At 70.8% G+C, this 46,162-nt stretch carries 33 protein-coding genes, 1 tRNA gene and 1 riboswitch (1 of these 35 cut by a window edge); of the genes, 19 read left to right on the forward strand and 15 right to left on the reverse strand.

From position 1 onward, the window contains the following. From ACFU9P_RS24825 to ACFU9P_RS24835, 3 genes are all read right to left on the reverse strand, one after another. On the reverse strand, positions 1 to 508 hold the 5' portion of the coding sequence (locus tag ACFU9P_RS24825) for a ribose-phosphate diphosphokinase (RefSeq protein WP_376376006.1). It extends 470 nt beyond the left edge of the window; only the first 508 of its 978 coding nucleotides appear in the window; it begins with the start codon at positions 506 to 508; its stop codon lies off the left edge, out of view. Positions 509 to 641: 133 nt separating this feature from the next. Beyond that, positions 642 to 2,099 (reverse strand): bifunctional UDP-N-acetylglucosamine diphosphorylase/glucosamine-1-phosphate N-acetyltransferase GlmU, encoded by a 1,458-nt coding sequence (glmU, locus tag ACFU9P_RS24830; RefSeq protein ID WP_384084533.1) that lies wholly within the window; start codon positions 2,097 to 2,099, stop codon positions 642 to 644. Positions 2,100 to 2,217: 118 nt separating this feature from the next. After that, positions 2,218 to 2,289 (reverse strand) — tRNA-Gln (locus ACFU9P_RS24835). Positions 2,290 to 2,474: 185 nt separating this feature from the next. Between ACFU9P_RS24835 and ACFU9P_RS24840 the strand changes: the two genes are divergently transcribed. Next, positions 2,475 to 3,866 carry a sensor histidine kinase gene (locus ACFU9P_RS24840; RefSeq protein ID WP_384084536.1) on the forward strand — a complete coding sequence of 464 codons (1,392 nt, stop codon included), beginning with the start codon at positions 2,475 to 2,477 and terminating at the stop codon, positions 3,864 to 3,866. Positions 3,867 to 3,973: 107 nt separating this feature from the next. Here ACFU9P_RS24840 and ACFU9P_RS24845 read toward each other — a convergent pair whose 3' ends face one another. Together ACFU9P_RS24845 and ACFU9P_RS24850 are read right to left on the reverse strand one after the other, a co-directional pair. Then, the gene (locus tag ACFU9P_RS24845; RefSeq protein WP_384084539.1) at positions 3,974 to 4,465 is read right to left on the reverse strand and encodes an SUKH-3 domain-containing protein; all 492 of its coding nucleotides are present in this window, start codon (positions 4,463 to 4,465) and stop codon (positions 3,974 to 3,976) included. A gap of 2 nt (positions 4,466 to 4,467) precedes the next feature. Further along, positions 4,468 to 4,968 carry a YwqJ-related putative deaminase gene (locus ACFU9P_RS24850; protein ID WP_376375998.1) on the reverse strand — a complete coding sequence of 167 codons (501 nt, stop codon included), beginning with the start codon at positions 4,966 to 4,968 and terminating at the stop codon, positions 4,468 to 4,470. A 319-nt stretch (positions 4,969 to 5,287) separates the two neighbouring features. Between ACFU9P_RS24850 and ACFU9P_RS24855 the strand changes: the two genes are divergently transcribed. Then, positions 5,288 to 6,265 (forward strand): SMI1/KNR4 family protein, encoded by a 978-nt coding sequence (locus tag ACFU9P_RS24855; RefSeq protein ID WP_376375996.1) that lies wholly within the window; start codon positions 5,288 to 5,290, stop codon positions 6,263 to 6,265. A 5-nt stretch (positions 6,266 to 6,270) separates the two neighbouring features. Then, complete coding sequence (locus tag ACFU9P_RS24860; protein WP_384084796.1) at positions 6,271 to 8,859, forward strand: SUKH-4 family immunity protein; 2,589 nt, start codon at positions 6,271 to 6,273, stop codon at positions 8,857 to 8,859. A 99-nt stretch (positions 8,860 to 8,958) separates the two neighbouring features. Here the strand turns inward: ACFU9P_RS24860 and ACFU9P_RS24865 are convergent, their stop codons facing one another. Further along, positions 8,959 to 10,482, reverse strand: a complete 1,524-nt coding sequence (locus ACFU9P_RS24865) for a short-chain fatty acid transporter (RefSeq protein WP_384084542.1) — start codon at positions 10,480 to 10,482, stop codon at positions 8,959 to 8,961. A 185-nt stretch (positions 10,483 to 10,667) separates the two neighbouring features. Here ACFU9P_RS24865 and ACFU9P_RS24870 point away from each other — a divergent pair, with 185 nt between their 5' ends. Beyond that, positions 10,668 to 12,722, forward strand: a complete 2,055-nt coding sequence (locus tag ACFU9P_RS24870; RefSeq protein WP_384084546.1) for a helix-turn-helix domain-containing protein — start codon at positions 10,668 to 10,670, stop codon at positions 12,720 to 12,722. 27 nt (positions 12,723 to 12,749) lie between these two features. On the opposite strand, the gene ACFU9P_RS24875 is transcribed toward ACFU9P_RS24870, so the two are convergent. Further along, positions 12,750 to 14,270: an MFS transporter gene (locus ACFU9P_RS24875; protein ID WP_384084799.1), complete on the reverse strand. Its 1,521-nt coding sequence runs from the start codon at positions 14,268 to 14,270 to the stop codon at positions 12,750 to 12,752. A 681-nt stretch (positions 14,271 to 14,951) separates the two neighbouring features. Between ACFU9P_RS24875 and ACFU9P_RS24880 the strand changes: the two genes are divergently transcribed. After that, positions 14,952 to 15,740, forward strand: a complete 789-nt coding sequence (locus ACFU9P_RS24880; protein ID WP_376375990.1) for an ABC transporter ATP-binding protein — start codon at positions 14,952 to 14,954, stop codon at positions 15,738 to 15,740. Further along, a complete protein-coding gene (locus ACFU9P_RS24885) occupies positions 15,737 to 18,313 on the forward strand; it encodes an ABC transporter permease (RefSeq protein WP_384084550.1) in 2,577 nt (858 codons plus the stop codon). The genes ACFU9P_RS24880 and ACFU9P_RS24885 overlap by 4 nt, the downstream gene beginning before the upstream one ends. A gap of 675 nt (positions 18,314 to 18,988) precedes the next feature. Here the strand turns inward: ACFU9P_RS24885 and ACFU9P_RS24890 are convergent. Beyond that, positions 18,989 to 20,665, reverse strand: a complete 1,677-nt coding sequence (locus tag ACFU9P_RS24890; RefSeq protein WP_376375986.1) for a putative glycoside hydrolase — start codon at positions 20,663 to 20,665, stop codon at positions 18,989 to 18,991. A gap of 152 nt (positions 20,666 to 20,817) precedes the next feature. On the opposite strand from ACFU9P_RS24890, the gene ACFU9P_RS24895 reads away from it, so the two are divergent. Together ACFU9P_RS24895 and mfd are read left to right on the forward strand one after the other, a co-directional pair. After that, positions 20,818 to 21,810: a polysaccharide deacetylase family protein gene (locus ACFU9P_RS24895; RefSeq protein ID WP_384084554.1), complete on the forward strand. Its 993-nt coding sequence runs from the start codon at positions 20,818 to 20,820 to the stop codon at positions 21,808 to 21,810. 329 nt (positions 21,811 to 22,139) lie between these two features. Continuing rightward, entirely contained in the window at positions 22,140 to 25,700 is a 3,561-nt protein-coding gene (gene mfd / locus ACFU9P_RS24900; RefSeq protein ID WP_384084557.1) for a transcription-repair coupling factor, read from the forward strand. Positions 25,701 to 25,746: 46 nt separating this feature from the next. Here mfd and ACFU9P_RS24905 read toward each other — a convergent pair whose 3' ends face one another. Beyond that, complete coding sequence (locus ACFU9P_RS24905) at positions 25,747 to 25,998, reverse strand: type II toxin-antitoxin system RelE/ParE family toxin (protein WP_384084561.1); 252 nt, start codon at positions 25,996 to 25,998, stop codon at positions 25,747 to 25,749. Next, on the reverse strand, positions 25,995 to 26,270 hold the full coding sequence (locus ACFU9P_RS24910; RefSeq protein WP_376375978.1) for a type II toxin-antitoxin system Phd/YefM family antitoxin: 276 nt from the start codon (positions 26,268 to 26,270) through the stop codon (positions 25,995 to 25,997). The genes ACFU9P_RS24905 and ACFU9P_RS24910 overlap by 4 nt, the downstream gene beginning before the upstream one ends. 61 nt (positions 26,271 to 26,331) lie before the next feature. Here ACFU9P_RS24910 and ACFU9P_RS24915 point away from each other — a divergent pair, with 61 nt between their 5' ends. Next, a complete protein-coding gene (locus tag ACFU9P_RS24915) occupies positions 26,332 to 27,132 on the forward strand; it encodes an HNH endonuclease family protein (protein WP_384084566.1) in 801 nt (266 codons plus the stop codon). Between the two features lie 60 nt (positions 27,133 to 27,192). Here the strand turns inward: ACFU9P_RS24915 and ACFU9P_RS24920 are convergent, their stop codons facing one another. Both ACFU9P_RS24920 and ACFU9P_RS24925 read right to left on the reverse strand, forming a co-directional pair. Then, positions 27,193 to 28,023, reverse strand: coding sequence for a hypothetical protein (locus tag ACFU9P_RS24920; RefSeq protein ID WP_384084569.1), 831 nt, complete (start codon positions 28,021 to 28,023; stop codon positions 27,193 to 27,195). Between the two features lie 91 nt (positions 28,024 to 28,114). After that, positions 28,115 to 28,933, reverse strand: a complete 819-nt coding sequence (locus tag ACFU9P_RS24925; protein WP_384084572.1) for a DUF4190 domain-containing protein — start codon at positions 28,931 to 28,933, stop codon at positions 28,115 to 28,117. 269 nt (positions 28,934 to 29,202) lie between these two features. On the opposite strand from ACFU9P_RS24925, the gene ACFU9P_RS24930 reads away from it, so the two are divergent. The 3 genes from ACFU9P_RS24930 to ACFU9P_RS24940 all read left to right on the forward strand — a co-directional run bounded on the left by ACFU9P_RS24930 (position 29,203) and on the right by ACFU9P_RS24940 (position 33,624). Next, the gene (locus tag ACFU9P_RS24930; RefSeq protein ID WP_384084575.1) at positions 29,203 to 31,323 is read left to right on the forward strand and encodes an N-6 DNA methylase; all 2,121 of its coding nucleotides are present in this window, start codon (positions 29,203 to 29,205) and stop codon (positions 31,321 to 31,323) included. Positions 31,324 to 31,528: 205 nt separating this feature from the next. After that, on the forward strand, positions 31,529 to 32,095 hold the full coding sequence (locus ACFU9P_RS24935) for a hypothetical protein (protein ID WP_384084578.1): 567 nt from the start codon (positions 31,529 to 31,531) through the stop codon (positions 32,093 to 32,095). Continuing rightward, a complete protein-coding gene (locus tag ACFU9P_RS24940; protein ID WP_376375965.1) occupies positions 32,092 to 33,624 on the forward strand; it encodes a serine/threonine-protein kinase in 1,533 nt (510 codons plus the stop codon). The genes ACFU9P_RS24935 and ACFU9P_RS24940 overlap by 4 nt, the downstream gene beginning before the upstream one ends. Before the next feature lie 156 nt (positions 33,625 to 33,780). Here ACFU9P_RS24940 and ACFU9P_RS24945 read toward each other — a convergent pair whose 3' ends face one another. Both ACFU9P_RS24945 and ACFU9P_RS24950 read right to left on the reverse strand, forming a co-directional pair. Beyond that, positions 33,781 to 34,848, reverse strand: a complete 1,068-nt coding sequence (locus ACFU9P_RS24945; protein ID WP_384084802.1) for a chitinase — start codon at positions 34,846 to 34,848, stop codon at positions 33,781 to 33,783. Between the two features lie 195 nt (positions 34,849 to 35,043). After that, entirely contained in the window at positions 35,044 to 35,982 is a 939-nt protein-coding gene (locus tag ACFU9P_RS24950) for a class I SAM-dependent methyltransferase (RefSeq protein WP_384084581.1), read from the reverse strand. Between the two features lie 140 nt (positions 35,983 to 36,122). Here ACFU9P_RS24950 and ACFU9P_RS24955 point away from each other — a divergent pair, with 140 nt between their 5' ends. After that, positions 36,123 to 36,593, forward strand: a complete 471-nt coding sequence (locus ACFU9P_RS24955) for a GtrA family protein (protein WP_384084584.1) — start codon at positions 36,123 to 36,125, stop codon at positions 36,591 to 36,593. 83 nt (positions 36,594 to 36,676) lie between these two features. Here ACFU9P_RS24955 and ACFU9P_RS24960 read toward each other — a convergent pair whose 3' ends face one another. Beyond that, positions 36,677 to 37,846, reverse strand: a complete 1,170-nt coding sequence (locus ACFU9P_RS24960; protein ID WP_376375960.1) for an acyltransferase family protein — start codon at positions 37,844 to 37,846, stop codon at positions 36,677 to 36,679. A gap of 548 nt (positions 37,847 to 38,394) precedes the next feature. Between ACFU9P_RS24960 and ACFU9P_RS24965 the strand changes: the two genes are divergently transcribed. The 6 genes from ACFU9P_RS24965 to ACFU9P_RS24990 all read left to right on the forward strand — a co-directional run bounded on the left by ACFU9P_RS24965 (position 38,395) and on the right by ACFU9P_RS24990 (position 45,906). Beyond that, positions 38,395 to 39,051 carry a SurA N-terminal domain-containing protein gene (locus ACFU9P_RS24965; RefSeq protein WP_384084587.1) on the forward strand — a complete coding sequence of 219 codons (657 nt, stop codon included), beginning with the start codon at positions 38,395 to 38,397 and terminating at the stop codon, positions 39,049 to 39,051. 111 nt (positions 39,052 to 39,162) lie between these two features. Further along, positions 39,163 to 40,188: a nucleoside triphosphate pyrophosphohydrolase gene (locus ACFU9P_RS24970; protein ID WP_384084590.1), complete on the forward strand. Its 1,026-nt coding sequence runs from the start codon at positions 39,163 to 39,165 to the stop codon at positions 40,186 to 40,188. A gap of 37 nt (positions 40,189 to 40,225) precedes the next feature. Next, entirely contained in the window at positions 40,226 to 42,040 is a 1,815-nt protein-coding gene (locus ACFU9P_RS24975) for a sel1 repeat family protein (RefSeq protein ID WP_384084593.1), read from the forward strand. A 57-nt stretch (positions 42,041 to 42,097) separates the two neighbouring features. After that, on the forward strand, positions 42,098 to 43,372 hold the full coding sequence (locus tag ACFU9P_RS24980; protein WP_384084597.1) for a cytochrome P450: 1,275 nt from the start codon (positions 42,098 to 42,100) through the stop codon (positions 43,370 to 43,372). Positions 43,373 to 43,565: 193 nt separating this feature from the next. Beyond that, positions 43,566 to 44,459 carry a transglycosylase family protein gene (locus ACFU9P_RS24985; protein ID WP_384084600.1) on the forward strand — a complete coding sequence of 298 codons (894 nt, stop codon included), beginning with the start codon at positions 43,566 to 43,568 and terminating at the stop codon, positions 44,457 to 44,459. A gap of 432 nt (positions 44,460 to 44,891) precedes the next feature. Next, positions 44,892 to 45,091: riboswitch (cyclic di-AMP (ydaO/yuaA leader) on the forward strand. A gap of 2 nt (positions 45,092 to 45,093) precedes the next feature. Next, positions 45,094 to 45,906 carry a transglycosylase family protein gene (locus tag ACFU9P_RS24990; protein ID WP_384084602.1) on the forward strand — a complete coding sequence of 271 codons (813 nt, stop codon included), beginning with the start codon at positions 45,094 to 45,096 and terminating at the stop codon, positions 45,904 to 45,906. Positions 45,907 to 46,162 lie beyond the last annotated feature (256 nt).

Consider the following 46,162-nt stretch of genomic DNA (forward strand, 5'->3'; position numbering starts at 1 on the left):
ACCGGTCCACCTTCCCCGCCACATAGTCCGCCAGCACCGGCAGCGCGAAGAGATGATCCACCGGACCGTCGAAGAAACCCTGGATCTGGTCCGTGTGCAGATCCACCGTCAGAATCCGGTCGGCACCCGCCGTCTTCATCAGATCCGCCACCAGCCTGGCCGAGATCGGCTCCCGGCCCCGGTGCTTCTTGTCCTGGCGGGCATACCCGTAGAACGGAACGATCACCGTGATGCTCCGCGCAGAAGCCCGCTTCAGCGCGTCGATCATGATGAGCTGCTCCATGATCCACTTGTTGATCGGAGCCGTGTGGCTCTGGATCAGAAAGCAGTCCGCGCCACGAGCCGACTCCTGATAGCGGACATAGATCTCACCGTTGGCGAAATCGAATGCCTTGGTGGGGACGATCCCCACCCCCAGTTGATGGGCTACCTCCTCGGCCAGCTCGGGGTGGGCGCGGCCGGAAAAGAGCATCAGCTTCTTCTCGCCGGTCGTCTTGATCCCGGTCACAGCACTGTCTCCTCAGACGTGTTGATGGCCGCTGCACCCGCGCGAAACCATGCGAGCCAGCCGAATCGTGCAGATATCACGGTACGCCGAGAACGGCGCCCCTGTTTCCGGTCAGCTTTCGCTCTCGGCGTCATCAGCCTTCGCTCTCGGCGCCGCCCGACGCCGAACGAGCCGCCTCGGCCGCCTGAGCCGCCGCGCTCCCGGGCCGCTTCCGGGCCACCCAGCCCTCGATATTCCGCTGCTGGCCCCGGGCGACGGCCAGCGAACCGGCCGGCACATCCTTGGTGATCACCGACCCCGCAGCGGTGTACGCACCGTCCCCGACCGTGACAGGCGCCACAAACATATTGTCCGAACCCGTCCGGCAGTGAGACCCGATCGTCGTGTGGTGCTTCCGCACCCCGTCGTAGTTCACAAAGACACTCGCGGCGCCGATGTTCGTGAAATCGCCGATCGTCGCGTCCCCCACATACGACAGATGCGGCACCTTCGTACCCTCACCGATCGTCGCGTTCTTCATCTCCACATACGTGCCGGCCTTTGACCGCACCCCCAGCTTCGTGCCCGGCCGCAGATACGCGTACGGACCCACCAGCGCGTCCTCGCCCACCACCGCGCCGTCCGCGACCGTGTTGTCCATCCGGGCACCCGCGCCCACCTGCGTGTCCCGCAGCCGCGAATTCGGCCCGACCTCCGAGCCCTCGCCGAGATGCGTGGACCCCAGAAGCTGCGTACCCGGATGCACCACCGCGTCCTGCTCGTACGTCACCGTCACATCCACGAACACCGACGCCGGGTCGACCACTGTCACCCCCGCCAGCATCGCCCGCTCCAGCAGCCGCGCGTTCAGCAGCCGGCGCGCCTCCGCGAGCTGCACACGGTTGTTGATCCCCACGATCTCCCGGTGATCGGCCGCCACCGACGCCCCCACCCGGTGCCCGGCCTCGCGCAGGATCCCCAGCACATCGGTCAGATACTCCTCACCCTGGCTGTTGTCCGTACGGACCTTCCCCAGCGCGTCCGCCAGCAGCTTCCCGTCGAACGCGAACACCCCCGAATTGATCTCCCGGATCGCGCGCTGCGTCTCGGTGGCGTCCTTGTGCTCCACGATCTCCGTGACCGCGCCGCTCACGCCGTCCCGGACGATCCGCCCGTACCCGGCCGCGTCCGGCACCTCGGCGGTCAGCACCGTCACGGCATTGCCGTCGGCGGCATGGGTCGCGGCGAGCGCGTTGAGGGTCGCGCCGGTGAGCAGCGGGGTGTCGCCGCAGACCACGACCACGGTCCCGTCGAGCACCCCCCCGATCTCCTGAAGCCCGATCCGCACGGCGTGCCCGGTGCCGTTCTGCTCGGCCTGATAGGCGGTACGCACACCCTCGTACGCGGCGGAGAGATGCCCCTCCACCTGCTCCCGGGCATGCCCGACAACAACAACAAGCTGCTCGGGCCCCAGCTCACGGGCCGCACAGACGACATGTCCGACGAGCGACCGCCCGCAGACCTCATGCAGAACCTTGGGAGTCCTCGACTTCATGCGGGTCCCTTCACCCGCTGCGAGAACGACGACGGCTGCCGGGCGGTTGGCGCTCACGGGAATGCCCTTCGGCTTCGAGTGGTGGACAACCGCAGGATACCGGGGGGTTTCGGGGCGGAAACGAGGACGGGTCCCGACCGGTGGGGTCAGGACCCGGAACTTCCAAAAGGGGTAGCTCCCCCGTCAGGACTCGAACCCGAACAGATGGCACCAAAAGCCACAGTGCTGCCAATTACACCACGGGGGACCAAATTGGACATTTGGCTCCGGTGTCCAATCGGCACCCAACACTATGCCGTACCAGGCGCCCTCCACGCGATGCAGTGATTCACCAGTTCGGGGGGCCGGGGCAGGTTTGCGGGGTGTTGCGGGGCGTTCTGTGCATTGGAGGTCGCCGGAAAATGGGGTGCGGGCGACCGTAGGGTGGGAGGCATGACCACATCGGGGGCGCAGCAGGAGGCCGCGGGAGTGACTTCCCGCGGCTTGTGGTGGTGGGGGCGGTGGCGGAGTGTCGTGCTGGACGCGGGGCTCGCTGTCGTGTCGGCGCTGGAGTGTGCGCTGGAGGGGGTCGGGTTCGCGGATACGGCCGTGCTGCCGGTGCCCGTGGGGGTGGTTTTCGGGCTGCTCGCCGGGTCGGTGCTGCTGGTGCGGCGGCGGTGGCCGTTCGCCGTGGTGCTTGTCTCGATCGCGATCACGCCCGCGGAGATGGGCTATCTGATGGGGCTGGTCGGGCTGTACACGCTCGCCGCCTCGGAGGCGCCGCGCCGGATCATCGGCGCGCTGGCCGGGATGTCGCTGGTGGGGACGCTGATCGTCACCTTCGTGCGGACCCGGCAGAACGTCGTCGACACGGGCTTCGACTCGGCGCGCTGGTATGTGCCCGTGGTCGCGGTGCTGATGTCGGTGGGGCTGACGGCGCCGCCGGTGCTGTTCGGGCTGTACGTCGGCGCGAGACGGCGGCTGATGGAGAGCCTGCGGGAGCGGGCGGACAGTCTGGAGCAGGAGCTGTCCCTGCTGGCCGACCGTGCGGAGCAGCGCGCGGAGTGGGCGCGTACGGAGGAGCGGACGCGGATCGCCCGCGAGATGCATGACGTGGTGGCGCACCGGGTGAGTCTGATGGTGGTGCACGCGGCGGCGTTGCAGGCGGTGGCGCTGAAGGATCCGCAGAAGGCGGTGAAGAACGCCGCGCTGGTGGGTGACATGGGGCGGCAGGCGCTCACGGAGCTGCGGGAGATGCTCGGGGTGCTGCGTGCGGGTGAGCAGGCGGCGGCGCGCAAGGCGGCGGACGGTGTGGCCGGTGTGGTCGGCGCGGATGCTCGGGCCGAGTCGTTCTCGCCGGCGGTTCCGCTGGCGGCGGTGGGGCGCGCGGCTGCCGCGGCGGCTGCGGCTGCGGCCGAGGACGGTCCCGGTATGGGGGACATAGAGGCGCTGGTGGGGCAGTCCCGGGAGACCGGGATGGTGGTGGAGCTGTCGGTGCAGGGGGAATCGCGCCCGTACGCGCCGGAGGTGGAGCAGACGGCGTACCGCGTGGTGCAGGAGGCGCTGACCAATGTGCTGAAGCACGCGGCGGGCGCGAAGGTGATGGTCCGGCTGGCGCACCGGGAGTCGGAGGTCGCGATGCAGGTGGAGAACGGGCCTTCGGACGGTGGCGCGCAGGACGCGGGGCTGCCGAGCGGGGGCAATGGTCTGGTGGGGATGCGGGAGCGGGTGACCGCGCTGGGCGGGGTGTTCGTGTCGGGGGAGACGGACGCGGGGGGTTTCCGGGTGTCGGCGGTGCTGCCGGACCGGGCCGCGGCGGCGGAGGCGGGCCGCGCGTCGGCGTAGGGCTCGTAGGGCCGAGGCCGTGGGCGTAGGGCTGGGGTTGTCGGCGTACGGCCGTGTCGTCCCGTGCCGCCCCCTCCCCGTACCGCCGGCCTGAGGCCGCTCGTACGTTACGGGCCCGACGTCAGCCGCGCCGGTTCCATCCCCGTGAGCAGCGTCCCCAGCGCCTGGTCGACGTCCGGGCCCAGGTACCAGTCGCCCGTGTGGTCGATGCTGAAGACACGCCCGGTGATGTCGATGGCGAGGACCGCCTGTCCGTCGTTCTCCTCCCCCAGCGGCGCGATCTCCGTGTCCAGGGACCGGCCGAGGTCGGCGAGCGTACGGGCGAGATGGATGCCGGCCATGGGGTCGATCAGCACCGACGCGGGCGCGATCTGCCGGCCGGGCCCCAGCCCGGTGAGGCGCAGTCCGCCGAACTCCGCCCAGGCCTCGACGGCCGAGGGGAAGACATTGAGCCGGTGTCCCGCGGGCGTGATGTGGGCGCGCAGGGCGTCGGCCCACTCCTCGGCGCGCGCGATGTCCCTGCGCCCCGGCTGCCAGCCCGCCTCGCGCAGCGCGGCGTCGACGGGCACGGGAAAGCGGGTGGTGTTGAGGTCGGGCATGCTCAGCCGTTCTGGGTGGGGTCGACGGGGCGTACGCCGAAGTGGGCGAGCAGCGCCGTACAGGAGCGGCAGGGCGGGGCGTAACTGCCGTGCAGCGGGTCGCCGTCCTCGCGGATGCGACGGGCCGTCAGTTTGGAGTGCTTGAGGGTACGGCGTGCCTCGCTGTGGGTGAGGGGCTTGCGCCGGGCGCGTTTGGAGCGGGCTTCCTCGGCGGCGGTGAGATGGCGGGAGAGCAGGATCGCCTCGGGGCAGCGCCCGGTGAAACGTTCCCTTTGGCCACTGGTGAGGGTGTCGAGGAAGTCCTGTACGAGCGGGTGCAGCGCGGGCGGCTGGTCGGCCTTGCCCCCGGTGCAGGTGAGGGTTTCGCCGCGGACGGAGAGCGCGGCGGCGACGGCGGGCAGGATGCCGTCGCGGCGGCGCTGGAGGGCGGGCGGACGGTGCGGTTCCGCGCTGCTCCAGGTGAGGCGTGGGTCGCCGGATGCGTCTGCTGGTGCGGTGTGCACGTGCTGTCCCCTTCCCCCCTGCGCGGCTGGTGGCCGCTGGTCTCACGCCCCCGATTGTGTGGACAGCCTGCCAAATGCCCACTGCGATCGGGAAGCTGGGGCGTGAATCAAGGCGTGGCGTCGGCGCTGGGTCACGTGCGTGTGACCGTTGGTCACCGGTTCCGGTGTGGTATGGGGCAGGGATTGGAGGCGTGATGAACGGGGGGAGGATTATCGGATTGGCCCTGTGGAGGAGCGTCGGTGCCCCTCCGGTCCCACCGCATAGGCTGTGCGGCATCAGGGCTGTGGAACCAGCCGGAAGCAGCAGGGGGCAACCGCCATGACGACAGGTCGGCTCGGGCACCAAGCCGCGCCACCGAACGCGGCCTACGCCGGTCAGGTCGTGCATTTCCCGGACCCGGTCCGGGCCTCCCGGCACCCCAGAGGGGTGCGGGTGGATGACGCAGGCCATCCGGATTTCGCGCCGTACGCACGGGCGGCGGTGGAGATAGCCGAGCCTCCCGAGGGGTTCGGTGTGGACGAGCTGCGGCTCACGGACTATGTGTCGGCCAATGCCGCGCTGCACGCCGCGGGGCACGAGCTGTGGGACACGGTCCCCGCGGTGGCGACTCCGCACGGCTGGACCTGGCACCATCTGCCTGGCTCGCGGCGGCTGGTGCTGGTGCCGGTCGAGGTGAAGGCGCTGCTGCGGCACCATGGCGGGCTCGCCACGACGGCGGTGGACCACGGCAAGCGGGGCACGCGTCCGCTCCAGGAGACCCGGCCGGTGCACTTCGGGCTGCCGAAGGGCGCGGTGTCGGTGGGCGAGCAGCAGCTCCAGGGCGTGGAGGAGGATCTCGGCTATCGGCTGCCGGGCGCCTACCGCGCGTTCCTGAAGGCGGCGGGCGGCTGTGCGCCGGTGGGCGTGGCGCTCGATCCGGAGCTGGGACTGCTGGTGGACCAGCCGTTCTTCACGGTGCGTGAGGAGGCCGCGGTCAATGACCTGGTCTATGTCAACAAGTGCCTGCGGGACCATCTGACCAAGGATTTCCTGGGTGTTGCCTTTGTGCAGGGCGGCATTCTGGCGGTGCAGGTACGGGGCGCCCGGACGGGTTCGGTCTGGTTCTGCGCGTACGACGACGCCAGGGACCGGGACGGCTGGAGCGTGCAGGAGCGGGTGGAGCGGCTGCTGCTGCCCTGCGGTGAGGACTTCGACGCGTTTCTGCTGCGGCTGGCGGGCAGTCCGCCGGAGCTGGAGACCGTGGCGAACCTGATGGTGGACGGCGGCTTCGCGCGCGCCGTCCCGGTGGAGGGATGAGCGCGATGGTGACCTTCGCGCAGGCGCAGGAGCGCGCGGAAGAGTGGGTCAATGGCGATCTGCCCGCATATCAGCACCGGGAGGTGCGGGTAAGGGAGTTCGAGCTGGGCTTTGTGGTGTGGGCGGAGGACCGCGAGTCCGGGCCCATATCGGACGGCGGCCGGCAGCGGCTGGTCATCGCGAGGGACAGCGGCGAGGCGACGCTCTGGCCCGGGCTGCCGGTGGGCGAGGTGATCCGGCGGTACGAGGAGGAGTACGGCGTGCCGGACGCGCTGCCGACCGCGCCGGAGCCGCCGCAGCGGATCGATCTGAACCAGACGTCGTTCCTGCTGAGCCCGCCGGAGTGGCTCCAGGACGCGGCGGACAAGCTGGGGATCCCGGACGGACGGGCGTCGTCGGGTCACGGGTCCGCGGCAGGGCCGGGTCCGGCGCCGTCGGGTCCTGCGGTGTCGGGTGCGGGCCCGGTGGGTGCGGGTGCCGGTGTGCCTGCGGGGGCTTCGCAGGGCGGCGGTTACGGGGGCGGTGGCCAGGTGCCGGAGCCCCGTGCTCCGGAAGGTGCGGCCGTCGCCGCTCCGGGGCCTGGGACGCCCGGCGGGGCGACTCCCTGGGCCGGGACGGACACCAATGGCGCCGGTTCGGGGGAGGACGGTTCCGTACCGCTGCCCGCGACGGTCTTCGCGCCGCCGCTCTCCGGGGCGGACGACGATGACACCCCGCCGCCGATGGTGGCCGCCGACGCGCCGACCGCGCTGATGTCGGGCGGCAGCCAGCTTCCGCGTACGGCGGTGTCTCCGATGCCGGGCAGGGACGGCACGGGTACGGACTCGGGTGCCGGTGCGGGTCAGGGGGGTGGCCCAAGTGCCGCTTCCGGTGCGGGTGTTGCGGGTACGGCGGGGAGCGGGGCGGCCGTACCGCCTCATGGCGCTCCCGGTGCTCACGGCGGGGTTCCGCCGCAGTCGGGGCCGGGTGCGCCCGGTGCTCCGGCGGGCGGTTATCTGCCGACGCAGCTGGTGTCGAACTCCGGCCCCGAGGCGCCGCAGCCGCCCGGCCCTCCTGGGCCGCCCGGACCTCCGGGCGCTCCGGGTACGCCTCCGCCTCCCGGCGGCGCGGACCACGCGGCGACCATGCTCGCGAACCCGGGCCCGTCGGGCCCCGCCGGCCCGCGCCCGCCCGGTCCCCCCGGGCCTCCCGGCCCGCCGGGTCCTCCTGGCGCGCCCGGTACGCCTCCGGGCGGGGTGCATCACGCGGCGACGATGCTCGCGGATTCCGGCCAGGGCGGTCCCGGGGCCCCGCAGCCGCCCCGGCCGCCGGGTGCTCCCGTACAGCCCCCCGGTCCGCCCGGACCCCCTGGACCTCCCGGTCCGCCCGGGGCGCCTCCGGGTGCGGTGCACCATGCCGCGACGATGCTCGCGGGATCCGGCCAGGGCGGATCCGTACCTCCGGGGACCCCGCAGCCGCCCGGCCCTCCTGGTCCGCCCGGCCCGCCCGGAATGCCGCACGGGGCTCCTGGCGTGCCGCCGGGTGCCGTGCCGCCGTCGGGGTTGCCGCCCGGCGTGCCCGGTGCCGTGCCGCCTTCGGGGCCGCCGCCCGCGTACGGCTATCCGCAGCAGCCGGCCGGTCTGCCGACCGTCGGCCCCGGCTATCAGGCCGTGCTGCGCTATCGCGCGCCCGACGGTTCCGAGGCCCAGCTCATCCGGCGGTCCGCGCCCGGCACCCCGCACCCCGAGTGGCAGATCCTGCATGAGCTGCGCGCGCTGAACGTACCGCCGCAGCAAGTGCTCGAACTGCACACGGAGCTGGAGTCGTGCGAGCTGCCCGGCGGGTACTGCGCGCGGATGATCCGGGAGACCTGGCCGCAGGTCCGGATCACCAGTGTCGCGCCGTACGGGCAGGATCACGCGAGCCGGCAGCAGGGGATGCACCATCTCCTCACCCACCAGGGCGAGTTGCACCAGGTCGCGGACGGGCCCGCGCGGCCCGCGCCGGTCCGGGCGCCGCTGCCCCAGATGGCGCCCGCGCCCCCCATACCGCCGGAGGGGATCGCGCAGGAGCTGATGGGGGCGTTCGGGCCGCAGGGCATCTGCCGGTTCGACCAGCGGGCGGTGTCCCGGCAGGGCGTGCCGGAGATCGTGGCGCGCACGCTGGTGTGGGCGGGGCTGCCGGCCGACTTCGGGCCGTTCTTCTGGGCGCAGCCTCCGCAGCCGGTGGTGCCGACGCTCGCCGAACTGGCCGCGCAGCGGCAGGTGCAGGCGGCGCCGGACGCCGGTTCGTATCTGGTGGTGGGCAGCGACTTCGGGCGGGCGCTGTGCGTGCAGTACGGCACGGCGCACATCATGGCGGTGCCGGTGGAGGCGGGCCCGGGCGGGCAGTCGGTGCCGCCGCAGTTCGTCAACACCGGACTGCCCGAATTCACCCGCTCGTTGGCGCTGCTGGGCCGGATGTGGCGGCTGCGTTTCGGTCTCAACCCGGAGCAGGCGGGCCGCTGGACCGTCGACTTCCAGGCGCAGCTCCTGGCGCTGGACGCGGCGGCGCTCTCGTCGCCGGAGAACTGGTGGTCGGTCCTGCTGGAGCAGATGTGGGACGGACTGCTGTGACGGCCGGCCGGACGGCGACGAGCTGAGCGAGCCGAAGGGATACGGGGGCCGGAGCCCTGTGAAGGACTCCGGCCCCCGTATCCCCCGCGGGCAGAACCCCTACGGAAAGGAGAGCGTCCGGGCGAACAGGGTGACCAGGATCAGCACCACCGGGAAGCACACCAGGAACATCGCGAACGTGTAGCCCATGATGTCCCGCGCCTTCAGGCCCAGGATCGTCAGCGTCGGCAGCATCCAGAACGGCTGGAGCAGATTGGCGCTGGCCTCCCCCAGGTCGTACACCACGACCACCCAGCCCTGGTGCACCTGGAGCTGGTTGGCCGCCTCCAGTACGTACGGCGCCTCGATGACCCACTTGCTGCCGCCGCTGGGCACGAACACCCCGAGGACGGCGCTGTAGATGGCGATGAAGGCCGGGTAGAAGAACTCGTTCGAGACCGACACCAGCCAGCCCGCGATGGTCTTGCTCAGCCCGGTGAAGGCGATCATCCCGAAGATCCCGCCGTACAGCGGGAATTGGAGCAGCACGCCCGAGGCCGCGGGTGTCCCGTCCTTGACGGCCTGGGCGAGGCGCACCGGCCGCCAGTGCAGGATGAGCGCCAGCAGGATGAGAATGAGGTTGACGGTGTTCAGGTCGAGGGCGTTGAGTGCGCTGCCCTCCGCGCGGGCGAAGTGCCGCGCCAGATACCAGACACCGAGTGCGAAGAGCAGGATCGCGAAGACCGGGCTGTACTCGATCCATTCGCCGGGGCGGCTGCGGCGGGTCTCCGCGCGCTTCTCGGCCACGCTCGGGCCCAGTTCGATCCCGAGCTGCTCGGCGGTCTTGGCGCGCTCCGGCGAGGGCGACAGGAACCAGGCCGTACCGACCGCGATCACAAAGACGATCGCGGTGGCCGCGATGCCCTGCCAGAGGAAGATCGTCTCCGTGAGGGGGATGAGCCCGCTGCCGCGCCCCTCCTCGATGACCTTCTGCACGGCGGGCGGGCTCGACGCCGCGCTGGCCACCTGGAGCGCGGCGGACCCGGACAGCCCCTGCGCCCATACGGTGCCGAGCCCGAGGAAGGCCATCGCGCCCAGCGCCCGGTAGTCCACCCCGCTCACCCTGCGGGCGATCTCCTTGGCGAGGATCGCCGTGAAGATCAGGCTGAAGGCCCAGTTCAGATACGAGGTCGCCATGGCGACGGCCGCGGTGAACGCGATCGCGCCGCGCGGGGTACGGGGCACTCGCGCGATCCGGGCGATCAGCCGGCCGACCGGCGGTGAGACCGCGACCGCGTATCCGGCGATAATGATCATCGCCATTTGCAGGGTGAAGGTGATGAGGGACCAGAAGCCCTGGCCCCACGCGTCGACCAGCCCGTATCCGGTCGTCGCGGTCGGGTCGGCGGGGGCGCCGAGCAGGGGTTCGCCGGTCGCGAGGCCGAGTGCGAAGACCCCGAAGGTGCCGACGAGGACAAAGCCGAGCGCGTCGGGCAGCCACTTCTCGGAGAAGGCGGTGAACCGCAGCGCCATCCGCGCCGGCCAGGGTTCCTTGCCGCCGGCCGTGCCCGTCGAGCCCGCTCTTCCCGCGGTCACACCCGGTTCTGGTTCCGGCTCCGGCTTCTGCGGGGGCGCCGTGGTCATCGCGTGTCCTCACTGTCGGCTGCTGTCGGGCTGCTGTCGGGGCTTGAGCGCTGTCGGGTGTGCGGTGCCGAGGATCCTCGGCCGCCCACCCCCGGAGTGCAATGGAGACGGCCCACATAGACCGTGGTCCTCCTATGTGGACCATCCACTTCCGGTGGTTCGGCCGAATGGATACGGTCTGGTCCGTGACCTCGACGAACAGCGGCCGGATGTTTCTGGAGCTCCTGGCGCGGGACGCGCCGGCGGCCGAGTTCGAGGAGCCGGTCATCGCCGCGCGGGCGGGCGGCGGGGGCGGAGGCAGCGGCGGGAGCGCCGGAAGTGCCGGGACCGTCGCCGAACTTGCCGAGCTGGAGCGCTCGAAGCTGCTGGCGCTGCGGGTACGGGCGGCGCTCGACAAGAGCCGGCGCCGGGAGGCCGAACTGTCCGCCCTGTACGAGACGGTGGCCGATCTGGTCGCCCTGCGCGATGTGGACTCCGTACTCCAGGCGATCGTCGCGCGAGCCCGCAAACTGCTGGGCACGGACACCGCGTACCTCGCGCTGTACGACCCGGCGCGCGGCTGCGCGTACATGCGGGAGACGAACGGCTCGGTCTCGGCGAAGTTCCAGCAGCTCCTCATGCCCCTGGGCGCGGGCCTCGGCGGTCTGGTGGTGCAGACCGCGTCGCCGTACTTCAGCAGCAGCTATCTGGGCGACGCCCAGTTCCGGCACACGCGGGACATCGACGAGGCGGTGACGGAGGAGGGCCTGGTCGCGATCCTCGGTGTCCCGCTGCGGCTCGGCGGCGACGTCATCGGCGTGCTGTACGCGGCGGACCGCAGCGAGCGCAGCTTCGCCCGCGACGAGGTCACCCTGCTGGGTTCACTGGCCGCCCACGCGGCCGTCGCGCTCGACAACGCGCGGCTGCTCCAGGAGACCAACACCGCGCTGGCCGACCTGAACGCGGCGAACCGTCTCGTACAGACCCGCAGCGCTTCGGTGGAGCGGGCGGCCGCGGCGTACGAGCGGTTCACCGGGCTTGTCGTACGCGGCGGGGGAGTCGACGACATCGCGCACGCGGTCGGCGAGGCGCTGAACGGTTCGGTGGTGGTGGTCGGGCCTGACGGCCGCCCGCTGAGCCGGATCGCCGAACCCCGCCGCTCCGGCGGCGACTTCGACCCCGACGGCGCTGAAAGCCGTGCCGGCACAGGGGGCCGCACCGATGGCCGTTTCGGCACCGAAGGCCGCTCCGGCGGCGATTCCGGTTCCGAGGACTGGCCCGGCGCGGAGGCGCTGGCCGATGCCATGGCCCGTTCCCGGGCCCAGGGCCGGGCCGTGAGCTGCGGGAACTGTACGGTCGCGGCTGTCGTGGCCGATCAGGAACCACTCGGTGCCCTGGTGATCTCCGGGGTCGGCGGGTTCGACGACACCGACCGGGTGATCCTCGAACGCGGGGTGACGGTGACCGCCCTGCTGCTGCTCTTCCGTACCTCGCTCGCCCAGGCCGAGGAGCGGGTACGGGGCGAACTGCTCACCGATCTGCTCAGCCAGCGGCACGGCGGCGCTCGTCACGGCGGCGGTTCGCTCGCCGTACGGGAGAGGGCCCGCCGCCTCGGCACCGACCTCGACAAGCCGCATGTCGTCGCGGTCGTCGCCGCCGACGACGTACCGACGCAGCGCGTGTCGGCCGCCGCAGGTGCCTGGGCGGGCGCGCGGCGGGGTCTCGCCGGCCGCCATGAGGGCCGTACGGTCCTGCTCGTCCCCGGCGACGACCCCTCTGCGGTCGCGCGCGCCGTGGAGGCGGGGCTGCGGACCGCGCTGGCGCGGCCGGTGACGGTCGGCGCGGCCGGTCCGCCGGACGGGACGGCGGTGGCGGACGCCTATGCCGAGGCGCTCCAGTGCCTCGGCGCGCTCCAGGCGCTGGGGCGCACCGGTTCGGCCGCGGCCATGGACGATCTGGGCTTTCTGGGCCTGGTCCTCGGCCGGCACGCCGATACGGACGGATTCGTACGGCGTACCCTCGGCCCGCTGATCGAGTACGACGAACGCCGGGGTACGAGCCTGCTGGACACGGTCGAGTCGTACTTCCTGCACGGGCAGAGCCTGGCCCGTACCGGCGCGGCACTGCACGTACACGTCAACACGGTCAGCCAGCGGCTGGAGCGGGTCGGACAGATAGTCGGCGAGGACTGGAACACACCGCAGTACGCCTTGGAGGCTCAACTGGCGCTGCGGCTCAGGCGGGTGCTCACCACGGCCTGACCTGTCCGGGCGCCGCGGCGCGGCGGCTCAGGAGTCGTCCTTCTCGGTGAGGACCGGGAAGCGCCTCGGGGCGAGCAGGAGCAGTACGAGGAGCGACAGCGCCGCCGCGAACGCCGCGCCCAGATAGACGTGTTCCACCGCCGCGTCCACCGCGCGGCGCAGAAAGTCCGTGGCCTCGGCGGAGAGGGAGGACGGCTTCTCCAGGGCGCGTGCGACCGAGTCGAGGTCCTGGGGAAGGCCGGGGGAGGGCGGGTCGGCGAGCCGGGAGGCCAGCACCGTATTGGCCACCGCGCCGAACACCGCGGCGCCCACGCTCTGGCCGACCTGACGGCAGAAGAGGATGGACGCGGTCGCCGTACCCCGCTCCGACCAGCCCACGGTCGCCTGCACCCCGATGATCAGGGGGAGTTGGAACAGTCCGAGTGCCGCGCCGAGCAGCAGCATGATCAGCGCGGGCTGCCAGGCCTGCCCGGGGAAGGGGAGCAGGGGGAAGGCCAGCAGGACCAGCAGGGCCAGGGAGATCCCGATGACGGCGGTCTGGCGGAAGCCGATGCGGTTGTAGACGCGGTTGGAGAAGGCGGCGCTGACCGGCCAGCTCAGGGTCATCGCGGAGAAGACGAAGCCGGCGGCGATCGGCCCGAGGCCGAGCACGGACTGCGCGTACGTCGGGAGGAAGACGGTCGGGGCGACCATCAGCAGCCCGAGCGCGCCGAGCGCGAGATTGACGGCCGCGATGGTGCGGCGGCGCCAGACCCAGCCGGGGATGATCGGTTCCGCGGCCCTGCGTTCGATGACGACCGTGACCGCGGCGAGGACGGCGGCGCCGCCGAGGAAGGCGAGGGAGGGCGCGGAGAGCCAGGGCCAGGCGACGCCGCCCTGAACGAGGGCGGTGATGAGGAGGGCACCGGTCGCGAAGACACCGAGGGCACCGGCCCAGTCGACGCGGTGGCGTTCGACGGATGCCGTGCGGGCCGAGCGGCTCGTACCCGTACCCGTACCCGTACTGTTTGCGCCGGTACGGTGCGTACGGCCCGGTTCGCGGAGGTACTTGCCCACCAGCCAGAGCGCCACCACGCCGACCGGCAGGTTGATCAGGAAGATCCAGCGCCAGTCCGCGTACCCCGCGAGCAGCCCGCCCAGCGCCGGTCCCGCCACCGAGGAGGTGGCCCAGACCGAGGACAGCTTGGCCTGGATCCTGGGGCGTTCCTTGAGCGGGTAGAGGTCGGCGGCGATGGTCTGCACCGTGCCCTGGAGCGCGCCGCCGCCGAGGCCCTGGACGACGCGGAAGGCGATCAGCGAGGCCATGCTCCAGGCGGTCGCGCAGAGCAGTGAGCCGACGAGGAAGAGAGCGATGCCCGTGATCAGGACGGGCTTGCGGCCGAAGGTGTCGGAGAGCTTTCCGTACACCGGCAGGGTGACCGTCACGGCGAGCAGATAGCCGGAGAACAGCCAGGAGAAGACGGCGAATCCGCCGAGGTCGCCGACGATCTGCGGGACAGCCGTGGAGACGATGGTGCCGTCGAGGGCGGCGAGCGCCATGCCCATCATCAGGGCGGCGACCACCGGGCCTCTGCCGCGCTCACGCGGTGCGGGCTGCGGTGGGGCGGGTGAGGGTGCTCCGGGCGACGGTGGGGCGGGTGCCTTCGGGGCGGAGGGCTCTGGGGCGGGTGCCTTCGGGGCGTAGGGCTTTGGGACGGACGACGGCCCCGCCGGAAGCCACTCCGCCGGGGCGGGACTCGTCGGCGGGGCGTCGGGTATCGCTTCGGTACGTCCGGTGTCCTCGGTGCTTCCGCCGGCGCCGCTCACGGCATTCCTTTCCCTATGCATGTATCTCCTTGGGGGACACCCTCTCACTGCACCCTCCCGCCGCGGGAGGGTGCGGCCCGTGCCATGGACCCCGGAGTGCGGTGCGCCAAAGGGTCCACCCAGAGGCTCCCCCTGGGGGCGGAGACCCCTAGGGGGTTCTCCTTATTTCCGCCCGGGGGCGGTTCGTCCCGGTGGAGGAGGAGAAGGCGGGGCCCTGTTCTTTACCGTGGTCTTACGGCTGGGGAGGGCGTACGAGGGGGGCTCTCCGCAGCAGAGGGGTGGGGAAAACCCCAGGCGAAGTCTGCGCTGCGCACCAGCGCGGAGCGCCCGCGAAGCGAGCAGACTCAGAGCACGAAATCACCGGTGAACCGACCTACCTCACCGGCGCCTTGCCCAACGATGAAGCGACTTAGGAGACATACCGTGACAACGGCTGTAACGATCCCCAAGCAGGGGGGCACGGGAGGGCGTACGGCCGTCGCGGCGCGAGCGCGGCAGGTCGTCAAGGCGTACGGCTCCGGGGAGACCCGGGTCGTCGCGCTCGACCATGTCGATGTGGAAATCGCCCGCGGCCAGTTCACCGCGATCATGGGCCCGTCCGGCTCGGGCAAGTCGACGCTGATGCACTGCCTCGCCGGGCTCGACACCGTCACCTCGGGCGAGATCCATCTCGACGAGACCGAGATCACCAAGCTCAAGGACAAGCACCTCACGCGGCTCCGCCGCGACCGGATCGGCTTCATCTTCCAGGCGTTCAACCTGCTGCCGACGCTCAACGCCCTGGAGAACATCACGCTGCCCATGGACATCGCGGGCCGCAGGCCGGACGGTCCCTGGCTCCAGCGGGTCGTGGAGACGGTGGGCCTCGCCGACCGGCTCAAGCACCGGCCGACGCAGCTCTCCGGCGGCCAGCAGCAGCGGGTCGCGGTGGCCAGGGCGCTCGCCGCCCGGCCCGAGATCATCTTCGGCGACGAGCCGACCGGCAATCTGGACTCGCGTGCGGGCGCCGAGGTGCTGGGCTTCCTGCGCAGGTCCGTGGACGAGCTGGGCCAGACGATCGTGATGGTCACCCATGACCCGGTCGCCGCGTCGTACGCGGACCGGGTGCTGTATCTGGCGGACGGCAGGATCGTGGACGAGATGTTCCGGCCGACGGCCGACGCCGTACTCGACCGTATGAAGGACTTCGACGCGCGGGGGCGTACGTCGTGACCGTGTTCAGAACCTCGATGCGCAACTTCCTCGCGCACAAGGGACGGATGGCGCTCTCCGCCGTCGCGGTCCTGCTGTCGGTGGCCTTTGTCTCGGGCACCCTGGTGTTCACGGACACGATGAACACGACCTTCGACAAGCTCTTCGCCGCGACCTCGTCGGATGTCACGGTCAGCCCCAAGTCGGCCCAGGCCGCCGACGAGATCTCCCAGACCGGCAGGCCCGAGTCGCTGCCCGCCTCACTCGTCGAGACCGTGAAGAAGGCGGACGGGGTCGAGTCGGCCGAGGGCGCGGTCAGCAGCACGAGCGTGACCGTCGTCGACGCCGACAACGAGAATGTGGGCGCGACCAGCGGCGCTCCGACGATCGCGGGCAACTGGACGCGTAACGACCTCCGTTCGATGGAGATCACCTCGGGCCATGCCCCGCGCGGCCCCACCGAGGTGATGGTCGACGCCGACACCGCCGAGAAGCACCACCTCGCGATCGGTGACGAACTGCGCACGATAGCGGTCACGGGCGACTTCACGGCGAAGATCTCCGGGATCGCCACCTTCACCGTCACCAACCCGGGCGCGGCCGTCATCTACTTCGACACGGCGACCGCCCAGCGCCAACTGCTCGGAGACACCGGCCGGTTCACGCATGTCAATGTCACCGCCGCGCCGGGTGTCAGCGACAGCACGCTCAAGCAGGATGTCGCGGCCGCGATCGGCGGCGGACCGTACAAGCTCCAGACCCAGCAGGAGGCCGCGGACGCCAACCGCGCCGATGTCGGCTCGTTCCTCGATGTGCTGAAGTACGCGATGCTCGGCTTCGCCGGGATCGCCTTCCTGGTCGGGATCTTCCTGATCGTCAACACCTTCTCGATGCTGGTCGCGCAGCGGACCCGGGAAATCGGTCTGATGCGGGCGCTGGGGTCGAGCCGTAAGCAGGTCAACCGCTCGGTGCTGCTGGAGGCCGTGCTGCTCGGCGTGGTCGGCTCGGCGGCCGGGGTCGCCGCCGGGGTGGGGCTCGCGGTCGGTCTGATGAAGCTGATGGGCGCCGTGGGGATGGAGCTGTCCACCGACGACCTGACCGTGAAGTGGACGACCCCGGTGGTCGGGCTGGTGCTCGGTGTTGTGGTCACGGTCGTCTCGGCGTACATGCCCGCCCGGCGCGCCGGGAAGATCTCGCCGATGGCCGCGCTGCGCGACGCGGGTACGCCCGCCGACGCACGGGCCGGCTGGGTCAGGGCGATCATCGGACTGGTGCTCACGGGTGCCGGCGGGGCCGCTCTTCTGACGGCGACACGCGCCGAGGAGGCGGGCGAGGGCTCGCTGTTCCTCGGGCTGGGCGTGGTCTGCACGCTGGTCGGCTTCGTCGTGATCGGTCCGCTGCTCGCGGGCGGGCTGGTGCGGGTGCTGAGCGTGGTCGTGCTGCGGATGTTCGGCCCGGTCGGGCGGCTGGCCGAGCGCAACGCGCTGCGCAATCCGCGGCGTACGGGAGCGACGGGCGCGGCTCTGATGATCGGGCTCGCGCTGGTGGCCTGTCTGTCGGTGGTCGGTTCCTCGATGGTCGCCTCGGCGACGGACGAACTCGACAAGTCGGTCGGCGCGGACTTCATCATCCAGTCGGGCAACGGCCAGCCGATCATGCCGCAGGCCCAGGCGGCGCTGGAGAAGGCGCCGGACATCGAGCATGTCACCGAGTACAAGTGGGTGGACGTCAAGCTGACTGCCCCGGACGGGAAGACGGACTCGGACGGCATCGTCGCCGCGGACCCGACGTACGCCCAGGACCTGCGCCGCGAGACCGTCGAGGGTGAGCTGTCCGGGGCGTACGGCAAGGGCTCGATGTCGGTCGGCGACGCCTACGCCACCGAGCACGGCGTACATGTCGGGGACGCGATCTCGGTCGTCTTCCCCGGCGGAAAGACCGCGGATCTGAAGGTCGCGGCGATCACCTCGGACGACACGAACGTCGACAAGGGCGCGATGTACACCAACATCACGACCGTCGAGCAGTATGTGCCGGCCGAGAAGATGCCCAAGAACATGATCATGTTCGCGGCGGCGGTCGACGGCAAGGAGAAGGAGGCGTACGCGGCGCTCAAGGACTCGCTGGCCGCCTATCCCCAGTACAAGGTGCAGGACCAGACCGACTTCAAGCAGGACCTGAAGGACCAGATCGGCCAGCTCCTGAACATTGTGTACGGCCTGCTGGCCCTGGCGATCATCGTCGCGGTGCTGGGCGTGGTGAACACCCTGGCCCTGTCGGTGGTGGAGCGCACCCGCGAGATAGGCCTGCTCCGCGCGATCGGCCTCTCCCGCCGCCAGTTGCGCCGCATGATCCGCCTGGAGTCGGTGGTCATCGCCCTCTTCGGCGCCCTGCTCGGCCTGGGCCTCGGCATGGGCTGGGGCACGGCGGCCCAGAAACTCCTGGCCCTGGAGGGCCTGGGCGTACTGGAAATCCCCTGGCCGACGATCCTCACGGTCTTTGTGGCCTCGGCCTTCGTGGGCCTGTTCGCCGCTCTGATACCGGCCTTCCGGGCGGGCCGTATGAACGTACTGAACGCGATCGCGACGGAGTAGGGCGATAAGGTCTAGGGTCTGCCTTCTGGGTCTGGCTGGATCAGGGAGCGGGGTCTGGTGCCGTGGATCGCAAGGCGGAGGAAGGAGCCCACGCGGAGGGGGTCCCTCCCACGCCCTTGAGGCTGTGGGGGAGTAGGCGACCACGACAACGCCGCGAGGCGCGGTGCCAGGGCACGCGAGCCCAGCAAGATCCTGAAGGCAGACCCTAGATGTCCCGGCCTCGGTGGGCGACCTCCAACACCCACCGGGGCCGGGGCTGTTGCGCCGTACGATCCCGAGCGCGGCCCTGACGGCCGACCGGGGCAGGCCCTGACGGTCCGCGGCGCCGGGATCGACCACCCAGCGCATGGCCACAGCCGGTTCCCACGAGCGTGCAACGCGTTCACGGGTTGCCGGCGCACGACTCCTTTCGCCTCGGCGGAGAGCTTGGCTCACTGGAAGCCGGCCCGGGCGCTCGCACTGCGAGGACGCCCGGCACCCGGAACCGGCGTGCCGCAGTCCCTGCGCGTTTCGCAGCCTCTGCGAAGGAGACCGCCGGGTTGGCCGGCGAGCGGAAAGAGGCGCGCGCTTCGGCGGCGACAGCCAGGCCTCGTTCGGACCTGGCGGCGGCCTCGGAGTTGCGATTCCGAGGCCGCCGTTCCATCTGTGCCATGAGTGCGGGTCCCGCCGTACGCGTCAGTGGGCGACGATCTGCTGGAGCGCCGCACCCTGGTAGCGGGCGCCCGCGTTCCAGAGGATGAACGAACTCATCTTGTTGGCCGCCGCGGCCTTGATCTGCTCGGCCACCTGCTTCGGCCCGTACGTGCTGCCCATCGAGAAGTCCTGGAGCCACGGGACGACCTCGGTCTGGGTGCCCTTCGTCAGCCGGGCGAAGTCCGCGAGCGAGCGCTGCACGATCGCGTACGGGGCGGTGTCCGGGTTGGCGACGCCGTACTCCCCGGGACCCCAGTGGGACGGGTAGACCATCGGCGCGATGTAGTCGCTGACCTTGGCCAGCGCCGCGATGTCCTGGGCTATCTCGGTGGGCCGGGTGGCGGCGATACCGAAGACCGAGACGCCGAGGTACCTGGCGTGCGGGCGCATCGCGGTCCGCGTGTCGGAGACGAACGAGGTGATGGACTGCTCGGGCGTCGCGGACCCGATGCCCGGGAAGCGCATCTTCGACAGCGGGCCGTCGGGACGGCGGACATAGTCGTAGAGGACGTCGTCGAAGCCGAGCTGAGCCGCCTCGACGGCGAGGTCCTGGTTGTACTTGCGGACGGTCGGGTCGGCGAAGTTGGTGAAGGCCAGCTTTCCGTAGTGGCCGCCGCCGGCGTACGCCTGTCCGTCGGGCGTCTGCACGACCTGGTTCTTCTTGCCGGACTTCCAGGCCGCCGTGGCGAGCTTGGGGTCGCGGAAGGCGACGATACGGCCGATGACCTGGGCGCCGGCCTTGTGGATCTCGGCGATCGCCTTACGGGCGTCGTAGTAGCCCTTCGCCGCGCCGATCTGACGGGCCAGCGGCACCTGGGAGGCGTAACCGACCTCGCCGTCCTCGTCCTTGACGTCCAGTTGTACGGCGTTGAGCTTGCCGCTCCGGACGAGGGCCATGACGTGGGTGCGGAGGGCGTCGTTGCCCCAGCCGATGGCGGTGATGTGCGCGGCACGGATCATGGGACGGCGACCCCGGGCGTTCACGTCCTTGGTAGTGGTGTTTCCGGCGCGGTCCGCGGCGGTGACGTTCACAACAGGTGTGCCCTTGGGCACCGTGATCTTGAACGCCCCGGACTTGTCGACGGAAATCTCCTTGCCGTCGGCGGTCACCTTCGCGTCGGTGCTGGTCTTGCCGGTGATGGTCACGGATTTGGCGGTGCTCTTGATCTCCGGGTCGGCCACCTTCAGCTCGGGCGCGGTGGAGTCCACGGTGAAGTCCACCACCTCCTTGTACGAGACGAGAGGGAGGCTGCTGGCGCCCTTCACCACCAGGGTGTGCTTGCCCTCGGGCAGCAGGCGCGGGAGGCCGATCTTCAGACGGGCGCCCTGGGCGATGACGGGGATCGCCGCGCCGTCGAGGGTGGCGCGCACCTTGGCCCGGCTGCCGGCCGCGTCGGCGTCGAGGTAGGCGCTGAGCTGTGCGACCTTGCCCCCGTTGAGCACAGAGCCGTCGGCGATGCCCTGCACGTTCGGTCCCAGTGCGAGGAAAGTCGTCCAGCCCACTCCGGCCAGTGTGATTGCCCCGGCCGTCGCTATCAGGGCGCGCCGGCGGGTCGGACGGCGCTGACCGTAGGAGAAGGCGGAGTTCGATATGTGTCTCGTGCCCATCATGACGTCCTTCGTGCGGTGGTCGGGGGTGGTCCCTCCATTGATTGCCAAGCGGTGTGCTTTTCCTCATCTTCTGACCGTATTTCACACGAAAGGCCGTGTCCGGCCCCGGCGTGGTGACTGCGCCATCCAGGGGACTGTGCGGTACGGGGACTCCCGTCGCCGGTAGGGATGGCGCGACACATTCGCCTTGGAGGTCCGTCATGCGCCACCCGCTCGTCCCGCTCTGCGCCCTGGCAGGCGCCGCACTGCTCGTCTCGGGCTGTTCCTCGGGATCGTCGACCGGTGAGGCGGCCGCCCCGGCGGCGGCCAGCCCCGTCGCCGTGGACCCGGCGAAGGTCGGCGCCGACGAACTCGGCCAAGTGCCGGTGCTGATGTACCACCAGCTCACCGCGAAACCGGCCAGCGTCTACGACCGCACCCCGGCCGATTTCCGGGCCGAGCTGGAACGCCTCGCCCGCGAGAAGTACGTACCGGTCACCGCCCGGGACTTCCAGACGGGCCGCATCGACATCCCGGCCGGAATGCACCCGGTGGTCCTCACGTTCGACGACTCGACCAACAGCCAGGTGCGCCTCGGCCAGGACGGCAATCCGGCGCCCGACACGGCCATCGCGATCCTGGCGGAGACGGCGAAGAAGTACCCCGCGTTCAAGCCGGTGGCGACCTTCTTCGTCAACGCGGACGCCTTCTCGGCCACCGGTTCCGCCACGGCGCTGACCTGGCTGAACAAGCACGGGCACGAGGTCGGCAACCACACCGACCGCCACCAGAACCTGCGCTCCCTGGACCAGGCGGGCGCCACGAAGGCCATCGCCGGCGGACAGCAGGCGATCGTGAAGGCCGCGCCCGGCACCCGGGTCACGTCCCTCGCCCTGCCCTTCGGCGCCATGCCCCAGCAGGCCGGTGTCGCCGCGCGCGGAACGGGCTACCGCTACGACGGGGTGTACCTCGTCGGCGCCAACCCCTCCGTCTCGCCGTTCGCCAAGAACTTCACCCCCCAGGCGATCCCGCGGATCCGCTCGGCGGGCCCCAAGGACGCGGACGCCGAGTTCGGTTCGTCACGCTGGCTGGACAAGCTGGCCGCCGCGAAGAACTGGTACGTCTCGGACGGCGACCCGAACACCATCGCCTTCCCCCGCACCTCCCAGGACCAGGTGGCCCCGGCCTTCGCCTCCCGCGCCCGGCCGTACTAGGCGGGTGTGCGGAGAAGGCGGCGGGGCGCTGGGCCCGGCCGCCGTCAGTGCTGCGGACGGGCAGTGGTCGACGCGCGGTCCCGGTCGAGCGGGTCACCATCCGGCCGGCCGGTGATCCCGGGCAGGTCGCGAACGTACGCGGAAACTCCACGGAGAACGGGGCCGGCACCATCCACCGGCCCCGGCCGGCCCCGTCTCGTACCTCCGGACCGGTGGACCACCCCCGAGGCGCCCCCGGTGTCCGAGGCGCGTCGTAGGCTGGAGGACTCCCGGCCCGTCTGACGTGTCGGGTGCTCCGCGTTGCCCACCGCCTGGATGGAACCCCCTTCATGAGCCTGCACGGTCTGCTGGACGCCGTAGTACGTGATCCGGCGCTCGCCGAAGCGGTGAAGGCCGCCACCGCCGGTCACCGTACGCATGTCGACCTGGTCGGACCGCCCGCCGCGCGGCCCTTCGCGGTGGCCGCGCTGGCGCGCGAGGCGGGGCGGCCCGTGCTGGCCGTGACCGCCACCGGGCGGGAGGCCGAGGACCTGGCGGCGGCCCTGCGTTCGCTGCTGGACCCGGACACCGTCGTCGAGTACCCCTCCTGGGAGACGCTGCCGCACGAGCGGCTCTCGCCCCGCTCCGACACCGTGGGCCGCCGTCTCGCCGTGCTGCGCCGCCTCGCGCACCCTTCGGCGGACGATCCGACGGCCGGCCCGGTCAGCGTGGTCGTCTCGCCCGTACGGTCGGTGCTCCAGCCGCAGGTCAAGGGGCTCGGCGATCTGGAGCCGGTGGCCCTGCGCTCCGGGCAGAGCGCCGATCTGAACGAGGTGACGGAAGCGCTGGCGGCAGCCGCGTACGCCCGCGTCGAGCTGGTCGAGAGGCGCGGCGAGTTCGCGGTGCGCGGCGGCATCCTGGACGTCTTCCCGCCCACCGAGGAACACCCCCTGCGGGTGGAGTTCTGGGGCGACGACGTCGAGGAGATCCGGTATTTCAAGGTCGCCGACCAACGTTCCCTTGAGGTCGCCGAGCACGGACTGTGGGCGCCCCCCTGCCGTGAACTGCTGCTCACACCGGAGGTACGGGAGCGGGCCGCCGCGCTCGCCGAGGCCCACCCCGAGCTGGGCGAACTGCTCGGCAAGATCGCCGAGGGGATCGCGGTCGAGGGCATGGAGTCCCTCGCCCCCGTCCTCGTCGACGACATGGAGCTGCTGCTCGACGTCCTGCCGGCCGGTTCGATGGCCCTGGTGTGCGACCCGGAGCGGGTGCGGACGCGGGCGGCGGACCTGGTGGCGACCAGCCAGGAGTTCCTCCAGGCGTCCTGGGCCGCCAGCGCGGGCGGCGGCGAGGCCCCGATCGATGTCGGCGCGGCCTCGCTCCGGGGTATCGCGGACGTCCGGGACCGGGCGCGTGAGCTGGGCATGATGTGGTGGTCGGTGTCCCCGTTCGCGGTGGACGAGGACCTCAGCGAGGAGTCCATCACGCTCGGGATGCGCGCCCCCGAGTCGTACCGCGGGGACACGGCCCGCGCCCTCGCCGACACCAAGGGGTGGCTGGCCGAGGGCTGGCGGACGGTGTTCGTCACGGAGGGGCACGGCACGGCGTCCCGTACGGTCGAGGTGCTCGGCGGCGAGGGCATCCCCGCCCGGCTGGACACCCCCGGCGCGAAGGGTGCGAGCGGCGCGCACGGGCTGGCCGGGATCACGCCGTCCGTGGTGCATGTCGCGTGCGGCTCGATCGACTACGGATTCGTCGACCCGGACCTCAAGCTGGCCGTGCTCACCGAGACCGATCTCTCCGGCCAGAAGGCGGCCGGCAAGGACGGCGCCCGGATGCCGGCCAAGCGCCGCAAGACCATCGACCCGCTCACCCTGGAGACGGGCGACTACATCGTGCACGAGCAGCACGGCGTGGGCCGCTATGTGGAGATGGTGCAGCGTACGGTGCAGGGCGCGACGAGGGAGTATCTGCTCGTCGAGTACGCCCCGGCCAAGCGCGGCCAGCCCGGTGACCGGCTCTACATCCCGACCGACCAGTTGGAGCAGGTCACGAAGTACGTCGGCGGCGAGGCCCCGACGCTGCACCGGCTGGGCGGCGCGGACTGGACGAAGACGAAGGCGCGCGCCAAGAAGGCCGTCAAGGAGATCGCCGCCGATCTGATCAAGCTGTACTCGGCGCGGATGGCGGCCCCCGGCCATGCCTTCGGCCCCGACACGCCCTGGCAGCGGGAGCTGGAGGACGCCTTCCCGTACGTGGAGACGCCCGACCAGCTCTCGACGATCGCCGAGGTCAAGGAGGACATGGAGAAGACGGTCCCGATGGACCGCCTGATCTGCGGCGACGTCGGGTACGGCAAGACGGAGATCGCGGTACGGGCGGCCTTCAAGGCGGTCCAGGACGGCAAGCAGGTCGCCGTCCTCGTACCGACGACACTGCTGGTGCAGCAGCACTTCGGGACGTTCTCCGAGCGGTACGCGCAGTTCCCGGTCTCCGTGAAGGCGCTGTCCCGCTTCCAGACGGATACGGAGGCGAAGGCGACGCTCCAGGGGCTGCGGGAGGGGGCCGTCGATGTGGTGATCGGTACGCACCGGCTGTTCTCGTCCGAGACGAAGTTCAAGGACCTGGGCCTGGTCATCGTGGACGAGGAGCAGCGCTTCGGCGTCGAGCACAAGGAGCAGCTCAAGAAGCTGCGGGCCAATGTGGATGTCCTCACCATGTCCGCGACGCCCATTCCGCGGACGCTGGAGATGGCGGTCACCGGTATCCGCGAGATGTCGACGATCACCACGCCGCCGGAGGAGCGGCATCCGGTGCTGACGTTCGTCGGGCCGTACGAGGAGAAGCAGATCGGCGCGGCCGTCCGGCGCGAGCTGCTGCGCGAGGGCCAGGTCTTCTACATCCACAACCGGGTGGAGTCGATCGACCGGGCCGCGGCGCGGCTGCGCGAGATCATCCCCGAGGCGCGGATCGCGACGGCGCACGGGCAGATGTCGGAGGGCGCGCTGGAGCAGGTGGTGGTGGACTTCTGGGAGAAGAAGTTCGATGTGCTGGTCTCCACGACGATCGTCGAGTCGGGTATCGACATCTCGAACGCCAATACGCTGATCGTGGAGCGCGGTGACAACTTCGGTCTGTCGCAGCTCCATCAGCTCCGTGGCCGGGTGGGGCGGGGGCGGGAGCGGGGGTATTCGTACTTCCTGTATCCGCCGGAGAAGCCGCTGACCGAGACCGCGCACGAGCGGCTCGCGACAATCGCCCAGCACACGGAGATGGGCGCGGGCATGTACGTGGCGATGAAGGACCTGGAGATCCGCGGCGCGGGCAATCTGCTCGGCGGCGAGCAGTCCGGGCATATCGCGGGCGTCGGCTTCGACCTGTACGTACGGATGGTGGGGGAGGCGGTCGCCGACTACCGGGCGTCGGTGGACGGCTCGGTGGAGGAGGAGCCGCCGCTGGAGGTCAAGATCGAGCTTCCGGTGGACGCGCATGTCCCGCACGACTACGCGCCGGGCGAGCGGCTGCGGCTCCAGGCGTACCGTGCGATCGCCTCGGCGAACACGGAGGCGGACATCACGGCGGTCCGCGAGGAACTGACCGACCGCTACGGCAAGCTCCCCGAGCCGGTCGAGAACCTCCTCCTGGTGGCAGGGCTCCGCATGCTCGCCCGCGCCTGCGGCGTAGCCGAAATCGTCCTCCAGGGCCCGAACATCCGCTTCGCCCCGGTGGACCTGCGCGAGTCCCAGCAACTCCGCCTGAAGCGCCTCCACCCCCGCACGGTCATCAAACCGGCAGCCCACCAGATCCTGGTCCCCCGCCCGACAACGGGCAAGATCGGCGGCAAACCGGTGGTGGGACGGGAACTGCTGGCGTGGACGGGGGAGTTCCTGGCGACGATTCTGGGGTCGTGATTCCGGGTTCGTAGGGGGCGGTGCGCTGTCGCGTCAGGCGACTGAGTCAGGCGACGCGGCCGACCTTGAGGATGTGCACGGTGACGGTGTCGCCGTCCGGGCGGTAGAGCACTCGCCAGTTTCCGACGGAGAGGCGCCAGTAGCCGGAGTTCCCCAGCGCGCGGGCCGCCGGCGGAGAGGGGTCGTCGGCGAGAGCCCGCACGGAGGCCGCGCACTCCTTGGCGCCGACCGGGTCGATCCCGCGGAGCCTGCGGAACTCCGCCATGGCTTGGTGCTGCCACACCACGGTGTGGCTCACGAGGCGGCTGCCCGCAGGTCTTCGGCTTCCAGCTCGGCCATGAAGTCGTCGTGGGCCATCGGCGGGCCGGTGGGGGCCGCTTCGCGGGCGGCGGCTTCGGCGATGTCGGCGGCGTCCCTCAGCCGTCGCAGCTCCTCCAGCTCCTCTATCGGGATCAGCGCGGCCGCAGGCCTGCCGTACTCGCTGATCACGATGTGCTCATGGCCGTGGCGGACCCGGCCGACAAGCTGCCCGAGCTGGTTACGGGCTTCCACGAGTGGATACGTCTCCATGCCGGAACTGTACACACCGGCAGGTGTGGCGGGTGCATACAGACCTGATCGGGTGAACCCCATGGAGCCGGGGCGTAGGCTGCGCCCCGTGGGTGGACTTGGTGGGTGGGCGGGGCGGGCGGCGGTTCGGGGGGCGGGGGTTGCTCTCTTGGGGCTTGTGCTGGCCGGCTGTACGGGGGAGTTGGGGGCGGGTCCTGCGGAGCCGTCTGTGTCCGCCGCCGCCGCCGGCGGTGGGGCCGGGCCGTTGGGGAATCCTCGGGGGACGGAGCCGGGGCTCGGGGTGATCGGTTCCGAGGCCGACAGGGCGGCCGCGCGGCAGCTCATCGGTGCGCTGCGGACCGCCGGGCGCGGGCCCAAGACCGGGTACGAACGGGACAAGTTCGGCTATGCCTGGATGGACACGGCGGACGGCGTCCCCCTCGCGCGCAACGGATGCGATACGAGGAACGATCTCCTGGCCAGGGACGGACAGGACGTCCGCCTGCGGTCCGGTTCCGACTGCGTCGTCGTGTCGATGACGCTGCACGATCCGTACACCGGCAAGGACATCGACTGGACGAAGCAGAAGGCGGCGGCCGTCCAGATAGACCATATGGTCCCGCTGTCGTACGCCTGGCAGATGGGCGCGGCTCGCTGGGACAAGGACAAGCGCGAGCAGCTCGCGAACGACCCCTTGAACCTCATCCCGGTCGACGGCCCGTCCAACAGCTCCAAGGGCGACTCGGGCCCCGCCTCCTGGCTCCCGCCGGACCGCGGCATCCGCTGCTCGTACGCGGTGCGCTTCGCCCAGGTGGCCACCAAGTACGAACTCCCGGTGACGGCCCCGGACAAGCGGACGATGCTGGCCCAGTGCGGCGGATGACCACCCGTCAGGCCCGGGGAGACCGCTCCCCCGTGAGGGTCTCCCCGGGCCCGGCGGTCGTCAGTCGGTGAGGTTGTCCAGGTCGACTATGTCCTTGTCGGCGGGGACTTTGGCGGGGACGGGCTTGTTGTAGTCCGTGAAGGCCATCGTTCCGGCGTCCTTGCCCTTGACGACTACCTTCAGCAGATACGGCTTGCCCTCGGTGGCGACATACATGGTGTAGTCGGACGTGCCGTCGGTCTCGTAGAGCGTGATCGCCTGCTGTCCGTCCACCGTGGTGAGCGGCCCCTTGCGGGCGACGCTGTCGCCGTTCTCGAACTCGGCCAGAAAATCATCGAGATCGCAGAACTCCATGAGGTCCTTGGCGTCCGGAGCCTTGCCGTCGGTCTTCACCCAGCGGTCGGCGAGCATCTTGACCACGGCGTCGGTCTCTTCCTTGGGCTGTCCCTTGCCCTGGGCCCGCAGCATCTCCTCATCGAACTTCATATAGACGGTCGCGCCGACTTTGGAGAGGGTCGCGGTGCCCTCGCCGTTCATCGACATCGTGCCCGCGCAGTTGCCCTTCTTGTCGAGAGCCATGTCGGTGAGGACGGTCCCCGTGCCCTCCTTCGTATCGGCCTTGAGCGTGAGGGAGGAGGCGGCACGGACCACGGCGAAGGACTTCTTGACGATCTCGGGGCCCGAGAGGTCCGCGAACGGCTCGGCCTTCTTGGCGGAGTTCTTGCCGGAGCCGGAGTCGGAGCCCGTGCTGGCGCCTGTCCCGGTGTCGGTGTTGGAGCCGCCCGAGCCCTTCGTGTCGGACGCCCCGCAGGCCGCGAGGGTCAGGACGGCGGCCGCGCAGACCGCGGCGAACGCGCCTCGGCGGAATCGGGGTGCGGTGGTGACAGTCATGAGGTTCTCCGGGAATTCAGGAGGGTGAGGAGCGTGGAAGCTGTGTGGCTGGAAGTGAAGTGCGTGGTTACGGGGCTGACTGCGGGGCGGCTCAGAGCTTCAGCTCCCACTGCGACGTGTCGTGCAGGATCCCCGGGCCGACCTCGACCGTGAGCGCCTTGGCGGCGGCCGGGGAGTCGAACGCGAACACGGCCGTGGCCTTCTTGCCCGGCAGGATCGTGCCGCTGAAGCCGGTTCCGGTGGTGTCGTCGTAGATCGACTCGGCCTCGACACCGTCCGCGCCGGCCCGCGCCGTGACGGTCGTCAGTCCGGCGTCGAACTTCTCCTTGCCGGCGTTCTCGATCACCACGGTCACCTTGTAGGCCTTGTTGCCCCGGGTGTGGCCGACCGCGTACTCGCCGGGGGTGTAGGCGACCGGCTCCGAGACCGTGACGGTCAGATCGTCGTCGTAGACGGCGGAGTCGCCGGCCGAGAGCGCCTTGCCCTTGGCGTCGCCAGAGCCTCCGCTCGTACCGTCGCCCGCTCCTGGGGCGGAGCTGACCGAGGGCGTCGCCTTGTCGAGTTCCTTCACCACCTCGCCCACGAAGACGAAGGTGAGGGCCGCGCCCACCACCGCCAGGACCAGGGCGAGCGAACCGAGCACAACACCCGACGTGGCCACCCCCTTGTTCGTCGCCTCGCCGCGTCTGGCTCTGCCCCGGCCGGCCAGCCCGAGGATCAGCCCGATCAGGCCGAGGACTCCGGCCAGCCAGAAGAGGAACGGGATCACGCCCGAGAGGGCGCCGATGATCCCGAGGACCAGCGAGGCGACGCCAAGGCCGTTGCGGGCCGCGGGAGTGCCGAGCCCTGGCGGCACCGAACCCTGCGGGTACGGCGACGGCTGCTGATACGGCTGAGAGGGCTGCGACATGGGTGTGCCTCCGGGACAGACGTGGCGAGGTGAGATGGGTACGGCGTGTGTACGCGAGCCGGAAGCCCGGCAGGCGTGACCGGGACTTCAAGGCTGCCCCGTCTGGCGATGAGTCAATGAGACCAGAAGCTGTGAACCGAGTCAACATTATTCACGCTTGCGGGGTAGGTCTACGCTGTGAACGGGAGGGTCCGTCCACGCCGCTATGCTCTACGCCACAGCAGAGCCCAAGACCCCACAGAGCCCTACGGTGAGAGGGAGGCAGCCAGGTGCCGGAGAACGCAGCAGAGGTCACGGCCGCGGGAATCGCCCGGCTCGCGGGGGTGGGACGGGCCGCCGTCAGCAACTGGCGGCGGCGGCACAGCGACTTCCCCCAGCCCGTCGGCGGCACCGAGACCAGCCCCTCCTTCGCCCTGACCGAGGTCGAGCGATGGCTGCGTGACCAGGGGAAACTCGCCGAAGTACCGCTCCGCGAGCGGGTCTGGCAGGAACTGTCGGGCGACAGCGCGGGCACCGCCACCGCCCTGGTCCGCGCGGGCTGCGTCCTGCTGCTCGTACGGGACAGGCCGACGCGATGGCGGTATCTGGCCGCGGCCCCGGACGACCGGTTCGCCGAGCTGCTGCCGACGGCCCTCAGCGAGGTGCTCGCTCCCCGCTTCGGCGACTGGACGGAGAGCGCTGTTCACAGCCCGATTGCCCGTGAGCTGCTCCCGTCGGTATCGCTGCTGCGCAATGTCGGCGAACTCGCGGCGGAGCTGGGCGCTCCCGAGACCTTCGAGTTCCTGCTCGGCCGCCATCTCGACGCCAATCCGCGCCAGTACACGCTCACCCCGCCCGAGGCCGCCGCGCTGATGGCCGCCCTGGCCGACCCGGTCGCGCCCGACGGCGCCCCGGCCAGGAAGGCGACCGTCCTCGACCCCGCCGCCGGCGCCGGCGCCCTCCTGCGCGCCGTACCGGACCCCGGTGTCCTGTACGCCCAGGACGCCGCCCCCGAACTCGCCGCGCTCACCGGGCTGCGTCTCGCCCTCCACACCGACGCCGAGATCCGGGCGCGCGCCGGGGACACGCTGCGCGCCGACGCCTTTCCACGCCTCGCCGTCGACGCTGTGCTCTGCCATCCGCCGTTCAACGAACGCAACTGGGGCCATGACGTGCTGGCCTACGATCCGCGCTGGGAGTACGGTTTCCCGGCCCGTACGGAGTCCGAACTCGCCTGGGTCCAGCACGCGTTGGCCCGGCTCAGGCCCGGCGGTACGGCCGTCCTGCTGATGCCGCCCGCCGCCGCGTCCCGCCGCTCCGGCCGCCGCGTGCGCGCCGATCTGCTGCGCCGGGGCGCGCTGCGCGCCGTGGTCGCCCTGCCCGCCGGTGCGGCGCCCCCGTACGGCATCCCGCTCCACCTCTGGGTCCTGCGCAAACCGGTCGTGGGGGAGCGGCCCTCGCCCGAACTGCTGCTGGTCGACACGGCCGAACTCTCGGCGGGCGGCGGCCGGGACAGTGTCGACTGGACGACCGTCCACGCCACCGTCCTCGACGCCTGGCAGCCCTTCGACCGGCGGGGCACGGCCGAGGAGCGGCCGGGCGTCAGCCGTGCGCTGCCCGTCGTCGAACTCCTCGACGACGATGTGGACCTGGCGCCCGCACGCCATCTCCCGCCCCCGGCCGCCGCGAACGGTACGGCCGAACTCGCCCTCGTACGCGAGCGACTGGCCGACACTCTGGCGCTGACGGCCGAACTCACCCCGCCCGGCGCCCCGTTCACGACGAGCGACGAGTCGGCCGCGCCCGCGCCCGCCCACCGGCTCACCACCACCGTCGGTGAACTCGCCCGCGCGGGAGCCCTGGTGCTGTACACGGGCGGCTCGGGCGCCACCCCAGAGGCCGCAGCCGCCCCCGCCACGGACAGCGCGCACGCGCCCGTACCCGTCCTCACCGAGCACGACCTGCTCGCGGGCCGCGCCCCCTCGGGTGTGCTCCCCGACGGGGCGCCAGAGGAGCCCGTACGGATCGAGGAGGGCGATGTTGTCGTGCCGGTCCTGGGCGGCGGCGCGGTCGCCCGGGTCATGGACGCCGCCATGGCCGGCGCAGCGCTCGGCCGCAACCTCCAGTTGCTGCGGCCCGATCCGGCCGCGCTCGACCCCTGGTTCCTGGCCGGATTCCTGCGCGGCACCGCCAACACCCGGCAGGCCAGCAGCTATGCCTCCACCGCGACCCGGCTCGACGCCCGCAGGCTCCAGCTCCCCCGGCTCCCGCTCGCGGACCAGCGGCGGTACGGGGAGCACTTCCGGGCGCTGGCCGCGTTCGAGGACGCGCTGAGGCTGGCGGGGCAGCTCGGCGAGCAGCTCGTACAGGGGATGTACGACGGTCTGGCGGACGGCAGTCTCGTGATGTGACGGCAGCGTCGTGGTCTGATCAGCACGGCAACTGATCAGCTCGGCAACGGTTATGCACAACCCCGACCCGTTGTCCGCGCCGGTGTATACGCTCAGATCCGCACCGTTTTCGTATCCGCTTTCGTATCGGCGTCCCTGGCCGGATGCCGCCGGATGCGTTTCGGTGCCCGAGCCCAGTCCACCAGGCATCCAGGAGCAAGCAGTCATGTTCGGCCCCGGCTTCGCGCCGACGCCCCCTCAGCGACCGCACATCGCCACGCTCATCACGCTGCGCGTGGTGTTCGTGGCTCTTACGGTGCTGAGCTTCGGATTCCTCGGCTGGGCGGCGATGCTGAGGATCGCGATCATGCGGCGCCGGGCGGTCGATTGGGTGCTGTGCCTCGTCGCTCTCGCCTGGGAGTGCGGGTCTTTTCTGTACATGGCAGAGAGTGACGACACGGAGGCGTCGAACTGGGACATAGTTCCGCTGACCCTGCTTGTGCTGTCGATAGTTGCGGTCACGGCCTATTACCTGATCGTTGACATCGGGTACTACGACCAGAGCGGCCGAATACCGGCGGTCCCGTACACGCCCCCGCCGTACGGGTACGGCTATCCGCCCCCGTACGCCGCTCCCGTCCGGCCCCAGCCTCCGGTCCAGCCCCAGCCCCAGCCCCAGCCCGCGCCGCCGCGGACCCCGCCCCGTATCGACCAGGTCCGTGCCGAGCTGGACGAGCTGAGCGACATCCTGCGCAAGGGCCAGGACGGCCGGGAAGGCCAGGACGGCCGGTGAACGGACGGGTCATTGCCGGCCGTTACGAGCTGTCGACCCTGATCGGGCAGGGCGGCATGGGCCAGGTGTGGACGGCGTACGACCAGCGGCTCGACCGCCGGGTCGCGGTCAAGCTGCTCCGTCCCGACCGGATGGCCGCCGCCACCGCGGCCGACGAGATGCGCCGGCGCTTCGTCCGGGAGTGCCGGGTCACCGCCCGGGTCGACCACCCCGGTCTGGTCACGGTCCATGACGCGGGCAGCGACGACGACGACCTCTACCTCGTCATGCAGTACGTCGAGGGCGCCGACCTCGCCGACCATCTCGCGGAGCACGACCCGTACCCCTGGCCGTGGGCGGTCTCGGTCGCCGCGCAGCTCTGCGCCGTACTGGCCGCCGTGCACGCCGTGCCGATCGTCCACCGCGACCTCAAGCCGCGCAATGTCATGGTCAGGCCGGACGGTACGGTCATCGTCCTCGACCTGGGCGTCGCCTCCGTCATCGACTCCGACACCACCCGTCTCACCCACACGGGATCGCCCATCGGCAGCCCCGCCTATATGGCCCCCGAACAGGCCATGGGCGGCGCGGTCGGCCCGTACACCGATCTGTACGCGCTCGGGGTGCTCCTGCACGAACTGCTCAGCGGGGGCGTCCCGTTCGCGGGCACCACCGCCCTCGGGGTGCTGCACCGGCATCTGTACGAGGCTCCTGTGCCGGTCCGCAGGATCAGGCCCGAGATACCCGAGGCGCTGGAGCTGATCGTGCTGCGTCTGCTCGCCAAGGACCCGCAGCACCGCCCTTCCGGCGCGCAGGAGGTGTACGAACAGCTCACCCCGCTGCTGCCGTCGCGCGGCGGCCACGCGGCGGGACCGCTCGACCCGACGCGCCCCTTTCTGCGCCCGCACGCCCCCTGGCCCGACCGGGCCACCACCCCGCCGACCGCCCCCGCGCCGCAGCAGCAGCCCGTACCGGCGGGGCGGCCGGATGTCGCCGCCGCAGTGGACGAGGTGAAACGGCTGCTCGGCGAGGGCAGCATCACCCGGGCCGTGGACATCCTCGGCGGCATCCTCCCGGCCGCGGCCGCGGAGCACGGCGAGCAGTCCCCGGTCGTCCGTATCCTGCGCAAGCAGTACGCCTCGACGCTGATGGACGACGGGCAGTACCGCCGCGCGCTGCCCGAACTGCGCAGGCTCGCCGAGGACCGGGCGGCGGAGGCGGGGCCGGGCGACCCGCAGACGCTCCAGTTCCGCTACGACGCCGCGCAGTGCCTGGAGCAGCTCGGCGAGGCGGCCGCCGCGCTGGCCGAGTACCGCGCGGTCCTGCCGTACTACGAGAACGGGCAGCCGGGCGCCGCCACCGACCCGGGCCGTGCCTTCGGCATCCGGCACCGGGTGGCCCATCTGCTGCTGGCGGTGGGCGATCACGTGGCGGCCCAGCAGCAGTTGCAGAGCCTGCTCTGGGACTCGGAGCGCGCGTACGGGGCGTACCACGCGCTCCCCGTCGAACTGCGCCGGACCCTGGAGCGCCAGCAGCGGTTCAGGGCCTGAGCGCGCCGGCACGGCCGAGGGGCTTGAGTGCGCCGACACGGCAGAGGGGCCCGAAAACGCCGGTACGACCGAGGGGCCTGAGCGCGGCGGAACGGCCGAAGGACCTGAGCGTGTGCGACGCCCAGGCCCTCATGCTCCTCAACCCGGCTCCGGACCTCAGCGGCCCTGCAGCGCCTTGACGTTGTTCCCGAAGGTCCAGTTCTTCGACCCGTCCCAGTTGGCCGACCAGGTCATCAGGCCCTTCAGACCGCCGTTGTACGTGTTCCAGGCCTGCGCGACCAGGTTCGGCGCCATATAGCCGCCCCCGGCGCCCGGCTGCGCCGGAAGTCCCGGGACCTGCTTGTCGTACGGGACCCGGATCGTGGTGCCCTGGATGACAAGTCCCCGGTTGAGGCAGTCGGTCTGGGCGGTGAACCCGGCGACCGTACCGGCGGAGTACGAGTCGCCCGAGCACCCGTACATGCTGCCGTTGTAGTACTGCATGTTCAGCCACCACAGCCGGCCGTTGTCCGCGTACTTCTTCACGATGGGCAGGTACGCGCCCCAGATCGAGCCGTACGCCACGCTGCCACCGGTGACATAGGCCGTCTCGGGTGCCATCGTCAGGCCGAAGTTCGAGGGCATCCGGGCGAGCACACCGTCGATGATGCGGATGAGGTTGGCCTGCGAGGTGGAGAGCGTGTTGATGTTGCCGCTGCCGACGAGGCCGGTCTCGATGTCGATGTCGATCCCGTCGAAGTTGTACGTCTTCAGGATCGGCACGACCGTCTCCACGAACCGGTCGGCGACGGCGCTGGAACTGAGGTCGATACCGGCCGTCGCGCCGCCGATCGAGAGGAGCGTGGTGAGGCCGGAGGCCTTGGCCTGGCACATCTCGGCCGGGGTCGCGACCTTGACCGTCGCGTCCATTCCGTCCTGCCAGAGGACCGTGCCGTCCGAGCGGATGACCGGGAAGGCCGCGTTGATCACGTTGTAGCCGTGCTCACGGATACGGCTGTCGGTGATCGGGATCCAGCCGAGCGGCGGGTGGACGCCATTGGCCGCGCCGTCCCAGTTCTCCCAGTACCCCTGGAGCACCTTGCCGGTGGGCTTCGACTTGACCGCGCAGGTCACGTCCTGCGCCGCGGCCTCGGCCCGGGGCGCGGCCGGTGCGGCGGCGACCAGGCCCTGCATGACGAAGGCCAGGGCGAGGCCGGCCCCCAGCAGACGTACCGTCCGAGCGATCACACCGTGCTCCCTTCTCGCCACGGCCGGCCGCCACCACCCTGGGGTCGGTGGAGGTGCCCATGACAATCAACACTGGCTGAGTGGGCGGAAATCACGGCTCAACGTAAGTTGGTCCAGACCTTTCGTCAATAGGTCTGGACCAACGAGGGAGCGGGTGCGGGCGCCGGGCGCCCGGGGGTCAGCGCTCCGGTGTCAGGCGCGCGCCCGCAGGAACGCCGAGGTGGAGACCCGCCCCAGCAGCTCCAGCCGGGAGGTGCCGCTCGCCAGGTGCTTCTCCGCGGCCTCCTGGACGCCGGGCCAGCTCCGGTCGCCGAAGTCGTCGAGGACGACGATCCCGCCCGGGGCGATGATCTCCTCGACCCATTCGAGGTCGCTGGCGACACCCTCCGCCGAGTGGTCACCGTCCACGATGATCACGCCGTACTTCCGGTCGGAGACCGCGGCGCGCACCTTGGGATCGCCGGAGAAGCCCTGCTGCACGCGTGCCTCGATGCCCGCACGCCCGCCGAGCGCCAGATTCGCGCGGACGACGTCCTCCCGTACCGGCGTACCGGTCGGCTCGGCGCCCATCCCCGCACCCGGCTGGAGCTGGCTGCCCACCAGCGGGTCGACGATCGTCAGCTCCGCCTCCACGCCGGCGCGGTGCAGCATTCGCATCAGCGTGGCCGCGAAGAGGCCGTGCAGGGTGCCGATCTCAAGGACGTTCTCGTTCGGCGGCTTGAGCAGCGGTACGGTCGACAGCTTGCCCAGAATGTTGGACGTGGAGCCGGCCAGCCGCCCCACGGCCAGGGACTCCAGAGCGATCACATTGCGGAAGGCGATGGTCACATTCCGTCGTGCGAGTCCGCCGTCCTCCCCCGAGACGGCGGCGATCTCACGGACGAGACCGTTGATCTCCGCGGGGCTCGGCACGCGGTGGCCGCTGCGCCCCGTCCGGTCGAACAGCAGGCCGACCGCGTACTGCTGGTTGCGCAGCTCCGTCTGCTGCTCGCGCAGTTCCTTCGCCTCACGCCGAAGGGTTTCCAGATCGGTGCGCAGGCCGGATGCGGAGCGTTGGATGCGCTTGTCCACCAGGGCTGCGGCGGGGCGGAGTATCCGCCTCGTCAGCCGGTTGCTCAGTAGGGATGGCATGCGCGGAATGTACGCCCGCGCCACCCTCTTGTGGTCATCAGCGGATGGTAAACAGATGAAGTCTTGATGAGAGGCGAGTGGACAAAATGTGGAGGTGTGGTCGCTGAGTCGTGCGAAAGCGGCTGTGCCACACTCCTGAGGTGACGGTCCGGGGCCAGCTCTTCAGATTCGCCCTGGTGGGCGTGGTGAACACCGGTACGTACTACGTGTGCTACCTGACCCTGCTGAACCGGCTCCCTTATGTCGTCTCGCATATTCTCGCGTTTCTCCTCAGCATGGTCGGCTCATTCTTCCTGAACAGCCGATTCACCTACCGGACCCGGCCGACCTGGCGGAAGTTCCTGCTCTTCCCGCTCACCAACGCGGCGAATTTCGTGATCACCACGAGCGGGGTCTATCTGCTGGTGGACGTCCTGCACCAGGACAGCCGTTACGCACCCCTGTTCGCGGCCGCGGCGGCCGTCCCGGTCACCTTCGTGGTCTCCCGAACGATCATGCTCCGCCCGGAGCGGCCGGTGATCGCGGGTGCGGACAGGGCCGGTGCGGGCCGGGCGGGTGCGGGCCGGGCGGGTGCGGGCCGGGGCTCACGACGGCTCATGACCCGCCGCTGAAACGCGGCGGTCCGGGTGCGCGCCGCGAAGCGCGTACCCGGACCGCGGTCGGGCCGTTCAGACAGGGATCACGCAGACGAGGATCACGCCCGGACTTGCGTCCGTACCCGGTCCGCCTGCTTCTTCATCGTCCGCTTCAGCCGCGGCCCGAACGGCTTCTCCACCAGCTTGTGGATCAGCCACGCCAGCGTCAGCATCGACAGGATCGTGGCGATGAAGGTCAGCCTCGGCTCCAGGCCGAAGTGCCGGTGCAGAATGCTGATCGCGAACCAGCCGAGATGCTCATGGACCAGATAGAAGGGGTACGTCAGCGCGCCCGCGAAGGTCAGCCAGCGCCAGTTCGCCCAGCGCAGCCAGCCCAGGGCCACGGCCGCGACCGCCGCGAACGCGAAGGTCACGATGAGCAGGATCACGTACGGCGAGCGCTCCTGGAAGGCGTCGGTCGCGTTGGGGCTCCACAGCGCGGTCGTCGAGTAGCGCTGGCCGAGCAGCCAGCTCGTGGCGACGATGCCCCAGAGCAGCAGGTCGCTGCCGTAACGGTAAATCAGATAGAGCGCGAGCCCGCCGATGAAGAACGGCGCGTGGTCGCGCATCACGAGCTCGTCGGTGAGCGGGTTGTCGGCGACCCGGGCGAACACCCCCGCCACCGTCCACAGGCAGCAGAAGATCACGACCCTGCGGTAGGTGACGCCCTTCCACACCACGAAGAGAGCGAAGAGCAGATAGAAGCGCGCCTCGACCCAGAGGGTCCAGCACACCCCGAGCACCCGGTCCACGCCCATGGGCTGCTGAAGCATGGTCAGATTCACCAGCACCTCGTTGAGGCGCAGCGGTTCGATGACCGAGGGCAGGGCGACACACGCGGCGGTGGTGAGGAGGATGGCCGCCCAGTACGCCGGGTAGAGGCGGGAGACCCGGGAGCGGAAGAAATCGCCGAGCGACCGTCCCCAACTGCTCATACAGATGACGAAGCCGCTGATGACGAAGAAGAGCTGGACGCCCAGGGCGCCGTAGGTGGCGACCGCCGACAGATCGGGGAACAGCTCCTTCGGCGACTGGCCCCAGGCATGGGCGGTCTGGCCCTTCCCCGCGTAGTGGAAGACGCAGACCATGAGGGCCGCCAGGATGCGCAGCCCGTCCAGAGCCCGCATCCGGTCCTGCTTCGGTGCGGAGTCCTTCGGGGGCGCGGGGCGGCTCTCCGGCTCGGATACCGGTTCCGGATCCGGAACCCGAGCCAGTGTCGCTTGAGACATTCCGTATGTTCCGTTCGTTCCTACTGCGGCGGCGGGGTGGGCAGGAGGTGCCTGCCAAGGACGGTGCGGGCATTCGCCGTGCGCGTGGCTGCCCCGGGGCCGTCGGTACCGGCGGTTTGGGTCGGTACGTCCGGTCCATCGCTCGGGGCGGGGCTCAGAAGGCCTGGTGAGTGGCGGCGCGGCAGCCCTCAGCGGAGCGACCCTAGGCTGCGCAGGGTGAACGGTGCGACGTCTGGTGGGTGAACAGAATGATCGAACGGATGTCTGTTGGGTGAACTTCCGGTGATGGGGCTGGGCTGTGCTCCGGGCTGTGCTGCGGGCTGTGCGCGGGGATGGGCTCCGGGGAGTGCGCCGGAATCGGCTCCGAGAGGTGCGCGCGGATCGGCTGTGGGAGTGCGCGGGGATGCGCTCCGGGGTGCGCGGGAGCGTACGTACCCCAATCTCGCCGTGAATCGTTGGTCGAACCAGTGGCCCAGGCCACGCCGACTGCCTACCATCGATCACTGCAAGGCCTTGTGCATCGACGCACAATCACCGGGAGGCCCCCTTTGCACCGCCGCCGTCGCACCGCGCTCTCCGTTTCCGTCGCGCTTCTCGCCGCGGCCCCCCTGCTCACGGCCTGCGGCAATGACGCGCATCCCGGAGCCGCGGCGGTCGTCGGGGGCGAGCGGATCGAGGTCTCCACGATCCAGGCCCAGGTACGGGAGGTCCGGGACGCGCAGGAGTCCACGCCGGACGGCGCGCAGCTCGTGAAGAGCACCGGGCAGCTCAGCCAGGCCAAGCTCAACAGCCTGATCTTCGACCGGATTCTGCAGGAGGCCGCGGACGAGGCCGGGGTGAAGATCACCCGCAGGGAGATCCAGACCACCCGGCAGCAGGCCGCGGCGCAGTCGGGCGGCGAGAAGCAGTTCGCCGCGATGCTGCTCCAGCAGGGCGCCCTCTCCGCCGGGCAGATCGACTCGGCGATCCGCCGCGAGGTCCTGCTGAACAAGCTGGCGCAGGCGCTCGGCGCGAACACCATGACCCCGGAGGGGCAGCAGGTGGTGCTCGCCGATCTGACCAAGACCTCGGAGAAGCTCGGTATCGACGTCAATCCGCGGTACGGGAGCTGGGACTACAAGCCGGTCCGGCTCGGCGAGGCGAAGCTGCCGTGGATCACTCAGGTCACCCAGCAGGCACCGGAGCAGGAGCCGTCGGACGCCTGAGCCGGGAGCCGGACGCGCCCTCGGCCGTCCTGGCTTTCAGGCGTGGGCCGTGCTTTCAGGCGTGGGCCGTCCGGCTCACGGGCCGGGTCCGGCCGGAGGTAGGTTCGAGTGGTGACTGACGAAGTTCCCGCCGCCCCCGGCCGTATCGTCCTGCTGACCGCCAGCCACCGGGTCGCGCCCGGGCTGCTGTCCTGGCCGGCCTGGCAGACACTGCGCGCCGCCGACCGTGTGCTGTGCGCCGACCGAGGCCATCCGCAGCTCCCGTATCTGCGCGAGGCGGGCATCACCGTCGAGCACCCCGCCTCCATCGGCGCCCAGGACCTGGTCGACGCCTGCGCCGGCGGCCGTACGGTCGTGGTCATCCCGTCCGGTGCCGGTTCCGGTGACGGCGGCGACGCGGGCGACGGCGCCCTGACCGACGGCCTCGCGCGGCTGGCCGGCTCCGGCCGCGTACAGATGCCCGACCTGGAGCTGCTCCCCGGCTCGTACGACCTGCCGGGCGCCCGGCTCCTCGATCTCGTCCATGTCATGGACCGGATCCGCCGCGAATGCCCCTGGTCGTCGACCCGGACCCACAAGGAGCTGGCCAAGTACGGCATCGAGGAGGCGTACGAACTCGTCGAGGCGATCGAGGACGGCGACGCCGACGAACTCCGTGAGGAACTGGGCGATGTACTCCTCCAGGTCGTCTTCCACGCGCGCATCGCGCAGGACGGACTCGACGAGGGGAGCGAGCCGTTCTCCATTGACGATGTCGCCGCCACGATCGTGGAGAAGCTCATCCACCGTCACCCCCATGTCTTCGGCGACGAGACCGCGGAGACCCCGGAGGACGTCAAGGCGCACTGGCTCCGTACCAAAGCGGTCGAGAAGCAACGCGATTCGATCACCGACGGCGTCCCCCTGACCCAGCCCGGCCTCGCCCTCGCCTCCAAACTCGCGGGCCGCGTCCGCACGGCAGGCCTGAACGTCCCGCTCCCGACGGGCGACGGCATCGGATATGAGCTGCTCGCCCTGGCCGTACAAGCGGAAAAGGCGGGCACGGACCCGGAGACGGCCTTGCGCGCGGCGGCGCGTACGTACAGGGACGCGATCCGCGCGGCGGAAGCGGCGGGGGAGAGCCGCGCCGCTGAGTAACGTGGCGGCAGCGGCGGGTTGGGGTTTGGAGTGAACGATGGACACAAGCTGGGACGGCGGGCCGGAACCGGGGGCGGAAGCGGTCGTACTGGCGACGGGATCCGTTGACTGGGAGCGGGCCAAGGGGCGCATCATGGGTTTGCTGCGCCGCGCGGGCGTCCCGGACGACGTGATTGAGCTATACGCAGGGGCCGCAGGCGAGTTGCCCAGCGGGACGTCGTGGCAGGAGCAATTGAGGCCCTTCCTCGAACAGGCGCCGTCGGGCGTGGTGCGTGAACTCGACACGGTCGTCAGTGAGTTCAACTCGGCGGCGCCAGAGCGGCGAGGGCCCACGCGTAATGGGATTACTGGCGGCGCGGTTCACGGCGGTGTCGTGCAGGCTGGTTCCGTCGGGTCGGTCTACCTCGGCGTGGGCTCACACGGCGTCGGCCCGACTGCGCCGGACGACTGGCCGCGGCTGTACGAGCTGGAGCCGCTCGACCTCGGTGTACGGACTTCCCGTACCTTCCGCGACGAGCCCGACCTCACGCCGTATGTGGAGCGGGATGGTGACGCGCGGCTCGGCGACCTCGTCCGGGACGGTGCTGAGTCCGGTGGGCTGGTGATGGTGACCGGCGAGCGGCTGTCCGGCAAGACCAGAACCGCGTACGTGGCGCTGCGCGACGCCCTGGGCCGCCGGGGAAGAGTCTTCGCGCCCAGCCCCGGAACGGACCTTCGCGGGCTGCCCGCGCTGCTGCGCGGGCAGCGAGCAGTCCCGTACGCGGTGTGGCTGGACGATCTGGAGGGCCACCTCGGTGAGCACGGGCTGACGCCCAGCCTGCTCACCCAGCTCATCCGGCAGCGGATGCTCATAGTGGCCACGATGAGCGACGAGGAGTACGCGAAACACCGATTCGGCGCCTCCCCGAGCGCCCGGATCCTGGCGAGGGCCGAGACCGTCGAACTGGCCTCGAGCTGGACCGACGACGAGTTGTGGTGCCTCGTGGAATCGATGCAGCCCGACATCCGCTTGTCCGGCGCGATCGAGTGGTGCCGTGACGAACGTGTCACCGAATACCTTGCCATTGGCCCCGAACTCTGGGCGGAGTGGCAGCACGCCCGCCGCCCGAACGCCCACCCGCGCGGCCATCTGCTGGTGCGCGCCGCCGCGGACCTCGCGGGGTACGGGATCAGGCAGCCGGTGCCGCAGGAACTGCTCCGGTCGGTCCATGAGCTGTACGGTCCCGAGATCGCGGACGCGAGCTTGGAGCCGTTCGAGGATGCCCTCGCCTGGGCCACCGAGACCCGCCACGGTGTCACCGGCCTGCTGGTGGCGGGCCCGGAGGCGGGCACTTGGCGGGCGTACGGTTCGCTGGTCGCGGACGCGATCCGGTCCCCGGACGGGGTGCGGCTCCCGTACCGCGCCTGGATGTACGTCCTGTCGGCCCTGCGGTCCCGCGCGCCCGGTGCGGACGCGGTGCTGGCAGCGGCCAGGGCCGCGCTGCTCCCGGACGCGGAGGAGGGCGACGCCAAAGCCATGTACTGGCTCGCCTCCATCTGCCACGAGGCAGAAGAAACTGGGGAGGCCGCGCGCTGGTACGCCGCCGCGGCGGACGCGGAGCCGCAGTACGCCTACGAAGCCGGGAAGTACCTCGCCGAACAGGGCAACGCCATCGAGGCCATTCCGTACCTCAGGACCGCCGCCGAGGACGGGAACAGCCGACTGGCCGCCGCCCTTCTCGGCAGGCTCATGCGTGATCAGGCCGAGCACTGGCTGCGGGTGGCGGCCGACGCGGGAGACGAGCAGGCGGCACAAGAGCTGAGCCGCCTCATCCGACCCCGCAACGCGGATGAAGCCGGGCTTCATTACTGAGGGCTGCGGCGCCGGGCCGCGCAACGCTGCCTCCGTCCGCCCGGTTACCGTCGACCAGTGACACCGAAGCCCCCCGCCCCCACCCCCACCGCCCCCGAACTCTTCACCTGGGAGTTCGCCACCGACCCCTACCCCGCCTACGCCTGGCTCCGCGAGTGGGCCCCCGTCCATCGCGCCCGGCTTCCCAGCGGTGTCGAGGCATGGCTTGTGACGCGGTACGGGGATGCCAAGGCCGCTCTCGCCGACGCGCGGCTGTCCAAGAACCCCGTGCACCACGCCGAGCCGGCGCACGCCAAGGGGAAGACCGGGATCCCGGGGGAGCGGGATGCGGCCCTCATGACGCATCTGCTGAACATCGACCCGCCCGACCACACCCGGCTGCGGCGGCTCGTATCAAAGGCGTTCACGCCGCGGCGCGTCGCCGAGTTCGCGCCGCGTGTACGGGAGTTGACCGACCGGCTCATCGACGGATTCGCCGCGAAGGGCGAGGCGGATCTGATCCATGACTTCGCCTTTCCGCTCCCCATTTACGCGATCTGCGATCTGCTCGGAGTGCCGGCCGAGGACCAGGACGACTTCCGCGACTGGGCGGGCATGATGCTGCGCCATACAAAAGGGGGGAACGGCGCCGGGCCGCGTGGGGGAGTGGCGCGGGCCGTCAAGAAGATACGGGGATATCTGGCCGAACTCATCCATCGCAAAAGGGAGAATCCCGGCGACGATCTGATCTCCGGTCTTATCCGGGCAAGTGACCACGGCGAGCATCTCACCGAGAACGAGGCCGCGGCGATGGCCTTCATCATTCTGTTCGCCGGTTTTGAGACGACCGTGAACTTGATCGGCAACGGCCTCTATTCGCTGATGCGCCATCCCGAGGAGCGCGCCCGGCTCCAGCGGTCGATCGGCGCCGGCGAGACGGAACTGCTCGCGAGTGGAGTCGAGGAACTGCTCCGCTACGACGGGCCGGTGGAGCTGGCGACCTGGCGTTATGCCACCGAGCCGCTGACTCTGGGCGGGCAGCCGGTCGCGGCGGGCGATCCCGTACTCGTCGTACTCGCGGCGGCGAACCGCGACCCCGCGCGGTTCGCCGGACCCGACACTCTTGATCTCGCCCGGCGTGACAATCAGCACCTTGGCTATGGGCACGGAATCCATTACTGCCTCGGCGCACCGCTGGCCCGTCTTGAAGGTCAGACCGCTCTCGCGACGCTGCTGACCCGCCTTCCCGATGTGCGGCTTGCCGTGGATCCGGTGGATTTGCGCTGGCGCGGCGGGCTCATCATGCGGGGATTGCGCACACTTCCGGTGCAGTTCACGCCATTGTCCGGCTGATGAACCGCTGCCGGATTCGCCTCCGTACAGCTTCGCGACAAGCCCGAATAACTGACGGGTCGTCAAGACTGTGACTTTCACGTGATCTCCGCTGCATCGACTTGTGACAGGCGTTCGAGTACCGCTACGTTCACCGACGACTCGGCAGCACCACCGCCGTAGTCGAAACGACAGTCACACGGAAGGCAATCGCATGCGCTCCGGGAACGGCCGACACCGCAGACCTCGCCAGGCTCCCGCTCTGATCGTCGCTGCGGGGGTGACCGGTTCGGCCATCGCCATCCCGCTGTTCGCCGCCTCGGGCGCCAGCGCCGCGGACGGTTCCACCTGGGACCGGGTCGCCGAGTGCGAGAGCGGCGGCATGTGGAGCGCGGACCTCGGCAACGGCTACTACGGCGGCCTCCAGCTCACCCAGGAGACCTGGGACGCCTACGGCGGCGGGGAGTACGCGGCCAGCCCCGACCTCGCCAGCCGTTCCCAGCAGATAGCGATAGCCGAGAAGGTCCTCTCGGCGGAGGGCGTGAAGGCCTGGTCGAGCTGCGCCTCGGTCTCCGGCCTGGTGGACGCCCTGCTGCCGGACCTCGACCTCGGTCTCGGCGGCGACGCGGGCAGTGCCAAGACGCCGCGGGGCGAGGCGAGTGCCGGCCCGTCGGACGGCTCCTCGGCCACCCCGGGCGGCAAGTCCTCCCCGTCTACCGGCGCGAGCGCGCTGCCGGGCGAGTCGGTCCCCTCCGGTTCGGCCACCGCCCCCGCGCCCGGAGCCTCCGCTTCCGCCGAGGGTACGGACGGTACGGAAGGCACGCCCGGCGCCGACGGCATCGACAGCCTCCTTCCCGGCGGCCTCGGCGGCAACGATTCGGCCACCGGCAAGCACCGCGGCCCGGCGGCCCAGGAGGACGCCGTACCGGACACCTCGGGCGAAGGCTATGAATACGGCCGTCATGCCTCACGGGGTGACGGACTGGCACGGAGTACGGACGCCCTGCCGGAGGCGTCGGACGCCCCCGGTGCCGCGGACGCCGACCAGCCCGACGAACGCAACTGGCTGATCGCCGATGGACTGAAGGTGCCCGGCGGGTGGCTGTGAGGTGAACGGGGGCGGGCGTTGCCCGCCCCCGGCCCGTTCCTGGGCTGTCATCGGCTCGCCCCCGGCTCGTACCCGGCCCGCCCCGCGACTCGTCCGCCCTGGTCAGGATCCTGATCCCGGTGTGAAACGGCGGTCGTTCGCAGGGGAGTTGACGCGAGAATGGCGGGGTATTTCGCCGCCCTATGTCCTCTTCTGTGCAAGTGAGACAAGCGTCTCTTTGCGGCAACTGAGGACTTTTGACCTGTGCATTACGCCGACTTAGGTCCTCACCAGCCCAAACGCCTAAACCTGGACGGTCGTTAAGGGGATTTTTGTCCCCGATGTACTTCTTTGAAGAACCGGCGGGCCTGTGATTACGGTCTGAACCGCTCGCACCGCGGGCCCCGTCGACCGTCACGCCGAATCCTGCCGGCGGCCGGGGGGAAGTAGTCGTCGCGTCATGCGCCGGAGGCAGGAGCGGGGGAACCACGGTTTGTGCCGGGCCCGGCCGTCGAGAGACGGCCGGCGACCGGCTCGGGGTGAAGCCGGGTGTGACGGGTGCTGTCCGCGGGACAGGACCTGTCACATCCGGCCGGGCAACTCACTTGGCCCGAACCCGACAGCTCACCTCGCAGGCGTCGGTGAGGAGAGTTCCATGCTGCGTGCCAGTCGTGTCAGCCATGCCAGCGATGTCAGCGGTGCCGGCCGGTCCGGCCGTTCCGGCAAGGGCAAGCACCGCCGTCCCGCCCGCTCCGCGACCGCCCGCTACGCCGCGCTCGCCGGGATCACCGGTGCCGCAGTCGCGGTCCCGCTGATCGGCGCCACCTCCGCCTCCGCCGCGACCGCCTCCGAGTGGGACCGGGTCGCGCAGTGCGAGTCCGGCGGCAACTGGTCCATCAACACCGGAAACGGCTACTACGGCGGCCTCCAGTTCAGCAGCTCCACCTGGGCCGCCTACGGTGGTACGGCGTACGCGGCCAGGGCCGATCTCGCCTCCAAGTCCCAGCAGATAGCCGTCGCCGAGAAGGTCCTCGCGGGCCAGGGCAAGGGCGCGTGGCCCACCTGCGGTGTGAACCTCTCGGGCGCGGCGTACGACGGCGGCTCGGCCGGCTCGGGTTCGGGCTCCGGCTCGGCGTCCGGTTCCGACTCGGGCTCCGGGTCCGGCTCCGGCTCCGGTACGGGCGACCAGGCCGCCCAGCAGCAGGCGCAGCCCCGGCAGGAGTCCGCCCGTACCGGAACCCGTACCGGAGCGCAGCCCGCCTCGCGCGGCGAGAGCCGGGCCGCCACCGGTGCCACCACGATCAAGAAGGGCGACGGCGAGTACAAGGTCAAGTCCGGCGACACCCTGTCCAAGATCGCCACCGCCCACCATGTCAAGGGCGGCTGGAAGAAGCTGTTCGACCTGAACAAGGACATCGTGCGCGACGCCGACCTGATCTACCCGGGCCAGCAGCTCCACCTCCGCTGACCGAACCGGTGCTGACCGGCCCCGACCGGACAGGCCCGAACCGGCGCTGACCGAACCGGCGCTGACCTGACCGGCGCCGACCGTGCCGGCCAAGCGCCGCCGTACCGTCCGTACCGCTTCGTTCCGCTCGGCCTTCACGGCCACCCGACCGCCCCGGCCCGGCGCGTGATCCCCCCCCCGCTCTCCCGGCCAAGGCCCTTCCCAAAGCGCTCGGGTATGTTCGGGTGTTCCCTCCCTCCCCACAGCCGGGTGTCGA

Origin of the sequence: Streptomyces sp. NPDC057617, assembly GCF_042800555.1 — a bacterium.
Taxonomy (GTDB): Bacteria; Actinomycetota; Actinomycetes; order Streptomycetales; family Streptomycetaceae; genus Streptomyces.

Bases quoted from the DNA above. Each gene is read 5' to 3' on its own strand.
- ACFU9P_RS24840 (WP_384084536.1), top strand. From the start codon at position 2,475: ATGACCACATCGGGGGCGCAGCAGGAGGCCGCGGGAGTGACTTCCCGC.
- ACFU9P_RS24845 (WP_384084539.1), bottom strand. From the start codon at position 4,465: ATGCCCGACCTCAACACCACCCGCTTTCCCGTGCCCGTCGACGCCGCG.
- ACFU9P_RS24855 (WP_376375996.1), top strand. From the start codon at position 5,288: ATGACGACAGGTCGGCTCGGGCACCAAGCCGCGCCACCGAACGCGGCC.
- ACFU9P_RS24860 (WP_384084796.1), top strand. From the start codon at position 6,271: ATGGTGACCTTCGCGCAGGCGCAGGAGCGCGCGGAAGAGTGGGTCAAT.
- ACFU9P_RS24865 (WP_384084542.1), bottom strand. From the start codon at position 10,482: ATGACCACGGCGCCCCCGCAGAAGCCGGAGCCGGAACCAGAACCGGGT.
- ACFU9P_RS24875 (WP_384084799.1), bottom strand. From the start codon at position 14,270: ATGATGGGCATGGCGCTCGCCGCCCTCGACGGCACCATCGTCTCCACG.
- ACFU9P_RS24895 (WP_384084554.1), top strand. From the start codon at position 20,818: ATGCGCCACCCGCTCGTCCCGCTCTGCGCCCTGGCAGGCGCCGCACTG.
- mfd (WP_384084557.1), top strand. From the start codon at position 22,140: ATGAGCCTGCACGGTCTGCTGGACGCCGTAGTACGTGATCCGGCGCTC.
- ACFU9P_RS24910 (WP_376375978.1), bottom strand. From the start codon at position 26,270: ATGGAGACGTATCCACTCGTGGAAGCCCGTAACCAGCTCGGGCAGCTT.
- ACFU9P_RS24915 (WP_384084566.1), top strand. From the start codon at position 26,332: ATGGAGCCGGGGCGTAGGCTGCGCCCCGTGGGTGGACTTGGTGGGTGG.
- ACFU9P_RS24920 (WP_384084569.1), bottom strand. From the start codon at position 28,023: ATGACTGTCACCACCGCACCCCGATTCCGCCGAGGCGCGTTCGCCGCG.
- ACFU9P_RS24925 (WP_384084572.1), bottom strand. From the start codon at position 28,933: ATGTCGCAGCCCTCTCAGCCGTATCAGCAGCCGTCGCCGTACCCGCAG.
- ACFU9P_RS24935 (WP_384084578.1), top strand. From the start codon at position 31,529: ATGTTCGGCCCCGGCTTCGCGCCGACGCCCCCTCAGCGACCGCACATC.
- ACFU9P_RS24950 (WP_384084581.1), bottom strand. From the start codon at position 35,982: ATGCCATCCCTACTGAGCAACCGGCTGACGAGGCGGATACTCCGCCCC.
- ACFU9P_RS24960 (WP_376375960.1), bottom strand. From the start codon at position 37,846: ATGTCTCAAGCGACACTGGCTCGGGTTCCGGATCCGGAACCGGTATCC.
- ACFU9P_RS24975 (WP_384084593.1), top strand. From the start codon at position 40,226: ATGGACACAAGCTGGGACGGCGGGCCGGAACCGGGGGCGGAAGCGGTC.
- ACFU9P_RS24985 (WP_384084600.1), top strand. From the start codon at position 43,566: ATGCGCTCCGGGAACGGCCGACACCGCAGACCTCGCCAGGCTCCCGCT.
- ACFU9P_RS24990 (WP_384084602.1), top strand. From the start codon at position 45,094: ATGCTGCGTGCCAGTCGTGTCAGCCATGCCAGCGATGTCAGCGGTGCC.